Here is a 56,802-nt window from a genome sequence, read left to right on the forward strand (position 1 = left end):
GCGGCCATAGCCGATTTCCGCGGTGGCCACGGGAATGCGGGTGAGCTTTGCCAGGCGGGCGTGGCTTTCGACATCGTCGGGGCTGAACGGCTCCTCGATGAAATAGGGGTCGTATGCCTCCATGCGGCGCAGGTACTGCATGGCCTGCACGGTGTCCACCCAGCCGTTGTTGCAGTCCAGCATGAGCTCCACGTCCGGGCCGATGGCCTCGCGCGCCGCCTTCACGCGCGACTCCTCGCCCTGGGGCGACCAGCGGCCGGTCTTCATCTTCACGGCCTGAAAGCCCAGTTCGACATAGCCGGCCATCTCCTCGCCGACATGGCCGGCGGTCTTGCCGTCCACGTAGTAGCCGCCGCTGGCATAGGCCGGCACCGTGTCCAGCTCCACCGCGCCCAGGTACTTGTGCAAAGGCAGCTGGGCGGTTCGGGCATTGAGATCCCACAGCGCAATGTCGAGTGCGCTCAGTGCGCGCATCACGGTGCCCATGCGGCCTTGCAGCAGCGCCTCCTGGTACATCTCCTTCCACAGCCCTTCGACGGACAGGGAATCGCGGCCCAGCAGCACAGGACCGAGCAGCTGCTCGACCGCGACACGGAACAGCTCGCCCGCCGCATTGCCGACATAGCAAAAGCCGATGCCTTCGACGCCGTCGCTGCTGCGGACCTTGACCAGTCCGTAGTGGCGGTCGACCACGGTGCGGTTCGACAGATAGGTGACCTTGTCCAGCGGCACGCGGGCAACGCAGACTTCAATGGATTCGATGAGGGGCATGAGCTCTCCTGACATGGTTTGGAAGCGGGAACGAGCGAACTTTGCGCTTCAGGAGATCTGCAACAAAGATGGTGTCCCATGGTTCAGATGACGCAAAATGCGTCGCATGGATTCGCGCTTTCTCCAGAGCTTCATGGCCGTCGTGGACTGCGGCTCGATGGCCGACGCCGCGCGCAGGCTGGACCTGCCGCCCACCACCGTGGCCCAGCAGATGCGTGCGCTGGAGGCCGACGTGGGCTGCGCACTGCTCACGCGGGTGGGCCGGACGGTACGGCCCACCGTCGTTGGCGCCCGGATCGTGGAGCATGCGCGGGAGGTGCTCAAATCCGTGGAGAACCTGAGGTCGGCCGCCTCGGCCACCGAGCTTCCCGCAGGCCCCCTGAGGCTGGGGGCAACGCCCACGGCGCTGATGGGCCTGGTGCCCCCGCTGCTGCGCCGATGGATGAGCGCCCATCCGGCCGTGCGCGTCTACATCGAACCCGGCACTTCCTCACTGCTGCTGGACCAGGTGCAGACCGGCCATCTGGATGCGGCCATCCTTGTGCACCCGGCCTTCGCCATGCCCAAGACCTGCGAATGGCGGCTGATGCGCAGCGAGGCGCTGATTCTTCTCGCGCCCCGGGACATGAAGGTGCGCGATCCGCTGCTCACGGCCGCACGCGAGCCCTTCATCCAGTACGACCGCAAGGTGGTGGCAGGAAAAATGGCGGATGAATACCTGCGGGGCCACGGCATCAAGCCGAAAGTGCGCTTCGAGCTGGACGGCATCGAGCAGATCGCACAGCTGGTTGCGGAAGGCTTCGGTGTCTCCATCCTGCCGGACTGGCCCGTGCTGGGACCGCCGGATGCCAGAACGCGCCGATGGCCGCTGCCCCCTCCGAGCCCGTCCCGCGAAGTGGGCATGGTGTGGCTGCGATCGTCGGTGCGCTCCCCGCTGGCGGCCGCCTTGTCCGAGCTTATCGATTCCCGCTAGCGAACCATGCCCTGACCTGTGCCTGGCACGCAGGCTCTCAGAACAGGCTGCGTTGCGGCAGCAAAAGCGACGGGTGGTAGAGGCTGCAATCGAGCCGCAGCGGCTCGCGGTTGAATCCATGCCGACGGCAGGCCAGGGCAAAGCGCTGGCGCAGCAGCTCGGCCCAGTGGCCCGTGCCCTTCATGCGCTGGCCGAACTCGGCGTTGTACACGCGGCCGGCCTCGCGCTGCTCGCCCTGGATGCCGTGCAGGTCGCGCACGCGCTCCATCACGCGGCGGGCGCGGTCGGGGTAGTGCACCTGCAGCCATTGCTCGAACAGCGGCGCCACTTCCCAGGGCAGGCGCAGCACGGCATAGAAGGCGTGGCGCGCGCCTGCGTCGGCGGCCGCCTCCAGCACCTTCTCCAGGTCTTCGTTGATGAAGGGAATCTGCGGTGCCAGGCTCACGCCCACGGGTACGCCCGCTTCGGTCAGCGCGCGGATGCTGCGCAGCCGGCGGTGCGGCGCGGCGGCGCGCGGCTCCAGGTGGCGTGCCAGGTCGGCGTCCAGCGTGGTCAGCGTGATGTGCACCGAGGCCAGGCCCTGGCGCGCCAGCGGGGCCAGCAGGTCCAGGTCACGCTCCACCCCGCTGCCCTTGGTGACGATGGAAAACGGGTGGCGCGCCTCGGCCAGCACTTCGATCAGGCGGCGCGTCAGCCCCAGCTCGCGCTCCACGGGCTGGTAGCAGTCGGTGACCGAGCCCAGCATCACGGGCGCGGCCACATGGCTGGCGCGCGACAGCTCGGCGCGCAGCAGCTCGGGCAGGTTCTGCTTGGCGATGAGCCGGGTCTCGAAGTCCAGCCCCGGCGACCAGCCCAGGTAGCTGTGCGTGGGCCGGGCATAGCAATAGATGCATCCATGCTCGCAGCCCCGGTAGGGATTGAGCCCCATGTGAAACGGCAGGTCGGGCGACTGGTGGCGGCTCAGCGCCGAGCGGGCCTGCTCCCAGCGCAGTTCGGTGCGCAGGGGCGCGGCTTCCTCGCCTTCGGCCGGCGCCTCAAGACTGCCCCAGCCGTCATCGAAGGCCTCGCGCGGGTCGGTGGTGAAGCGGTGGGCCAGTTGGCTGGCTGCGCCCCGGCCCTTGATGGCGTGCAGGGGCACCCGGGCCGTGTCGTGATGAGGCGTGGGAGGACTGGGAAGCATGGAGCAACTGTATAAAAATACAGTCATACCGCCAAGCACTCCCCGCATGCCTGCAGTTGCGAAGTGGGTTTTGCCGGCTTGGCAAGTGCCCGCGCCAATCCGCACCGCACCGTGCGGGTTCGCTTGGCAGAACCCACACGGGCCTGCACAATGGGCCTATCGCACCAACTTGGTGCTTTTCTCTTTTCTGAAGATGCCTTGGCCCGGACAACCGCGTTGCCCGGGCTTTTGTCCGTTTGGGCGCCGCTGCCCTTCACTGCAGCCACGGCGCAAGCACACAAGGGAGCCAACACCATGGAGCGCAAGCCCCACATCATTCTTTCGTCCCTGGACCTGGAGCGCATCGAGGCCCTGCTGGACAAGCAACCCGCCTTCCCCGGCCGCGACGCGCTCGAGGCCGAGCTGGACCGCGCCGACGTGCTCGAGCCCAAGGAAATGCCGCCCAATGTGGTGACCATGAACTCCACCGTGCGCTTCACGCTGCTGGAGTCGGGCAAGTCCAACACGCTGACCCTGGTCTATCCCAAGGAGATGGATGGCAGCTCCGACAAGGTGTCGGTCTTCGCGCCCGTGGGCATTGCCCTGCTGGGCCTGAGCGTGGGCGACCAGTCGCGCATGGCCGGCCCCTCGGGCCAGGTCACCGTGCGCGTGGATGCCATCGAGTTCCAGCCGGAAAGCGCAGGCGAGCTGCACCGTTGAACGCCGACCGGCGTGAAGCGAAAAAGGCAGCCAACCGGCTGCCTTTGTTGTTTGTGGACTGACGCACGGCGCCTCAGCGCAGGCCTGCCAGAAACGCCGCGATCAGGCCGGTGCCCACCAGGCCCGCCTGCCAGCGCAGCGCCATGTGCCAGCTGGGAACGTGGCGCTCCACGCGCTCGTACAGCAGATGGCCGGCCGCAATCGACAGCACGAAGGCCGTGCACATGCCCAGCAGGGCGGCGGGAATGGAATGTGGCCAGAAATGGCTTTCCACGGCATTGACCAGCAGGCAGACCGAGAAGTGCACGAGAAACACCGAGTACGAAATCTTGCCCAGCCGGCGCAGCGGCGCCCAGCCTTGCGCCTGCGCAAACGCGGGGCTGCGCATGGCCACGACCAGGGCCAGCGCCGTGGCACCGGCCAGCGCGATGCGGTCGCGCCACTCCAGTGCCAGTGCCGCCACGACCAGGGCCACGATCAGCAGGGACCAGCTCCAGGCCGTCGAGGACTTGTCCGCATGCGCGGCCCAGTAGGCCAGCATGCCCAGGCCGTAGGCGCCAAAGAAGTACGGCGCCCACACATCCCATTGCGCATCCAGATTGAAGCCCAGCAGCGAAGCCGCCACGCCGATCACCACCAGCGCCTGCGCCACGCTCAGCGCCCAGGGCCAGCAGCGTGACAGGGCGTCGCCGCCAAAGCGGCGGCGCAGCAAGGCACCGCCCCAGCGCGTGCCAGCCAGCAGCAGCGCAGTCAGCGCAAACAGCTGAAAGTCGATGGACACATACCAGACGCCGGCAGACAGCGACTCCTCGCCCACGATGTTCTGCAGCAGCAGCGCATGCGCCACCAGTTGCCAGAGATCGGGCTCGCCGGAGACCGAGGCATGGTCGAACCAGGGCCGCACGGCCGCCGAGACCACGATGGCCACGACCAGCGCCACCGCATAGGGCACGACCAGACGCACGAAGCGGCGCCCGATGCGCGACCACGGATCGCTGTGCTGGCCGTGGCCTTGCGGCGCCATGCTGGCTGCCGCCAGGTAGCCGCCCAGCACCAGGAAGATCTGCACGGCCATGCGCGCATATTCATAGAGCCAGTCGATGAGGTCCGGCGCGGCCGGATGGGCGATATCGGACATGGGGCCGTAGAAGGCCAGGTGGTGCCAGATGATGGCGGCACAGGCCAGGCCCTTGGTGCAGTCGATCAGTGCACTGCGGCTAGCGTGGGACATGGGGCAATCTGTAGTCGGTACGGGGCGGGAAGGCGCAGGGCCCGGGCCGCCTGGCCGCAAGCCCGCAAAGGCGCCATTGTGCGCCTTTTGGACACGACTTGCAGAAAGCTGACACATCGCTTCCCAAGCCGCCCGGAGCGTGCCGCGCACGCGCAGGCACAATGCATGCCATGACGCAATCCAAACCTCTTCCGGCGTTGAACCGGCAGTTCGTCTCGCACTTCGGCGAGATGGGCAGCCGCTGGGGCATCAACCGCACGGTAGGCCAGATCTACGCACTGCTGTTTCTTTCGCCCGAGCCGCTCAATGCCGACCAGATCGCCGAGACGCTGGAGTTCTCGCGCTCCAACGTGAGCATGGGGCTCAAGGAATTGCAGGCCTGGCGCCTGGTGCAATTGCGCCACCAGCCCGGCGACCGGCGCGAGTATTTCGAGGCGCCGCAGGATGTCTGGGAAATCTTCCGCCGCCTGGCCGAGGAACGCCGCCGCCGCGAGATCGAGCCCACCCAGTCCATGCTGCGCGCCGCCATGCTGGAGGAAGTCACCACCGAAGAGGAACGCTACGCCCAGCAGCGCATGCGCGACATGTACGAGCTGATCGACCGGCTCATGAACTGGTTCGACGACGTGCAGCGCCTGTCGCCCGAGACCGCCATGCAGCTCATGGGCATGGGCACGGCCGTGACGCGGCTGCTGGATCTGAAGGACCGCATCACGGGCGGCAAGGGCCGCGCCAAGGCGGATGACACCGACGATTGAACCTGGCAAGCCTGCGTACAAAAATGAGCTCCCGAGGGAGCTCATTGTGTTTACAGCAATGCTTCATTAGCGGTAAGCACGTGCAAAAACTGGCGTAGTCCAAAGCGAGGGACACCGAGCAAGGGCCGCCCCCGCAGCGAGGGTGTCGTCCCCCTCCCGAAGAGGGAGGGGGAAGGCGCGAAGCGCCTCAGGGGGAGCTTTATTTCTCCCGGGCCAGGAGTTCGCGGCGCGTGGCCTCGTCGTCCATCAGTTCGTACCACATCGCGTTGAGCACCGCGAAGGCGGCCGCCAGCGGCAGGCCGAGCAACCAGGCGAAGTACCACATGGTGTTGTGTCCTTTCTTGACGTTGAATGTCGTTGCTTGATTCGGTGGATCAGTACGAGTGGCCGCGGCCCTCGATGATGGCCATCGGGTCGACCTTGCCGCGCAGCACGCTGTAGACCCAGCTGGTGTAGGCCACGATGAGGGGCACGAAGATCAGCGCGCACACCAGCATGATGAACAGCGTCACATGGCTGGACGAAGAGTCCCAGACCGTGAGGCTGTGCTGCGGGTTCAGCGACGAGGGCAGGATGAACGGGAACATGGACGCCCCCACGCTGGCGATGATGCCCGCAATGCCCAGGCCGCTGGACAGCAGGGCCAGCCACTCGCGGCGCAGCCACAGGCCCAGCGCCGCCAGCAGCGGCATCAGCAGCCCGATGGCCGGCACGGCCCAGAGCACGGGCCTGGCCTGGTAGTTGGCGAACCAGGCGCCCGCCTGCAGCGCAGCCGTCTTGAACAGCGGGTTGGACGGTCCGGTGGTGTTGACCTCGCTGGTGATGCGGTAGCCATTGAGCACGGCCAGCCACACGCCAGCCGCCGCGAACAGCACCGTGGTGGCGACGGCCGCCACCATGCCGAAGCGGCGCGCGCGCGCGGCCACATCGCCCTCGGTCTTGAACACCAGCCAGGACGCACCATGCATGAGCAGCATGCACAGCGAGACCAGGCCGGCCAGCAGCGCAAACGGGTTGAGCAGGCCGAAGAACGTGCCCTCGTAGTAGATGCGCATGTCGGGCGCCAGGCGGAAGGGCACGCCCTGCAGCACATTGCCCAGTGCCACGCCGAAGATCAGCGCAGGCACCACGCCGGCCATGCACAGCACGGCATCCCAGCGCGCGCGCCAGGCCGGCTCCTCGCGCTTGCTGCGGAACTTGAAGGCCACGGGCCGCAGGATCAGCGCCACCAGGGCCGCGAACATGGCCAGGTAAAAGCCCGAGAACGAGACCGCGTACAGCTGCGGCCAGGCCGCAAAGATGGCACCGCCGCCCAGGATGAGCCAGACCTGGTTGCCTTCCCAGACCGGGCCCAGAGAGTTGATGACGACGCGGCGCTCCACGTCGGTCCTGGCCGCCAGCGGCAGCAGCGCGGCAGCGCCCAGGTCAAAGCCATCGGTGACGGCAAAGGCGATGAGCAGCACGCCCAGCAGGCCCCACCACAGCAGGCGCAGGATGTCGTAGCTGATCAGTTCGTGAAGAATCATGGTGACAATCTCCCTTGGTCATTGCCCGCGGGCGAGTTTTTGCATCAGAGGGAAGTAGGTGGTCAGGTGCGGTGCGCTTTCCTCCTGCGGTCCCTTGCGGATGGCCTTCACCATGAGCTTCATCTCGATGACGAAGAGCACGGAGTAGATGGCGATGAAGCCTGCAATCGTCAGCAGCAGCGTGCCCGCGCCCAGGTTGGAGACGGCCAGCGCCGTGGGCAGCACGCCTTCGATGATCCAGGGCTGGCGGCCCACCTCGGCCACGATCCAGCCGCACTCGGCCGCGATCCAGGGCAGGGGAATGGCGATCACGGCCAGCTTGAGCATCCACGGATGGGCGTCCAGCCTGCGCCGCACCGACAGCCAGAAGAAGGCGGCCGTGAGCGCGATGAAGAACATGCCCAACCCCACCATGATGCGGAAGGCCCAGAACAGCGGCCCCACGGCCGGCACGGTGTCCCAGGCGGCCTGGGCGATCTGCGCGTCCGTGGCCTGGCGCGGGTCGTCCACGTAGCGCTTGAGCAGCAGCGCGTAGCCCAGTTGCCCGCCCTTGTCCTCGAAGACGGCCTTGGCGTCGGCCGGCACCTGGCCCGTGGGGCCGGCGGCGCGGATGGCCTCCAGCGCGCCATAGGCCTCGATGCCGTTGCGGATGTACTGCTCGGTGCGCTGGACCAGGTCGTTGATGCCGGGGATCTCGGTGGTCAGCGAGCGCGTGCCGATCAGGCCCATGACCCAGGGAATGTGCACGGCGTAGTGCGTCTCGCGTGCGGCCTTGTCGGGGAAGCCGAAGGCCGTGAAGGCGGCCGGTGCGGGCTCGGTGTCCCACATGGCCTCGATGGCGGCCAGCTTCATCTTCTGGTGCTCCGACGACAGGTAGCCGCTTTCATCGCCCAGCACCACCACCGACAGCGCGGCGGCCAGGCCGAACGAGGTGGCCACCGTCATGGAGCGGCGCGCCAGCTGGATGTGCCGGCCCTTGAGCAAATACCAGGCCGAGACGCCCAGCACGAAGATGGCCGCCGTCACGTAGCCGGCCGAGACCGTGTGCACGAACTTGGCCTGGGCCACGGGGTTGGTAAGCACCGCGAAGAAGTCGGTGACCTCCATGCGCATGGTCTGCGGGTTGAACGCCGCGCCCACGGGGTTTTGCATCCAGCCATTGGCGATCAGAATCCACAGCGCCGAGAAGTTCGAGCCCAGGGCCACGCACCAGGTGGTCACCAGATGGCCGACCTTGCTCAGGCGGTCCCAGCCGAAGAAGAACAGGCCCACGAAGGTGGCTTCGAGGAAGAAGGCCATCAGCCCCTCGATGGCCAGCGGCGCGCCGAAGATGTCGCCCACGTAGTGGCTGTAGTAGCTCCAGTTCATGCCGAACTGGAACTCCATCACGATGCCCGTGGCCACGCCCATGGCGAAGTTGATGCCGAACAACGTGCCCCAGAACTTCGTCATGTCGCGCCAGATGGTGCGGCCCGTCATCACGTAGACGGTCTCCATGATGGCGATGATCACGGCCAGGCCGATGGTCAGCGGCACGAACAGGAAGTGGTAGAGCGCCGTTACCGCGAACTGCAGCCGCGATAGATCGACGATGTCGAGGTCCATGGTGAGATCCTTTCTCTCGGGGGTACTTGGTGAAATCCTTGATCAGCCGTCCTGCCGCAGGCGCGCCAGGGCCGCCTCGAACGGCGGTGTGCCGCGCAGCGCCTCGGACACCACGCGGCCCTGCTCCACCCACAGCAGCCGGTCGGCCAGTTGCGCCTCCCGCAGCTTGTGGGTGGCCAGCACCAGGGTGCGGCCCCGGGCTGCACTGTCCAGCCGCACCAGCAGGTCGGCGGCCGTGCGTGCATCCAGGCCTTCGGTCACTTCGTCCAGCAGCCAGCAGCGCGCGGGGCTCAGCAGCAGCCGCGCCAGCGCCAGGCGCCGTGCCTGGCCGCCGGACAGGCCCAGCCCGCCCTCGCCCAGCCGCGTGTCCAGGCCCTGCGCCATGGCGCGCACATCGCCGGCCAGCCCGGCGACTTCCAGCGCCGCCCACAGCGTGTCCTCGGCGGCCTCGGGGCAGGCCAGCAAAAGGTTGTCGCGCAGGCTGTCCTCGAACAGTTCGGTGCGCTGCGTCATCCAGGTGCAGCGCCGGGCACGCACGGCGCCGGCCAGCGGCTGGAGCTCGCCGGCCATCAGGGACAGCAGCGTGGTCTTGCCCGCGCCGCTGGCGCCCAGCAGGGCGACACGTTCGCCTTCGGCGATAAGGATGTCCTGGGCCAGCACGGCGGCACGGGGTGCCACGACCTGCTCCAGCTCAACCGCCAAGCCCTGCCTGGGCGCAGCCGGTTCGCAGGCGCCTTGCGCAGCGCCATCGCGCAGGGCGGGCGCCAGCCGGCGCGCGGCCAGCCAGCTGCGGCCGGCCTCCAGCGCGCCACGGCGCAACGCAGCAAAGGGCTCCATGGCCGTCAGCGCCAGCAACAGGGCCAGCGCAGCCACGGGGGCGCCCAGCAGGCCGGCCTCGGCCAGCCAGCCCACGCCCAGCAGCACACCGGCCAGGGCCAGGGCGCCGCACAGGCCCTGCACGAAGGAGGTTCGGGCCTCCAGGCCGTGGAGCTCGGCGTCGGCCTCGGCCACGCGGGCGTCCAGGGCGGCAATGCGTTCGCAATGCGCGGCCAGGGTGCCGGCCATGGCCAGCTCTGCCTGCCCGGCCACCAGGTCGGCCGTGCGGGCACGCAGGGACTCCAGCGCCAGCGCGCGGCGCACGGCGGGCCGGCGCGCACTGCGCGCCAGCCACAGGGCACTGCCCAGGCCGGTGGCCAGCAGCCATGCAGCCAAGGCCAGGCCCAGCCACCAGCGCATCAGGCCCAGCGCCAGGGCGGCCATCAGCGTGGCACCCGTGGCGGCCAGCAAGGGCACGAACAGGCGCAGGTACAGGCTGTCCAGCGCATCCACGTCGGCCGTCAGCCGCTGCAGCAGGCGCGCGGGCCGCAGGCGCAGGCTCAGGGCGGCGGCGGGAGTGGCCCAGCTGCGCAGCAGCCGCTCGCGCAGGGCGGCCAGCACGGCCAGGGTGGCGTCATGGGTGACCAGCCGTTCGGCATAGCGCGTGCCCGTGCGGCCCAGGGCCAGCAGGCGGATGCCGGCCGAGGGCATGAAGACGTCGAAAACGATGGCGGTGGCCGGCAGCAGCCCGGCCACCGCCGTGGCCGTGATGAACCAGCCCGACAGGCCCAGCAGCGCCATGCCCATGAGCACCGTGAGCAGGGCCAGCAGCGCGCCGCCAAGCCACAGGCGCCGGGGCGCCATGCGCGCCAGGGCGGCCAGCACGGGCCAGAGGGTGGAGCGGGGCTTCATGCGGCCAGCTCCTGCGGGGCGGCATGGCCCGCCAGTTCCACCACGCGGTGCATGGCGGCGGCCAGTTCGGCATCGTGGGTGGCGACGATCAGCGTGCGCCCGCGTGCCAGCTGCAGCAGGGCATCGGTGACCTGGGCGGCCGTGGCCGGGTCCAGGTGGGCCGTGGGTTCATCGACCAGCAGCAGGCCTGCATCGCGCGACAAGGCCAGGCGCGCCAGTGCCAGGCGCACGATTTCGCCGCCCGACAGGCCGGCTCCGCCCTCGCCCAGCGTGGCGCCGGCCCGGGTCTCGGCCAGCTTGCCCAGCCCGGCCAGCCGCAGGGCCTGGCGCAGTTCGCCGAAGGTGAATCCCGGGCGGCCCAGCCGGAGGTTTTCGGCCACCGAGCCGGCGAACACATGGGGGCTCTGCCCCATCCAGGCCATGCGCGCGCGCAGCCGGCCGGCCGATTCGCCGTCGAGCAGTTGGCCGTCGATATGGATGCGCCCAGGCTCGGCCACCGGCAGCAGGCCGGCAATCTGCGCCAGCAGCAGCGACTTGCCGCTGCCGCTGGGGCTCCACAGCGCCACATGCTCGCCAGGCCGCACGTCCACCGTGAGCGCCGGCAGCGTGACCGCGCCGCCTGGCGCCTGGGGCCGCACCTGCTCCAGATGCAGGGCGCAGGCCTGGCCGGCCGCCCTGCCGGGCGCAGCCAGTGCGCCTGGCAGCGGCTGCGCATCGCGGCCCAGCTCGCCCAGGGCCTGCAGGGCGGCCTCGCCGCTGGCGCGGTCGTGCCAGACGGCAGACAGCTCACGCAGGGGATCGAAGAAGCTGGGCGCCAGCAGCAGCACGAACAGCGCCTGGCCCAGGCTCAGTGTCTGGCCCCAGCTGCCAAAGGGCAGATGGCCCAGCAGGTGAAAGCCCACGTACACGGCCACCATGGCCACGCCCAGGGCCGAGAACAGCTCCAGCACCGCAGAGGACAGAAAGGCGATGCGCAGCACGCGCATGCTGCGTTCGCGCAGGGATTCGGCATTGGCGCGCAGCCGCTGCGCCGTGGCATCCACCGCGCCCAGAGCGCGCAGGGTGGACAGGCCGCGCAGCCGGTCGAGCAGGAAGGCGTTCATGCCGCCCAGCTCCACCATCTGCGCTTGGCTGGCCGCCTTGGCGCGCCAGCCGACGATGGCCATGAACAGCGGGATCAGCGGTGCGGCCACCACCAGGATCAGCGCCACCACCCAGCTCTGGCTGGCCACGGCCAGCGCAATCACCAGCGGCACGGTGCGCACGCGCCACATGGCGGTCTGGTAGCGCGACAGCCAGGGCACGATGGCCTCGGCCTGCTCGGCCATGGCGCTGGCCGCCTGGCCCGAGGCCGCGCGCTGGCGGTCCAGCGGCGAGGTGCCCGCCAGCGTGCGCAGCACCTGCATTCGCAGCGCACTCACCAGGCTGCGCGCCTGCAGATTGGCGCGGCGTGTGCCGCTGGCATCGCACCAGGCGCGCAATCCGCCCAGCAGTGCCACGCCTGCCGCAAGCTGCCACAGTGGCCACAGCGGCTCCACGCCCGCGCCCGCGCCCGCGCCATCGGCCATGGACTGCACGGCCAGCGCCAGCAGCAGCGCCTGGGGCAGCCACAGCAGCGAGGCCAGCACCAGGCGCCCCGTACCCGCCATCGGACGACGCGCCAGTTGGTGGAACTCAGGCAATGACGGGGTACAAGGTTTGTTCATTTATTCTGTAATTTCAGTATTTACTGAAATTACGCAAAGAATTCTAAACAAACTTGCTCCAGGCAAGTCGCTCGTAGGGGGAAGCCGAGTGAAGCAGTCAAGCGTGCGCAAGGGGTTTTGCGCAAACAACTTCGAGAACCGGTCCCGCACAGCGTGGGTAATACCCAAAGAAAACGGCGCCCGAAGGCGCCGTCTGGCAGGGTAGGAGAAGAGCCCGTCCTGGACTCCCCGACCTTACGGGGTGGACAGCAGGCGGTCGCGCGCCTGGTTGTATTCGCGCTTGAGACGCTCGACCAGCTCGCCCGCACCCGTGACTTCGCGGATGGCGCCAATGCCCTGGCCGCAGCCCCAGATGTCCTTCCAGGCCTTCTTGGCGTCGCCGCCGAAGTTCATCTTGCTGGGGTCCGACTCGGGCAGGTTGTCGGGGTCCAGGCCTGCCGCACGGATGGACGGCGCCAGGTAGTTGCCGTGCACGCCCGTGAACAGGTTGCTGTAGACGATGTCGTCGGAGGTGCCGTCCACGATGGCCTGCTTGTAGGCGTCGTGCGCACGCGCTTCATGCGTGGCAATGAAGGCCGAGCCGATATAGGCGAAGTCCGCTCCCATGGCCTGGGCCGCGAGGATGGCACCGCCCGAGGCGATGGAGCCCGACAGCGCCACGGGGCCGTCGAACCATTCACGGATTTCCTGGATCAGCGCGAACGGGCTCTTGACACCCGCATGGCCGCCCGCGCCCGCCGCCACGGCGATCAGGCCGTCAGCCCCCTTTTCGATGGCCTTGTGCGCGAACTTGTTGTTGATGATGTCGTGCAGCACCACGCCGCCCCAGCTGTGCACAGCCTGGTTCACGTCCTCGCGCGCGCCCAGGCTGGTGATGACGATGGGCACCTTGTACTTGGCGCACATCTGCATGTCGTGCTCGAGCCGGTCATTGCTCTTGTGCACGATCTGGTTGATGGCGAACGGCGCCGAGGGCCGGTCCGGATGGGCCTTGTCCCAGGCGGCCAGGGTCTCGGTGATCTCGGCCAGCCAGTCTTCGAGCTGCTCGGCCGGGCGCGCGTTGAGCGCGGGCATGGAACCCACGATGCCGGCCTGGCACTGGGCGATCACGAGCTTGGGATTGCTGATGATGAACAGCGGCGAGCCGATCACTGGCAGGGCCAGTTTCTTCAGCGCCGGGGGAAGCTTGGACATGCGTTGTCTCCGTTGGTTCTCGGTATCTCTGTCTGCGTTGTGCCGTGCGCAAGCGCCGGGTCAGAAGGCGTCCATGGGCAGTGCCATCACGCTGTCGCCGCCGTGCACGATGGCATCGCGCAGGCCCGCCGCCTTGACGAGGATGTGCTCGGCATAAAAGCGTGCCGTCGCAATCTTCGCGCGCATGAAGGCCTCGTCCTGTCCCTTGTGCAACAGCTGCTCGGCCACCAGCAGGGCGCGGCCCATCTGCCAGCCTGCGACGAGGTTGCCCGCCAGCATCAGGTAGGGAACGCTGCCGGCGTACACGGCATTGGGCTCGGCCTTGGCCTGGCCCGAGACAAAGTGCACCGCCTCCACGAAGGCCTGGCGCGCAGCGGCCAGTTGGCGGGCCACGGCCAGTGCCTCGGGCGTGCCGCTGGCGGCCAGCTCGGCTTCGGTCTTCTCGATCTGGCCCGCAATGGCCAGCGCGGTCTGGCCGCCATCGCGCGCCGTCTTGCGGCCCACCAGGTCATTGGCCTGGATGGCGGTCGTGCCTTCGTAGATGGTCAGGATCTTGGCGTCGCGGTAGTACTGGGCGGCGCCCGTCTCCTCGATGAAGCCCATGCCGCCGTGCACCTGCACGCCCAGGCTGGTGACTTCCAGACTCATCTCGGTGCTGTAGCCCTTGACCAGGGGCACCATGAATTCATAGAAGGCCGCATTGGCCTCGCGCACCTGGGCGTCGGCATGGTGATGGGATGCGTCGTAGGCCGCGGCGGCCGTGGCCGCCATGGCGCGGCAGCCCTCGGTGTAGGCACGCATGGTCATGAGCATGCGGCGCACATCGGGGTGGTGGATGATGGTGGCGCTGGCCTTCACGCTGCCGTCCACGGGGCGGCTTTGCACACGCTCGCGGGCATAGGCCACGGCGTGCTGGTAGGCGCGCTCGGCCACGGCAATGCCCTGCACGCCCACGGCGTAGCGGGCCGCGTTCATCATGATGAACATGTATTCGAGGCCGCGGTTTTCCTCGCCCACCAGGTAACCGATGGCCCCGCCGTTGTCGCCGTACTGCAGCACGGCCGTGGGCGAGGCCTTGATCCCCATCTTGTGCTCGATGCTCACGCAGTGCACATCGTTGCGCGCGCCCAGCGATCCATCCTTGTTGACCAGGAACTTGGGCACCACGAACAGGCTGATGCCCTTGACGCCCTCGGGCGCCCCGGCCACGCGGGCCAGCACCAGATGGACGATGTTCTCGGCCATGTCGTGCTCGCCATAGGTGATGAAGATCTTGGTGCCGAAGACCTTGTAGCTGCCATCGGGCTGCGGGTCGGCCTTGGTGCGCACCAGGGCCAGGTCGGAGCCGGCCTGGGGCTCGGTCAGGTTCATGGTGCCGGTCCACTCGCCGGTCACCAGCTTCTCGAGATAGGTGGCCTTGAGCTCATCGCTGCCCGCCGTCAGCAGGGCCTCGATGGCGCCGTCGGTCAGCAGCGGGCACAGCGCAAAGCTCAGGTTGGCGCTGTTGAGCATTTCCACACAGGCCGCGCCAATCGTCTTGGGTAGGCCCTGGCCGCCAAAATCCTGCGGATGCTGCAAGCCCTGCCAGCCGCCTTCGGCGTACTGGCGAAAGGCCTGCTTGAAGCCCGCCGTGGTGGTGACCACGCCGTCCTTGAGGCTGGAAGGCGCCACGTCGCCCGGCAGGTTCAGAGGTGCCACCACGCCTTCGCACAGCTTGGCGCATTCCTCCAGCACGGCCTGGGCCGTCTCCAGGCCAGCCTCCTCGAAACCGGGCAACTGCGCCACCTGGTCGATCTGCGCCAGATGCTCCATGGCGAACAGCATGTCTTTGAGGGGAGCCGAGTAAGTCATTGTTGAACCTTCCTGAACAGAGCCTGGACCGCCGGCGCGCAGCGCGCGGCGACCTGGGACAGCGGGCACGCCGCCACGGCACTACTGCATTGCTGCGTTATTGCGTGACGCGGCCCGATGCGTTGACGATGGACAAATCCACGAATTTCGAGCCCGCCTGCGAGCCCGGACGATAGGTAACCCAGTAGCCGCCCAGATCGAAGGCGTCCAGGCCGCGCAGCGAAGCGGCCAGCTTGTCGCGCGTCAGCGGCTGGGTGCGGCGCATGGCCTCCACGATGACGCGGGCGTTCACATAGCCTTCCATCATGGCGTAGCTGACCGGCACGGTCAGCGACTTGCCTGCAGCGGTGGCCGCGTCCCTGAACTCCTTGTTCAGGCGCATGGTCACCTTGTAGGGACTGGGCACGACCTGGGCAATGGACAGGCCGCTCATGAACTCCACGGGCAGGCGCTTGGCCAGTTGCTCGATATCGGCTTCGGACGTGGCGTAGATCTGGGCCGTGCCACCCGCCATGCGGTACGCCTCGACGAAGGCCGAGGTCACTGGGCTGGAGGCCACCACCATCACGGCCTGCGCCGAAGGCTGGGCCTTTTGCAACTGGGACACGGCCTTGTCCATGGCACCCTTGCCCGTGCTCAGCGAGGCGCTGACCACCAGCTTGGCCTTGGAAGGCGCAATCGCCTTGTCCACGAGTTCCGCCACGGCCTTGGCATCCGGGCGTTCGTCATGCAGCAGGGCCAGGCGCGTGATGCCCACGGTGGCCAGGTGCGAGGCGATCTTGGCCATTTCCTCGGGCAGGTTGGCGCGCGTGCTGAAGATCTGGGGATTGCTCAGCACCCGCGTGTCCGTGCTCTGGTAGCCCACCAGGGAGATCTGCGACTGGTCGAGCAGCTTGCTGTCCAGCAGCGCCGCCATGTTGCGGTTGCCGAAGTAGCCGGCCAGCACCACGGGCTTGGACTCGTCCAGCAGCTTGCGGGTCTTGTCCACGGTTTCCTCGGGATGGCCCACATCGTCCACGGTGACCAGTTGCACGGGCTGGCCCTGCACGCCGCCGGCCTTGTTGATCTGGTCGAAGTACAGGCGCATGCCCTGGGCATAGGCACGGCCCTGCGTCGCACCGGCTCCCGACATGGGTGCCACCTGCCCCACCACCCAGGCATTGGCCTCGGCGGCCAGCGCCATGGCGCCACAGACAAAGGCCACGGCCGTGCGGGCCAGGCGCAAGCGCATCATCTTCATTTCAATCTCCCTCTCGGTTCATGCCATCGCCAGCACCGGCTGGCGGCCAAGTCCGTTGTTGTAGTCGGTGGTGCGCGCCGTGACCAGCGGACCATCCCGGAATCCATGACGGAAAAAGAGGGGCCTGTGCCCCTCATTTTTCAGCTTCAGCCGCTTACAGCGCCTGCACCAGTTCCGGCACGGCCTGGAACAGGTCGGCCTCCAGGCCGTAGTCGGCCACCGAGAAGATCGGTGCCTCGGGGTCCTTGTTGATCGCCACGATCACCTTGGAGTCCTTCATGCCGGCCAAATGCTGGATGGCGCCCGAGATGCCCAGGGCGATGTACAGCTGCGGCGCGACGATCTTGCCGGTCTGGCCGACCTGCAGGTCGTTGGGCGCATAGCCTGCGTCCACCGCGGCGCGCGAAGCGCCGATGGCGGCGCCCAGCTTGTCGGCCAGCGGCGTGATGACTTCCTGGAACTTCTCGCTGCTGCCCAGCGCGCGGCCGCCGGAGACGATGATCTTGGCGGCCGTCAGTTCCGGGCGGTCGTTCTTGGTGACCTCCCGGCCCACGAAGCTGCTCTTGCCGTTGTCGCCAGCGGCGGCCAGTTGCTCCACCTGGGCGCTGCCGCCCGTGGTGGCCGCTGCGTCAAAGCCCGTGCCGCGCACGGTGATGACCTTGATCTTGTCGCTGCTTTGCACCGTGGCAATGGCGTTGCCGGCGTAGATGGGACGCTCGAAGGTATCGGCGCTGTCCACCTTGGTGATGTCGCTGATCTGGGCCACGTCCAGCTTGGCGGCCACGCGCGGCGCGGCGTTCTTGCCGCTGGCGGTGGCGGGGAACAGGATGTGGCTGTAGTTCGAAGCGATTGCCAGCACCTGAGCCGCGATGTTCTCGGCCAGGCCGTCCTTCAGGCTGGCGCCGTCGGCGTGGATGACCTTGGACACGCCAGCGATCTGGGCCGCGGCCTGCGCAGCGGCGCCGGCATTCTCGCCCGCCACCAGCACATGCACGTCGCCGCCGCAGGCCAGGGCCGCAGTGACGGTGTTGAGCGTGGCGCTCTTGATGGAAGCGTTGTCGTGTTCTGCAATAACGAGGGATGTCATGTCGCTGTCTTCCTTAGATCACTTTGGCTTCGTTCTTGAGCTTGGACACCAGCGTGGCAACGTCCGGCACCTTCACGCCAGCGCCGCGCTTGGCGGGCTCGGCCACCTTGAGCGTCTTCAGGCGCGGGGCCACATCAACGCCCAGCTCTTCAGGCTTGACCGTGTCCAGCTGCTTTTTCTTGGCCTTCATGATGTTGGGCAGCGTGACGTAGCGCGGCTCGTTCAGGCGCAGATCGGTGGTGATGACGGCCGGCAGGCTCAGGGCCAGGGTTTCCAGGCCGCCGTCCACTTCACGCGTGACATTCACCTTGTCGCCAGCGACCTCGACCTTGGAGGCGAAGGTGGCTTGCGGCAGGTCGGCCAGGGCCGCCAGCATCTGGCCGGTCTGGTTGGCGTCGTCGTCGATGGCCTGCTTGCCCAGGATGATCAGGCCGGGCTGCTCCTTGTCCACCAGGGCCTTGAGCAGCTTGGCGACGGCCAGGGGCTGCAGCTCCTCGGTGGTCTCCACCAGGATGCCGCGGTCGGCACCGATGGCCATGGCCGTGCGCAGGGTTTCCTGGCACTGGGCCACGCCGCAGGAGACGGCGATGACTTCGGTGGCCACGCCCTTTTCCTTGAGGCGAACGGCTTCTTCGACGGCGATTTCGTCAAAGGGGTTCATGCTCATCTTGACGTTGGCGATGTCCACGCCCGTGCCGTCCGACTTCACGCGGACCTTCACGTTGTAGTCCACCACGCGCTTGACCGGGACCAAAACCTTCATTGCAGCGGCTCCTGATTGATTGATAGATTGACGTTTACGTAAACCGAAATCATTGTATGCGGCGCTGCAGCAGCTGCGGCAGGTTTCCCTGACGGCCGAGGGCCGCATGCGCGCTCACAAAAAAGAACGATCGTGCCATTTTAAGCACGACCATTGAGATTTCCTGCGGGGGAACAGCCTGAACTCAGGGTATGCACCTAGGAATAATCCTAGCTGCTTTTCTCTGCTGCCTGAGCCACCACGCCCCCGCGTTCGGTGATCTGTACCACCTGCTTGGGGACCGGCAGGCTCACGCCCGCCGCACGCAGGCCGCGCAGCACGGCGAGGTTCACCTCGGAGCGCACATTGCCCTGGCCATTTTGCGGGTCGTTGATGTAGTAGCTGAGACTGAACTGCAGACCCTGCTCGACAAAGTCGACCAGTGCCACCGAAGGCGCGGGCGTCTTGAGCACGCGCGGCTGCGCGGCTGCGGCATCGAGCAGGATGCCGCGCACCTGCTCCACATCGCTGTCCATGCCCACGACGATGTTGGTGGACAGGCCGAACTTGACGTCGAATCCGGTGAGGTTCTCCACACGCTGGGTGATCAGCGTCTCGTTGGGCACGATGGATTCGCGGCCGTTGAGCGCGCGGATGATGGTGTAGCGCGTGCGGATGTCGGTGATGCGGCCCTCGAAGCCATCCACGCGCACGTTGTCGCCGATGCGCAGCGCGCGCTCGATCAGCACCAGAAAGCCGCTGACGTAGTTGGAGGCGATCTTCTGCATGCCGAAACCCAGGCCCACGCCGATGGCGCCGCCCATGACGGACAGCGCCGTCAGGTCCACACCCACCATGGACAGCGACACCAGCAGCCCCACCAGGATCAGCACGCTGCGCGTGATGTTCATGGCCACCTTGCGCATGGACAGGTCGCTGACCCACTGGTTGATGACCTTCTGCTCGAACAGCGTTGCCACCCACAGCACGGCCACCATCATCAGGCCCGCCGACAGCGTGCCCTCGATCAGGTTGAGCAGGCTGACCGGCGTCTTGCCGATGTTGAACTGCAGGGCCTCCAGCTCCTCCATGACCTGCGGCAGCAGGCCGATGCTGTGCAGCACGGCCGCGCCCCAGGCCAGCCAGGAAAAAATGCGCTCGATCAGGCGCACCACGGTGGAGTGGGGGAAGGTCCGGCTGAGCACCCGCGCCACGAAGCGGATCACCGACAGGGACACCAGCAGCGACACGGCCACGCGCAACCAGAACACCGTGGAAAACCGCGCCAGGATCTCCTGGCTGGTGAAGACCAGCACCAGCGCCAGCAGCGGGAACAGGGCGCCATCGAGCGCATGGCGGCCTATCCATACGGAGGGCTTTCCATCGTTCAGATGGCCGTAGCGCGCATGCAGGCCGCGCATGGCGCCGTAGGCCAGCAGCAGGCAGGCGATGAGCACGGAGAACTCCAGCCAGGCGCTGGAGCTTTGGAAGTCGTTGATGAGCTTGTCGAAGATGTCCATGGGTCAGGGCCGTTCCGCCGCAAGGGCGCAGGCCGCCATCATCGCGCAGATCCAGGACAGGCCGACCGGACCGGGACCTACATGCAGGTCGGTCAGTGGCCCGTCTTCCAGGCCGGTTCGCGCTTGGCGGCGAAGGCCTGGGCGCCCTCCTGGGCGTCGGCATCCATCATGTTGGCGGCCATGGTCTGGCCGGCCAGTTGGTAGGCCGCCTCGATGCCCATCTCGCGCTGCCGGTAGACCAGCGCCTTGCCCATGGCCACGGCCGCGCGGGGCTTGCTGACGATGGACTGCACGAAGTGCTCGACGGCATCGTCCAGCGCCTCCTCGGCCACCACGCGGTTGACCAGGCCTTGGTCCAGCGCCTGCTGCGCGTCGATGAAGTCGCCCGTGAGCAGCATCTCCATGGCCTGCTTGGCCGGCACGTTGCGCACCAGCGGCACGCTGGGGGTGGCGCAGAACAGGCCGTAGTGGATGCCGCTGGTGGCAAAGCGTGCCGCCTGCGCAGCAACGGCCAGATCGCACTGGGCCACGAGCTGGCAGCCCGCCGCCGTGGCAATGCCGTGCACGCGCGCGATCACGGGAACGGGCAGCCGGTGGATGGACAGCATCATGCGGCTGCACTGGGCGAACAGCTTCTGGTAGTAGTCCAGCTGCGGATGGGCCGCCATGTCCTTGAGGTTGTGTCCGGCGCAAAAGGCCTTGCCGGCCGCAGACAGCACGACCACGCGCACGGACTCGTCGCGCGCCACGTCGTCCAGCGCCTGCTGCAGCTGCGTGAGCATCTGCTCTCCCAGGGCATTGAAGCGCTGCGGGTCGTTGAGCGTGAGCCGCACGACGCCGCGCGCATCATGCTGCACGTCGAGCAGGGGGCTGGCTTCAGAAGGATGGGTGCTCGCGTTCATGGTGCTCCAGATCCGGTTCAGAGGTCGGCCAGCACACGCACGTGCGCTTCCACGCTGCGCGCAAGCGGCCCCATCACATAGCCGCCTTCCAGGCAGGAGACGATGCGCCCCTTGGAAAAGCGCCGCGCGATGTCCTTGATGCGCGAGGTGATCCAGGTGAAGTCCTGCTCGGTCATGCCCAGCTGGCCCATGTCGTCCTCGCGGTGGGCGTCGAAGCCGGCGCTGATGAAGATCAGCTCGGGCTTGAAGGCCTCCAGGCGCGGAATCCACATCATCTCGACGATTTCGCGGATGTCCATGCCCTTGGTATAGGCGGCCACCGGCACGTTGACCATGTTGGCGGCCGGATGCTGGTCGCCGCTGAAGGGATAGAAGGGGTGCTGGAAGATGCCGCACATGAGCACGCGGTCGTCGCCGGAGAGGATGTCCTCCGTGCCGTTGCCGTGGTGCACGTCGAAATCGATCACGGCCACGCGCTTGAGGTGGTGGCGGCTGAGCGCGTACTTCACGCCCACGGCCACGTTGTTGAAGAAGCAAAAGCCCATGGCCTGGTGTCGCGTGGCGTGGTGGCCCGGAGGGCGCACGGCGCAAAAGGCGTTCTCCAGCTCGCCGGCCATCACCGCATCGGTGGCCGCCAGCGCGGCGCCGGCCGCATGCAGGGCGGCCGAGAAGGTATGACTGTTGATGGAGGTGTCGGTGTCGATCTGGGAGTACTCGGGGCCGCCGGCCTGCTGCTCCTCGACCAGGCGCTGTGTCAGGCCCTGCAGCGCGGCCACATGCATGCGGTCATGGGCCAGTTCGATATCGGCCAGCGAGGCCTGGGGAGCCTCGTGCCGCTCCAGCGCATCGGCCACGCCGGTCACCAGCAGCCGGTCCTCGATGGCATCGAGCCGGGCCGGGCATTCCGGGTGCCCCGGCCCCATCTCATGCCGCCAGCACTCCCTATGGGTGAAATAACCCGTCTTGCCCACAGTGATGTCTCCGCGATGTTTTTTTTAGGATAACGTCGCGCCATGCAAGCAACACACAAGATCAAGGCGCTTCTGGATCAGCTTAACACGGTGGTTGTAGGGAAACCGGCTCAGGTCCGCGACAGTGTGGCCTGCCTGCTGGCCGGGGGACACCTGCTGCTGGAAGACGTTCCCGGCGTGGGCAAGACCACGCTGGCGCATGCGCTGGCACACAGCTTCGGGCTGCAGTTCTCGCGCGTGCAGTTCACGGCCGACCTCATGCCCAGCGACCTCACCGGCGTGTCCATCTACGAGCGCGCCAGCGAGACCTTTGTCTTCCACCCGGGCCCCGTTTTCGCCCAGGTGCTGCTGGCCGACGAGATCAACCGCGCCAGCCCCAAGACGCAGAGCGCCCTGCTCGAAGCCATGGAGGAGCGACAGGTCTCGGCCGAGGGCCGCACGCACCGCCTGCCCGAGCCCTTCTTCGTGATCGCCACCCAGAACCCGCAGGAACAGCTGGGCACCTTCCCGCTGCCCGAAAGCCAGCTGGACCGCTTTCTGATGCGCATCAGCCTGGGCTATCCCGACCGCGCGGCCGAGCGATCCCTGCTGTCCGGCAATGGCCGGCGCGCCCAGGCCGACGCGCTGGCACCGCTGCTGACCACGCAGGAGCTGCAGGACCTGCAGGCTGCCGTGCTGCAGGTGCATGCCAGCGATGCCCTGCTCGACTATGTGCAGGACCTGCTGGAAGCCACGCGCTCGGGCCAGTGGTTCGTGCAGGGCCTGTCGCCTCGCGCGGGCATTGCGCTGCTGCGTGCGGCCCGGGCCGTGGCCCTGATGGAGGGGCGCGACTACGTGGCGCCCGACGATGTGCAGGCCATCCTGCCGCAGACGGCGGCCCACCGCCTGGTGCCCATAGGCTCTTCTGGCCGGGGCGCCGTGGAGCAGGTGCGCGCCATGCTGGACGCCGTGGCGCTGCGCTGATGCCGGCCGCCCCCGCGTCTTCGCCCGGCGCCCCCCAGCCGGGGGCATCGCTGCGCCAGCGCTGGTCTCCCGCGCGGCGCGTGCGCCAGTGGTGGCATGCCCGCCTGCCACGCACGGACAGCCTGAAGCTGACCCAGCGCAATGTCTACATCATGCCGTCGCGTGCAGGCTGGGCCCTGGCGCTGACGCTGTGCGTGCTGCTGGTGGCCGCCATCAACTACCAGCTCAACCTGGGTTATCTGCTGACGTTCCTGCTGGCCGGCAGCGCGGCAGCGGGCATGGTGGTCGGCCACGGCAATCTGCGCGGCCTGGCGCTGCACCTGCTGCCGCCGGCCGGCAGCTTTGCCGGCCGGCCCTGCCGCTTCGACGTGGTGCTGCACAACGCACGCCGCAGCACGCGTTGGGGCATAGGCCTTGCCGTGCAGGGCGATGCAGCGGCCACCGACTGGACGTGGATCGATGTCCCGGCACAGGGCAGCACCACGGCGCAACTGGCTTTCACGCCACTGCGCAGGGGCCTGCAATCGCTGCCCACGATCACGGCGGCCACGCGCTACCCGCTGGGCACCTTCCGCGTCTGGGCGCTGTGGCGCGCGCAGACCCAGGCCTGGATCTACCCGGCGCCCGAACACAATCCCCCGCCCCTGCCTGCGGCCAGTGCCGATGCCGGCGGCCGCAGCGCGGCCTCCACGCGCCACGGCGACGAGTTCGATGGCGTGCGTGCCTACCGGCGCGGTGATGCGCTCAAGCTGGTGGTCTGGAAAAAGGCCGCCCAGGCCTTTGCCACGGGCAGTGACCAGCTGGTGAGCCGCGACCGCCCGCTGTCCCAGCAGCACCGCCTGTGGCTGGACGCCAAGGCCACCGGCCTGGCCGACCCCGAGGCCCGCCTCAGCCGCCTGACCGCCTGGGTGCTGGTCGCGCGCCAGCAGGACCTGACCTGGGGCCTGCGCCTGCCCGACGGCCGCGAGATCGCCCCTGACCAGGGCGCGGCCCACGCCACGCTCTGCCTGGAAGCCCTGGCGGCCTGCCCATGAATCGCACGTCCATGCCCTCCTCCTTCCAAGCCATTGCGCAGCCCGCGGCCCCCTGGCGCCAGCGCCTGGCCGCCCTGCCGCGCGATGCGCGCGACACCCTGTTCCTGCTGGCCGTGGTCGCCTGGGTGCTGATGCCCCAGGCCGCCCACACGCCATGGTGGACCATGGTCTTCGTGGCCGGCCTGCTGCTGTGGCGCGGCATGCTGGCCTGGCGCGGCCAGCCCCTGCCCGGCCGCTGGGTGCTGGGTGGATTGCTGCTGCTGGCCGTGGGCGCCACCTGGGTCTCGCACGGCACCTTTATCGGGCGCGATGCGGGCGTGACCCTGATCGTGCTGCTGCTGGCGCTCAAGACGCTGGAGCTGCGCGCCCGGCGCGATGCCATGGTGGTGTTCTTCCTGGGCTTCTTCGCGCTGCTGGCCAACTTCTTCTACTCGCAGTCCCTGCTGCTGGCCCTGGCCATGGTGCTGGGCCTGCTGGGCCTGCTCACGGCCCTGGTCAATGCCCACATGACCGCCGGCCGCCCGCCGCTGACACAGGCGCTGCGCACGGCAGCGCTGCTGGCGCTGTGGGGTACGCCGGTCATGGTGGCGCTGTTCCTGTTCTTCCCGCGCATGGCGCCGCTGTGGGGTGTGCCCAGCAACGACCTGGCCGGCCGCAGCGGCCTGTCGGAAAACATGCGCGTGGGCTCCATGGCCTCGCTGGTGCTGGACGAAAACGTGGCCCTGCGCCTGCGCTTCGATACGCCCGATGGTGCTCCTCCGCCTGCCAACACCCTGTATTTCCGGGGGCCCGTTCTGTCGCGCTTTGACGGACAGGAATGGCAGATGGACACGGAGGCCGTTCTGGAGGACGCGCAGTTGCGCGTCTCCGGCGAGGGCGTGAGCTATCAGATGACCATCGAGCCCAGCCGCCGCCCCTGGCTGCCCCTGCTGGACGCCGCGGCCAGGGCTCCCGAGCTGCCCCCGGGCATGGGCAGCGCCCGCATGACGCCCCAGCTGCAATGGCTGGCCTGGCGCCCCATCACCGACGTGGTGCGCATCAGCGCCCAAAGCCATGTGCAGTTCAGCTACGGGCCGCGGCAGCCCACCCGCGCCCTGCGCCGCTACACCCAGCTGCCCGAAGGCAGCAACCCGCGCACGCTGGAGCTGGCCCGCCAGATGCGCGCCGACCCGCAACTGGCCGACGCCCCGCCCCGCGCCTGGGTACAGGCCGCGCTGGCGCGCCTGCGCACGGGCGGCTACACCTACACGCTGGAGCCCGGCGTGGTGGACAGCGTGCACACGGCCGATGACTTCTGGTTCGACAGCAAAGAGGGATTCTGCGAGCACATCGCCTCCGCCTTCGCCGTGCTGATGCGCGGCATGGGCGTGCCTGCCCGCATCGTCACCGGCTACCAGGGCGGCGAGCGCAACCCTGTCGATGGCTACTGGACGGTGCGCAACGCCGACGCCCACGCCTGGACCGAGGTCTGGCTGGAGGACGAGGGCTGGGTGCGCATCGACCCCACCGGCGCCGTGGCCCCGTCGCGCGTGGGCGAGTTCCAGCGCCTGCGCGCGCCCCAGGGTGCCATTGCGGGCGCCGTAGGCAACTTCGTGGGCGTGGGCATGCTGCAGCAGATGCGCGCCGTGTGGGAGGCCGTCAACAACGGCTGGAACCAGTGGGTGCTGAACTACACGCAAAGCCGCCAGCTGGACCTGCTCAAGAACCTGGGCGTGCAGTCGCCATCGTGGGTGGACATGCTGCGCCTGCTGGGCGCGCTGGCCGGCGTGGCCGCGCTGGCCTGGCTGGCCTGGATGGCCCGCGCCCAGCGCAGCAGCCGCGATGAATGGCTGCGCCTGATGGACAGGACCCGCGCCCGGCTGCGCCGCATCGGCCTGGATGCCGATGCCAGCCTGCCCCCACGCGCGCTGGCAGCCCAGGTCATGGACCGCTGGGGCCAGGACGACGCCACGGCCGCCAAGGCCCTGCGCGACTGGCTTTTGGACATGGAGCGCCAGCGCTACGCACGCCCCCCCCAAACCGTCCCCCAAACCGTCCCCCAATCCGTCCCCCGATCCGCACCCCAGTCCGCACCCAAATCCGCACCCGACACCCCCGGCCTGCCCGCCCTGCGACGCCAATGGCGGGCGCTGGACTGGCCACGCAATCCGCAGCCACGGCCACAAGCCGCCGCTGCCGGCCCCACGACAAGCACACCATGACCAAGCAACGACTGATCCCCTCCGCCCTGCTGCTGCTTGCGGCCGCCGCCCTGCCCTGCGGCGCGCTGGCCAGCAAGCCGGCGCCCGCCCAGACCGGCGCAGCCAAGACTGCCGCCAAGTCCACGGCCAAACCTTCCACGAAAAAGCGCACGGCCGCTGCTGCCGCCGCCACGGCGGCAGGCGGCGCCGCCGTGGCCAGGACCGTGCAGGGCAGCACCCCCTACGGAGAACGGCCTGATGCCATGCAGATGGCCGCCGACATTGCGATGCGCCACGACCTGCCGGTGGACTGGGTGCGCGACACCATTGCCCAGGCGCGCTTTCTGCCCCAGGTTCCCCGCCTGATGACGCCGGCTGCCCAGGGCACGGCCAAGAACTGGGGCGTCTACCGCAGCCGCTTTGTCGAGCCCGTGCGCATACGCGCCGGAACCCGTTTCTGGCAGGCCAATGCCGCCGCGCTGGCGCGTGCCGAAAAGCAGTACGGCGTGCCGGCCGAAATCATCGTCGGCATCATCGGCGTGGAGACCATCTACGGCCAGCAGATGGGCAACTTCCGCGTGATCGACGCCCTGGCCACGCTGAGCTTCGACTTCCCCGCAGCCCACCCCCGCGCGCAGGCACGCACCGAGTACTTCCGCGGCGAGCTGGAGCAGTTCCTGCGCTTCACGCACCGCGCCGCAACGGACCCGTTCTCGCTGCGCGGCAGCTACGCGGGCGCCATGGGCATGGGCCAGTTCATGCCCAGCAGCTGGGTGAAGTGGGCGGTGGACTTCGACGGCGACGACCGCATCGACCTGTTCGGCAGCGCGGCCGACGCCATCGGCTCGGTGGCCAACTACTTTGTCGCGCATGGCTGGAAAAGCGGCATGCCCACCCACTACCCTGTGATCATGCAGGCCCAGGGCGCCGACCTGGCCGCCCTGCTGGCGCCCGACATCCTGCCCCAGTTCACGGCCGACGAGATGGCTGCGCGCGGCGTACAGCTGCCGGGCAGCGGCGCGGCGCATCAAGGGCCGCTGGCCCTGGTCAAGCTGGAAAACGGCGCGCAGGGCCAGCCGCTGTACATCGCGGGCACGGAGAACTTCTATGCCATCACGCGCTACAACTGGTCCAGCTACTACGCGCTGTCCGTGATCGAACTGGGCCAGGAAGTCGCGGCAGCCATGGGCCGCTGATCCGGGCCATCCAAACCGTCGAGGCGGTCAGGGCCGGCGCATGCGGCACATCGCAGGCTGCTCGGCACGCGCCGCCTCGATCTCTCGCACCACGCGGAAGCCGTAGCCCGAGCCCTCCACATCGAAGGGCACGCCGGGCGCGCCCTGCCTGTCCATGACGCCGACCACCAGCGCCTGCTGGAACTGGTGGTCGGCCGCGCGCATGCGGCCCTTGCGCCCGGCCAGCGCCACCTCGGCGCCTTCCAGCGCCTGCGCCACGGCCACCGTGTCGGTGCTGCCCGCACGCGCCATGGACTGGGCCAGGGCCTCGATCATCAGCTGCATGCGCATGTGCACATAGTCATCGGCAGGCCTGGGAAAGCGCTCGCGGAATGCCTTGTAGAAGGCCTGGCTGTCGGGCCCCGGCACGTTGGGCAGCCAGTCGGCCACGGCCAGCACCTTGCCCACGCCGGCCTCGCCTAAAGCGGCGGGTGCACCCAGCGCATTGCCGTAGAAGGTGTAGAAGCGGCCGTCAAAACCCGCCTCCCGCGCGGCCTTGACCAGCAGCATCAGATCGTTGCCCCAGTTGCCTGTGATCACGGCCTGGGCGCCGCTGGCCTTGATCTTGGCGGCATAGGGCGCAAAGTCCTTGACGCGCCCCACGGGGTGCAGCTCGTCGCCCACGATGGCCACATCGGGCCGCTGCGCGGCCAGCTGGCGCCGTGCCTCGCGCAGCACGGCCTGGCCAAAGCTGTAGTCCTGCCCGATCAGGTAGGCGCTGCGCACGGCCGCGTCCTCGCGCATCACCTGCATCAGCGCGGCCATGCGCATGTCGGCATGGGCGTCGAAGCGAAAGTGCCAGAAGCTGCAGCGCTCGTTGGTGAGCGCGGGATCGACGGCCGAGTAGTTCAGGTACAGCACGCGCCGGGCCGGATCGCGCTCGTTGTGCTTGGCAATGGCATCGACCAGCACGGCGGCCACGGCCGATGAATTGCCCTGCATGACCACGCGCGCACCGCCGTCGATGGCTGCGCGCAGCGCGGACAGCGCCTCCTCGTTCTGGCCCTTGCTGTCATGGCGTTCGATGGCCAGGGGCCGGGCGCCGCCCTGTGCGGCCGGCAGTGGCACACCGCCGCGCGCATTCACGCGCTCGGTGGCCCACAGCAGGTTGCGGAACACGGCCTCGCCCGTATTGGCAAAGGGGCCGGACAGGCTTTCGATCAGCGCCAGCCGTATGGGCTCGCCGCGCGGCAGGGGCACGGGCTGTCCGCGTTCGTTTGCGGCCAGGGCCGCCAGCGCGAGCGCCGCAAATAGCGCCATGGCACCGCTTTTCAAGACCTTGCGGCGCAATTTATTCATGGCTTTTTCCCTCTTGAAATGCGTTCAACGCCGCTCAACTACGCTCCATGCGGCGACAACTTCGATGAAGCCGCGCAGTTTATAGGAGCCACTTCACCATGATCTTCTCGCCTGTTCTCCGCCGCAACGCCTTCAACCCCCAAGCCGCCGATCTGGCCCTGCAGCGCTTCCTGCAAGGCACCCTGGGCAACGCCGCCCCCTCCCCCTCGTCGGTGCAGGTGCAGCGCGATGAAAAGGCCACGACGCTGCAGCTGGATGTGCCCGGCCTGTCCCGCGAGCAGCTGCAGCTGAGCATCGAGGGCGCCGTGGTCCGTCTGTCCAGCGTCGGGGGTGCGCCCCGCCAGGTGCAGCGCGCCTGGGAGCTGGACCATGAGATCGACACTGCCGCCAGCAGCGCAAAACTGGAAAACGGCGTGCTCACGCTGTCCCTGGCCCGCCTGGAGCCGCAGAGCAAGGCCACCACGCTGAGCATCCAGTAAATCCGGTCAGCGAGTTTGTGCACCCGGGCTGTCAACCAATCCTTTCTTCCCTCCTCTTAGCAAGGTGACAGCCCGTTTTCAAAGCCCGGCACATGCCGGGCTTTTTTTGTGCGCAGGCTGCGCATCACAGGTGCCCCGCCGCACAGCACGGCGATGGGGAAGGCAGAGGCGGCCGAAGAATCAGGCCAGCGAATCGAGCGGCCAGCGCGGCTTGACGTCGAAGGCGTAGTGCCGGTTGGCCACTTCCCGGCCCGCCTGCAGGCGCATGGCGGCGGCCATGGCGATCATGGCGCCGTTGTCGGTGCACAGGTGCAGCTCGGGGTAGTGCACGCGCAGCTTGCGCTTGGCGCAGGCCGCATCCAGCTGGGAGCGCAGCAGCCGGTTGGCACCCACGCCGCCGGCCACGACCACGCGCTTCATGCCGGTCTGCTGCAGCGCGGCCAGGGTCTTCTTGACCAGCACCTCGACGATGGCCGCCTGCGTGCTGGCGGCCAGATCGGCCTTGCGCGCCTCCAGGTCATCGCCCAGCTTCTTCGCCTGGGTCAGCACGGCCGTCTTCAGGCCGGCGAAGGAGAAGTCCAGGTCGCCCGAATGCAGCAGCGGCCGGGGCAGCTTGAAGGCCTGGGCATCGCCGCCTTCGGCCAGGCGCGAGAGCACGGGACCGCCCGGATAGGGCAGGCCCATGAGCTTGGCCGATTTGTCGAAGGCCTCGCCGGCCGCGTCATCGATGGTCTCGCCCAGGATGGCGTAGCTGCCCACGCCATCCACGCGCATCAGCTGCGTGTGGCCGCCCGAGACCAGCAGGGCCACGAAGGGGAATTCGGGGGGATCGGCGCTCAGGAAGGGCGACAGCAGATGGCCTTCCAGGTGGTGCACGCCCAGCACGGGCTTGTTCAATGCCGCAGCCATGGCGCAGGCCACGCCCGCGCCCACCAGCAGCGCGCCGGCCAGGCCGGGGCCGCGCGTGAAGGCGATCACATCGACCTGGTCCAGCGAGCGGCCGGACTCGCCCAGCACGTTTTCGGTCAGCGGCAGCACGCGGCGGATGTGGTCGCGGCTGGCCAGCTCGGGCACCACGCCGCCGTAGGCGCGGTGCATGTCGATCTGGCTGTGCAGCGCATGGGACAGCAGCGTGGGCACGCCCGTGCCATCGGGGGCCTCGACCAGGGCCACGCCGGTTTCATCGCAGGAGGATTCGATCCCCAGAATCAGCAAACTCATGGGGCTGAAGTGTAGAACCTGCGGGCGCGGCGCACTTCCACAGGCATCAATGGCCCCTGGCAGGCGGGCAGTTGCACGGCCGGCGCTCCGCTACAGGTTGTCTATGTAGGAAGAGCGCGAGAACCGCACGGGCTCGAAGCCGTCGGAGGTCCAGATTTCACTGGCGATCAGTGCCTGGGCATCCATGGGGCGGGCAAAGTAAAAGCCCTGCAGCTCGTCGCAGCCCAGCGCCTGCAGCACTTCGCGCTGCTGCTGGTTGGTCACGCCTTCGGCCACCACGCGCAGCTCCAGCGCATGGGCCAGGCGCACGATGGCATCGACCACCGCCCGCGCATCGCTCTTGAGGGCCACGTCGCGCACAAAGCTGCGGTCGATCTTCACCTCGTCGGCGCACAGCTGGCGCAGCAGGGCCAGGCTGGAGTAGCCGGTGCCGAAGTCGTCGATGGAGATCTGCACGCCCATGCCCGTGAGTTCGGCAATCACGGCCATGGTGGTCTTGTCGTCCTCCATGGCCACGGACTCGGTGATCTCGAAGACCAGTTGCTCGGGCCGGATGTGGTGCCTTGCGATCGCCTCGGCGATGAACTGCGCCAGCCGCGTCTGAAAGAGCTGGTAGCCCGAGATATTGATGGACACCCGCATGAAGCGCCGCTCGCGCGCCCATTGCGCGGTCTGGCGGCAGGCCTCGTCGATGACCCAGTCGCCGATCTCGCTGATCAGGCCGAAGCGCTCGGCCAGCGGGATGAACACGCGGGGACTGATCAGGCCGAACTGCGGGTGGTTCCAGCGCGCCAGCGCCTCCACGCTGCGGATGCGGCCCGTGCGGGTATCGATCTTGGGCTGATAGAACAGCACCAGCTGCTGGCTGGCCACGGCGCGGCGCAGGGCCTGCTGCAGGTCGAACTGCGCGGCCACGCCCTGGCGCATGCTTTCCTTGAAGATGGCGTAGGTGTTCCCGCCGGCACGCTTGGCCGTGTACATGGCGGCATCGGCCGCCGCCATGAGCTTTTCCTTCTTGCCATGGTCGGGATAGATGGCCACGCCGATGGAGCTGCTGATGGAGACCGCTTTTCCTGGCAGGTCGAACGGCTGGCTCAAGGCCTTCTGCACGCGGCCTGCCATGGCCACGGCGTCGTCCACCGAAGCCAGGCAGCCCAGCAGCAGCACGAACTCGTCGCCACCCACGCGCGCCAGCGTGTCCGATTTGCGCGTCATATGGCCCAGGCGCACGGCCACCTGGCACAGCAGCGCATCACCGGCGGCATGGCCTTCCACATCGTTGATGGGCTTGAATCCATCCAGGTCGATGTACAGCAGGCCCACGCGCACCGGCCCGCAGGGCCCCGGCTGCTCCACCGAGCTGTCGGCGCGCGCAATCGTGCGGCCCAGCCGGTATTCGAACAGCGCCCGGTTGGCCGTACCGGTCAACGGGTCTCGGAAGGCGATGCGCTTGAGCTTCACATTGGCGCGCAGCAATTTCTCATTGCTCTGCTTGAGCGACTGCGTCAGGCGCTGCGCCTTGCAGCGCATGCGGATGTAGAGCACCGAGCACACCAGCAGGAACGCCACGAACGCACCGGCACCCCACGGGCCGAGGGCATGCCATCCAGCGAACCAGACGCCCTCATCGGCCAATTGCGCCGACGCGACGCCATCGGGGGCAGCCGCAGGCACCTGACCCTGCGCCATGCAGGGCAGCAGCGAAGCCAGCCAGCACGCAAATGTCGGGCCGCGCCAGCGCGCAGGCATCCACCGGGACACCCCATCGGTCATGAACAGCGAATGCATGGGGAAAAACCGATCTTCTCGTGATATTTCAAACTCATGCCGATTCAGCCTCACTGCCGCATTGCGCAGCCCAATGCCGTGGTCTGCGTTGCCATGTGCGCCGGATGAACGGGGCTTTTCTTGAAAAACCGCCCCATTCGCTTTGCAAACATTCGACACGCTTACACGTCAGTTTGTGTATCGAAAATTTCAAATCATTAAAAAAATTCTATCAAATCATCGATCCCGTGCCCATGCAAGCACCGCGCGACGCCCCCCGGCATGGGAATTGCATCCAGGTCCCTTGCACCAAGGCAAACTGCATCAAGGCAGGCAGACAGGACCAAGCCCCCCATGAAAACCGCTCTCAACTTTCTTGTGGCCGCGCGGCAGTGCGAAATCGGCGAGCTGGAGCAACTGCAGCGCACCAGCGCCCTGGTGGATCTGCTCAGCCGCCTCATCCATGCGCTGCAAAAGGAGCGCGGCCTGTCCAATGTGTTTCTGGCCAGCGCAGGCGCGCGCGGCGGCCCGGCCAGGCTGGCGCAGATGGCCGAGTGCGACCGCATGGCCGCTGCGGCGCGCGACGGCTTCGAGCTGGTGGACATGCAGCCCGGTGGTGCGGGACTCACCGGCCACCCCGGCCATGGCGCGCGGCTGTTCAGCCGCATCGCCCATGTGCTGCAGTGCCTGGACGCCTTGCCCGCGCTGCGCGAGCGCGTCGCCAGCCGCACGCTGTCGCCGGAGGCGGCCACGGCCCTCTATATCGATCTGGTGGCCGGCCTGCTGGCCGTGGTCTTCGAGGCAGCGGACAGCGCGCCCGAGCCCGGCATCTCGCGCCTGCTGGTGGCCTTGTTCAACTTCATGCAGGGCAAGGAGTTCGCGGGCCAGGAGCGCGCCACGGGCGTGGCGGCGTTCGGCGCGGGTGTGAGCGATGCGCCGCGCCAGCAGCACTGGCTGCACCTGATCGCCTCGCAGGAGCGCTGCTTTCAGGTCTTTGCGGAGTTCGCTCCGCCCCATTCCCTGGCACTGTGGCAAGAAAGCAGCGGGGCCGACGCCACGCTGGCCGTGATCGAGCGGCTGCGCCGCGTGGGCTGCACGGCCGCGGCGGGCGCGCCTTTGTCCGTGGAGATGGCCGAGCCCTGGTTCGACAACTGCTCGCAGCGCATGGACGCGCTGCAGACCGTCGAGGCCCGCCTGACGGCCGAGCTGCAGCAGCAATGCCAGCACCGCATTGCCGATGCCCGCGCCGCCCTGCAGACGCTGCTGCAGGCGCCGCAGGCCTTGGCGACCACGCCGGTCTCGGCCACGCTGGCGCCGGGCGAGCTGCAGCCGCCGGCTGCACGGCTGGGGCCGCAATTGGACCGTTCCGTGATGGACCTGGTGCAGGACCAGTCGCAGCGCCTGCAGGCCATGCAGGCCGAGCTGGAGACCGTGCGCGCCACGCTCACGGAGCGCAAGCTGCTGGAACGCGCCAAGGGCCTGCTGATGGCGCGGCGCCAGCTCAGCGAAGGCGAGGCCCACAAGCTGCTGCGCCAGACCGCCATGAACCAGAACCGCCGCCTGGCCGATGTGGCGCAGGCCGTGCTTTCCATGGCCGATCTCCTGCCGCCTGCGCCTTGAACGCCGGGCCGGTGCGAGCCATGCTGCAGTGCAGCACCGACTTGGTGCCATGGAACGCACCAGAAGGTGGCCCGGCGAGGACTGCAAGGCCGATGGACGGCATGGTCCCCTGTGAACACGGCCTGGCACGCTTTCTGCATTGACTCTGGCAACTCCCGGCCAAAGGCGGCCGGGACCCCGGTCTTGATTCAAGGCCCCAGGACAACGGCGTCACTTTCCCCGCGCAGCGCGGCTGGAGAGGACGCCGTTTTGCTTGGAACAGGGCCCGTTTGCAAGTGTTCCATTCCCGACGATCGAAGGAGTTCCGCCATGGCGTCAAGCCCCAAGCCCACCACAGGCCCTCTCACCGCCGGCCCGGCCCTGCCCCGGCGCGACTTTCTGCGCCAGGCCGGCACGCTGGCAGGCGGTGCGGCGCTCTACACCCAGCTGGGCCACCATGGCGCCTGGGCGGCCGGCTCGGATGCGCCAGAGAAGAAAGAGGTGCGCATCGGCTTCATCCCGCTGACCGACTGCGCCAGCGTGGTCATGGCCTCGGTGCTGGGGATCGATCAGAAGTACGGCGTCAAGATCATTCCTTCCAAGGAAGCGAGCTGGGCCAGCGTGCGCGACAAGCTGGTCAACGGCGAGCTGGACTTTGCCCACGTGCTCTACGGCCTGGTCTACGGCGTGCACCTGGGCGTGGGCGGCGCCAAGAAGGACATGGCCGTGCTGATGACGCTCAACCACAACGGCCAGGCCATATCGCTGTCGAAGAAACTGGCCGACAAGGGTGCCGTCAATGGCGCGGGCCTGGCCAAGCTGATGGCCAGCGAAAAGCGCGAATACACCTTTGCCCAGACCTTTCCCACGGGCACGCATGCCATGTGGCTGTACTACTGGCTGGCGGCCAACGGCATCCACCCGCTCAAGGATGCCAAGGTCATCACCGTGCCGCCGCCGCAGATGGTGGCCAATATGCGCGTGGGCAACATGGACGGCTTTTGCGTGGGCGAGCCCTGGAACCACCGCGCCATCATGGACGGCATCGGCGTCACGGCCGCCACCACCCAGTCCATCTGGCAGGACCACCCAGAAAAGGTGCTGGGCACCACGGCCGAGTTCGCACGCCAGAACCCCAACACGGCACGCGCCGTGACGGCGGCCATCATCGAGGCCAGCCGCTGGATCGACGAGAGCCTGGCCAACAAGACCCGCATGGCCGAGACCATCGCCGGCAAGGCCTATGTGAACACCGGCGTGGACGCCATCAACCAGCGCATCCTGGGCCGCTACCAGGACGGCATGGGCAAGACCTGGGACGACCCCAACCACATGAAGTTCTACGGCGACGGCAGCGTGGGCTACCCCTACCTGTCCGACGGCATGTGGTTCCTGACCCAGCACAAGCGCTGGGGCCTGCTCAAGGACCACCCCGACTACCTGGGCGTGGCCCGCTCCATCAACCGCCTGGACATCTACCAGCAGGCCGCCACCGCCGCCAAGGCCCCGCTGCCCAAGGCGGAGATGCGCAGCAGCAAGCTCATGGATGGCACGGTCTGGGACGGCAAGGACCCGCGCAAGTACGCAGACAGCTTTGCCATCAAGGCCTGAGAGATCCCCTTTGAAGCCCCACCCCACAGAGGAACACACCATGGTCAGCGCCGTCTTCCACTTCCCGGCCGAATCCGCTGCCGCGCCGGCAGCCGCTTCCACACCGATCTCCGCGCAGGTCTCAGGGCCCGCTGCTCCAGCCGCGCCGGCCACCCAGGCCCGGGCACCCGCCGCCCCGCGCGACTGGGCAGCGCTCTCGCGAGCCTTCTGGCTGGCCGTGCTGCCGCCGCTGTGCGGCTTGGGTTTGCTGGTGGGCGTGTGGTCCCTGGTGGCCGCGGGCTCGGGCCAGAGCATTCCGGGGCCCCTGGCGACCTGGCACCAGGCGGTGGAGATTTTCAGCGACCCGTTCTACCGCAACGGCCCCAATGACCAGGGCGTGGGCTGGAATGTGCTGGCCTCGCTGCAGCGCGTGGCCGTGGGCTTCGGCCTGGCGGCCCTGGTCGGCATTCCGGCCGGCTTCGTGATCGGGCGCTTCAACTTCCTGTCGCGCATGTTCAACCCGCTGATCAGCCTGCTGCGCCCGGTGTCGCCGCTGGCCTGGCTGCCCATCGGCCTGCTGGTCTTCAAGGGCGCCAACCCGGCGGCCATCTGGACCATCTTCATCTGCTCGATCTGGCCCATGCTCATCAACACCGCCGTGGGCGTGCAGCGCGTGCCCCAGGACTACATGAACGTGGCGCGCGTGCTCAACCTCAGCGAATGGAAGATCGCCACCACCATCCTGTTCCCCGCCGTGCTGCCCTACATGCTGACCGGCGTGCGTCTGGCCGTGGGCACGGCCTGGCTGGTCATCGTCGCGGCCGAGATGCTCACCGGCGGCGTGGGCATCGGCTTCTGGGTCTGGGACGAGTGGAACAACCTCAACGTCAAGAACATCATCATCGCGATCTTCGTGATCGGCATCGTGGGCCTGCTGCTGGAGATGGCCCTGGTCAAGCTGGCAACGGCATTTACGTTCGAAGAGGTGAAGGCATGAATGCATCGTCCAAGTTCATCGAGGTCCAGGGCGTGGAGCAGAGCTTCAAGACCGCCAAGGGCCTGTTTCCAGCGCTGCGCAATATCGACCTGACCATTGCGCGGGGCGAATTCGTCTCGCTGATCGGCCACTCGGGCTGCGGCAAGTCCACCCTGCTGAACCTGATCGCGGGCCTGACCACGCCCACCACGGGCGTGCTGCTGTGCGCCAACAAGGAGATCAAGGGCCCCGGGCCCGAGCGCGCCGTGGTCTTCCAGAACCACTCTCTGCTGCCCTGGCTGACCTGCGAGGGCAACATCCACCTGGCCGTGGAGCGCGTCTATGGCCGCACGGAAAGCCGCGCCCAGCTCAAGGCACGCACCCTGGCCGCGCTGGAGCTGGTGGGCCTGGCCCATGCCGCGCACAAGCGGCCCGGCGAAATCTCGGGCGGCATGAAGCAGCGCGTGGGCATTGCGCGCGCGCTGTCGATGGAGCCGCAGGTGCTGCTGATGGACGAGCCCTTCGGCGCGCTAGATGCGCTCACGCGCGCCAAGCTCCAGGACGAGCTGCTGGAGATCGTGGCGCGCACGCAAAGCACCGTGGTCATGGTCACGCACGATGTGGACGAGGCCGTGCTGCTGTCAGACAAGATCGTGATGATGACCAACGGCCCGGCAGCCACCATCGGCGAGGTGCTGGAAGTCGGCATCGCCCGGCCGCGCAACCGCGTGGCGCTGGCCGAGGATGACCGCTACCGCGAGTGCCGCAAGGCGGTGATCGACTTCCTCTACACACGCCAGGGGCATGTGGAAAAGGCGGCCTGAACCTTCGCAGGTCCTGCCGCCTTCGAGACCCTGTCCATGGCGGGCAGGCCGAGCCCCGGCTCAGTGCCGGCCCGAGATGTAGTGCTCCAGCTGCTCGATGATGAACTTCTGCTCGGAGATGATGTCCTTGACCAGGTCTCCGATGGAGATCAGGCCCAGCAGCTTGCCGCCCTCGTCCACCACGGGCAGGTGGCGCAGCCGGTTCTCGGTCATCACCGCCATGCATTCCTGCGTGGTCTGGGTGGGGCCGACGAAGAGCACGTCGCGCGTCATCACGTCGCGCACCAGGGTGGCGCCCGAAGTGCGCCCCAGCAGCGCGATCTTGCGCGCGTAGTCGCGCTCGGTGACGATGCCTGCGATCTCGCTGCCCTCCATCACGAGCAGGGCGCCAATGCCCTTGTCGGCCATGAGCCGCAGCGCGTCGAGCACGGAATCGGTAGGCGCGATGCTGTACACCGCGCCGCTGGCCTTGGACTTGAGAATGTCTGCAACTGCTGTCATGGGTGCCTTTCAGTCGTTCGCCAATTCGGTTCTAGTGTCATCCGAACTGCGCCCAAAAAGCAACAGGGCCAGCGCGTGTATGCACACGCACCGGCCCTGCCCGTTACCCTGATCCCAACCTATCCGTTGGTCCTGCAATAGAGCCGCCTGCAGCTCATACGACTGGCGCTACCTAAGCGAGAGACGCCGAGCAAGAGCCGCCTCGCAGCGACGGCGTCGTCCCCCTCCCGCGAAGCGAGAGAGGGGGAAGCCGCGAAGCGGCTCAGGGGGTGTTGCATCATTTCAGCGGCGGCCGCCCAGCAGGCTGCCACCAATCTTCATCAGATCGCTGAGACCTACCTGGCCGTCGCCATCCTGATCGAGCAGGCTGCCCAGCAAACCACCACCCAGGCCGCCCTGCTGCTGCGCCTGCGCATGCTCGCGGCCCAGCACCTGGCCCAGGCCGCCGGCGTCCATGCCGCCTGCGCTCACGCGCTGTGCAAGAAAGGACATGACGATGGGGGCCAGCAGCTGCAGCAGCTGGGCCGCGCCGCCGCTGCCCAGGCCCGTGGCCTGGCCCAGTCCGTCCTGAGCGCGCTGCTGGTTGCCGCCCAGGATGTGGCCCAGGATGGCCGCGCCATCGAGCCCGCCACCTGCATTGCCGCCCGCACCTGCGCCGCCGCCCAGCAGCGAGCCCAGCAGGCCGCCGAGGTCCAGGCCACCGGCGCCGCCGCCGCTGGCCGCGCCATGGTCGCGCTGCAGAGCGCCGAAGAGATTGGCCGCGCCCTGCGGATCGGCCGCATTGCGGCCCAGCGAGGCCAGCAGCACGGGCAGGGCCGCGCCCACGGCGCTTTCGGTCTGGGCGGGGCTGGCGCCGATCTGGTCCGCCATCTGCTGCATGGGCGCGCCCTGCAGTTGGGCCATCAGTTCGGCGGCCAGGGAAGAGCTGGAGTTCATGGTCGTTCCTTCATCCGGTCGCCCGGTCAACACAAAGCCACATGGTATGCGCAAGCCTGCGCAGCGCACATGACGGTGCCACGTCCAAGTGTCAACGATGTTTTCCAGCGGCCGCAGGCCCCCGCAGGGGTCAGCTCGTGGTCAGCACCCTCTGCGGCTGCGCGCGCGCCTGCCGCATCTGTGGTGGGCTCTGCACCTGGCTGCGTGTCTGGCTGCGTGCCTGGCCGCCTGCCGGGCTCTGTGCCTGGGCCTTCATGGAGCGGCGCAGGGCCACGGCATCGCCCGCCGCGGCAGGCGAGCGGCCCGTGGCGTCCAGCCGGAACACCTGCACGGTTTCCGACACGGTCTGCGCCTGGGCCTGCAGGGCCATGGCGGATGCCGCGTTCTGCTCGACCAGGGCCGCATTCTGCTGCGTGATGCTGTCCAGATGCGCCACGGCCGCGTTGACCTGCGAGATGCCGCTGAGCTGCTCGCTGGAGGCGCTGTGGATCTCGCCGATCAGCAGGCTCACGCGCCGCACCAGATCCAGCGATTCGATCATGGTCTTCTGCGCCACCTCGGTCCTCTGGTTGCCGTCCAGCACCTTGGCGGCGGAGTCGTCGATGAGCTCGCGGATCTCCTTGGCCGCCGCCAGCGTGCGCTGCGAGAGGCTGCGCACCTCGGCCGCCACGACCGCAAAGCCCCGGCCCTGGTCGCCTGCGCGCGCGGCCTCCACCGCAGCGTTCAGCGCCAGGATATTGGTCTGGAAGGCGATGGAGTCGATGAGCTGCGTGATCTCGCCGATGCGCCCCGACGCGGCCTGGATCTGCTTCATGGTGGCGGCCACGCCATCGACGGCGCCGCTGCTGCGTTCGGCCACCTCGCTGGCCTGGGCGGCCAGGTCCGTGGCCTGGCGGGCCGAGTCGGCCGTGTGCTTGACGGTGCCCGTGATCTCCTCCATGGAGGCCGCCGTCTGCTGCAGGTTGCCCGCCTGGGTTTCGGTGCGCGCGGACAGGTCATGGTTGCCCTGCGCGATTTCCCGGCTGGAGATCTGCATCTTGTCGCTTTCCTCGCGCGCATCGCGCACGATGGACAGCAGGTTCACGTTGAGCTGGCTCAGCGCCTTCTGCAGATCGCCCACCACGTCCTTGCGCGTGATGCGTATGGTCTGCGTCAGGTCGCCGGCCGCCAGGCGGTTGGCCAGCAGCACCATCTGCGCCAGCGGCGCCACGGTCAGCCGGTAGGCCCAGGCCCCGGCCAGGCCCGTGAAGATGCAGACCGCCAGCCAGGCCAGCGCAGACCATGCGTCCAGCGTATGCCCACCGGCCAGCGCCGCGCCAAAGGCCGCCGCCACCACCATGAAGAAGATCAGCACCAGCTTGCCGGCCAGGCCCAGGCTCAATGCGTTGGCCAAGCGGCCGCGCAGGTTGTTGCGCAGCAGGTGGCCGGCACGCAGCACGTGGACCCGGCGCCCGGCGTCCTTTTCTGCGCGCATGGTGGCGTAGAGGCGCTCGGCCGCATCGGTCTGCTCGCGCGTGGCCTCGGTGCGCACCGACATGTAGCCCGAGGGCCGGTCGCCATCCATCAGCGGGGTGACATTGGCCATGACCCAGTAGAAGTCGCCGTTCTTGCGCCGGTTCTTCACGGGGGCGGACCAGGGCAGGCCCGCCGAGATGGTCTCCCACATGTCGCGGAAGGCTTCCTCGGGCATGTCGGGGTGGCGGATCATGTTGTGGGGCTGGCCCAGCAGGTCTTCGCGCTCGTAGCCGCTGACCTCGATGAACATCGGGTTGCAGTAGAGGATGCGGCCCTTCAGGTCCGTGGTGGAGACCAGGGTCTGGCCCTTGGGAAACGAGTACTCGCGCGTACTGACCGGCAGATTCACTCTCATAGGCATCCTCCCTTGAAGAAGAAAAATCCTGCGTGCCCCATCCGGTCCAGCGAGCCGCTGGCCGGAGTTCAAAGTTTTTACCCCGAACCGCCACATTTGAAACAAATAAAAACAAAATCTCCATTGGATTCAGACATCTGATAGGACCGTATCGATAGCACGCGCACCGCTTTGATGCATGCGGCGCACCAGCCTGGCACGGCCGCGCGGGCTCGCGTCCCCGGGGCGATCAGTCGCCACAGGGCAGCAGGCCTGGCACGCAGCTTGCTAATTCCCGGGCGTGGCCATGAAGGGCCGCAGGGCCAGGCGCAACGACGTGCCACGGCCCGGACAAAGGCGTCACCCCGCGCGCAGCCATCGGCCGCGCAGCGTGGGGACGCCTTTTTTGTTTTCCGAACCGCAACGGGGGCACGATGAAAAAATCCAGGCTGGTGATGGTGGGCAACGGCATGGCCGGCGTGCGCACGCTGGAGGAGCTGCTCAAGATCGCGCCCGACCTCTACGAGATCACGGTATTCGGGGCCGAGCCCCACCCCAACTACAACCGCATCATGCTGTCGCCCGTGCTGGCGGGCGAGCAGCAGCTGGACGAGATCATCCTCAACGACTGGTCCTGGTATGCGCAGCACGGCATTACCCTGCATGCGGGCTGCCGCGTGCACGCAGTCGACCGGGCGCGCCGCGTGGTGCACGCCGTGGACGCGGCCGGACAGCCGGTGAGCGCCGAGTACGACCGGCTGATCCTGGCCACGGGCTCGCGCCCCTTCATGCTGCCCGTGCCCGGGCGCGAGCTGGAAGGCGTGCTGGGCTACCGCGACATTGCCGACACCCAGGCCATGATCGCGGCGGCCGCCAGCCACCGCCATGCCGTGGTCATCGGCGGCGGCCTGCTGGGCCTGGAGGCCGCCAACGGACTCATGAAGCGCGGCATGGACGTTACCGTGGTGCATGCGGGCGAGCGCCTGCTGGACCGCCAGCTGGACGAGACCGCCGCCGCCTTGCTGCAGGCCTCGCTGGCCGAGCGCGGCATGCGCTTTCTGATGCAGGCCCAGACCCGGGCGCTGACGGGCGACGGCCAGGGCCGCGTGGCCTGCGTGCACCTGCAGGACGGGCGCGAGGCACCGGCCTCGCTGGTGGTCATGGCCGTGGGCATCCGGCCCGAGACCACGCTGGCCGAGCAGATGCACCTGCACGTGCAGCGCGGCATCGTGGTCAGCGACACGCTGCAGACCGTGACCGACCCGCGCATCTACGCCGTGGGCGAGTGCGCGGCGCACCGGGGCGTGGCCTACGGGCTGGTGGCGCCGCTGTTCGAGCAGGGCAAGGTGCTGGCCAACCACCTGGCGGAGATGGGCATCGGCCGCTATCCGGGCTCGCAGACCTCGGCCAAGCTCAAGGTCACGGGCATCCATCTATTCAGCGCGGGCGACTTCCGCGGCGACGAGGGCACGGAGGAAATCGTGCTCAGCGACCCCGGCGCGGGCGTATACCGCAAGCTTGTGCTGCGCGGTGACAGGCTGGTCGGCGCCTGCCTGTATGGCGACACCGAGGACGGTGGCTGGTACTTCCGCCTGTTGCGCGATGGCGTGGCAGTGCAGGAACTGCGCGACCGCCTCATGTTCGGCGAAAGTCAAGCCAGCCAAGCCAGCCAAGCCAGCAAGGCCAGCCAGGCCGACCCGGCCAGCGGCGCGTGACGGCGCCCGCCCCCGTGCCCTGCCCTTCCCTCATCCACCCCAGGCCCACCATGCAAGAAACCCGATCCACCTGCCCCTATTGCGGCGTAGGCTGCGGCGTCCTCATCGAAAGCGATGGTGCGCGCATCACGGGCGTGCGTGGCGATCCGGCGCACCCCGCCAACCACGGCCGCCTGTGCACCAAGGGCAGCACCCTGCACCTGACGGCCTCGCCCGCCCTGGCACAGCAGACGCGGCTGCTGCAGCCCGCGCTGCGTGCCACGCGCGGCGCGGCGCCCCAGGATGTGGGCTGGGATGCCGCACTGGACCTGGCCGCCGGCAGGCTGGCCTCCATCGTGCAGGAGCACGGCCCCGACGCCGTGGGCCTGTATGTGAGCGGCCAGTTGCTGACCGAGGACTACTACGTCTTCAACAAGCTGGCCAAGGGCCTGATCGGCACCAACAACATCGACACCAATTCGCGCCTGTGCATGAGCAGCGCCGTGGCCGGCTACAAGCTCACGCTGGGCGCCGACGCGCCACCGGCCTGCTACGAGGATGTGGACCATGCGGACTGCCTTTTCATCGCGGGCAGCAACGCGGCCTGGGCGCATCCCGTGCTCACGCGGCGCATCGAGCAGGCGCGTGCCGCGCGGCCGCAGATGAAGATCATCGTGGCCGACCCGCGCCGCACCGACACGGCCGGCATGGCCGACCTCTTCCTGCCGCTGCGCCCCGGCAGCGACACCCTGCTGTTCCACGGCATGCTGCACATCATGGAACTGGAAGGCTGGCTGGACCAGGCCTACATCGCACGCCACACCAGCGGCTTTGCCGACCTGCAGGCCCTGGTGCGGGAGGCCACGCCCGAGCGCGTGGGCGAGCTCTGCGGCCTGCCCCGGCACGATCTGTTCCAGGCCGCGCAATGGTTTGCGCTGGGCGGGGATGCACGCGACGGCGCCGCCCGTGGCGCCACGCTGAGCCTGTACTGCCAGGGCCTGAACCAGAGCAGCAACGGCACGGCCAAGAACGCCGCGCTGATCGGCCTGCACCTGGCCACGGGCCAGATCGGGCGCGCGGGCGCGGGGCCGTTCTCGCTCACGGGCCAGCCCAATGCCATGGGCGGGCGCGAGGTGGGCGGGCTGGCCAATCTGCTGTCGGCCCACCGCGACCTGGCCAACCCGGCCCACCGCGCCGAAGTGGCCGCACTGTGGGGCGTGGATGCCGTGCCGCCCCGCCCCGGCAAGACCGCCGTGGAGATGTTCGAGGCCGCCGCCGAGGGCGAGATCCGCGCGCTGTGGATAGCCTGCACCAACCCTGCGCAAAGCATGCCCGACCAGGCCCTGGTGCGGCGCGCGCTGCAGCGGGCCGAATTCGTCATCGTGCAGGAGGCATTTGCGACCACCGCCACCTGCGCCTACGCCGACCTGCTGCTGCCCGCCACCACCTGGGGCGAGAAGATCGGCACGGTGACCAACAGCGAAAGGCGCATCTCGCGCGTGCGCCCCGCCGTGGCCGCACCCGGCGCCGCGCGCCATGACTGGCGCATTGCCGTGGACTGCGCGCGGCGCATGGAGGCACGGCTGCGCCCGGGCCGGCCCAGCCTCTTCCCCTACGACACCGAAGACGCCGCTGCCGGCGCCCAGGCCATCTGGAACGAGCACCGCGAGAGCACGCGCGGGCGTGACCTGGACATCACCGGCCTGTCCTGGGATCTGCTGGACGCGCAAGGCCCCCAGCAATGGCCGCTGCCCGAAGGCGCAGCCCAGGGCCGCGCACGGCTCTACGAAGACGGCCGCTTTCCCACGCCCGATGGCCGCGCACGCTTTGCCCTGCTGCCCTGGCAGCCGCTGGCCGAGCCGCCCGATGCGCACTATCCCTTCAGCCTGACCACGGGCCGGCTGCGCGACCAGTGGCACGGCATGAGCCGCACGGGCCAGCTGGGCCGTTTGTTCGGCCATGCGGCCGAGCCCTGCCTGCAAATGCACCCGCGGGACATGGCCGAGCGCGGCCTGCGCGCGGGCGACCTGGTGCAGATGAGCAGCCGGCGCGGCGCCCTGCTGGTGCCGGTGCAGCCCGATGACACGCTGACGCCCTCCCAGCTCTTCATGGCCATGCACTGGGGCGGCGAGTACCTGGGCGGCACTTCAATGGGCGGCATCAACGTCCTGACCACACCGGCCTTGTGCCCCGGCTCCAAGCAGCCCGAACTCAAGCACACGGCCGTGAAGCTGCAAAAGGCCGAACTGCCCTGGACCCTGCTGGCCATGGCCTGGCTGCCCGAGGACCGGGTGCTGGCCGTGCGCGAGCAGTTGTCCGCCCTCATGCCGCACTTCGGCTTTGCCAGCTGCGTGCCCTTCGGCAATGCCGTCCCGCTGCAGGACGCCGCCCGGGCCCGGCACGGCGTGCTGCTGCGCGCCGCCGCGCATGAGGCGCCGGGCGAGGCCGTCCTCGCACGGATCGAATCCCTGCTGGGCCTGGATGCCGCCGACACCCTGCGCTACAGCGACCGCCGCCGCCAGCACAGCCGCGCGCTGCGGCTGGACCGCCACAGCCTGTCCACCACGGTCGAGGCCCTGCTGCTGGCGGGCGACACGCGCGCGGGCAGCTGGCTGTCCACCCTGCTGCAGGACCAGGTGCCGGCACAGGACTATGGCCGCCTGCTGCTCATGCCCTCGGGCTCGGCGCCGCTGGCCGTCCAGCCGCGTGCGCGCCAGGTCTGTACCTGCTTCGATGTGGACGAGACCGCCATCGCAGGCGCGCTTGCGCGCTGCGAGGGCAGCGACGACGCGCGCCTGGCCGCGCTGCAGGGCCAGTTGCGCTGCGGCACCAATTGCGGCTCCTGCCTGCCCGAGCTCAAGCGTCTGGTGCGCCACATACCCCTGGCGAAGAGCCAGGAGACCGCATGAAAGAGGCGATTGAACAACGGGTTTGCATATATAGCGAAAAGTAATGAAACCTGCGGGAAAATATGCCCCCACAGGATTCCACCCACGATTGCAACGCCATGGGCATCAGCCAATACATCAAGGAAATAGGCCGCGGCGCACGCGGAGCCAAGGCGCTGGAGCGCCCGCAGGCGGCCGACCTGTTCGGCCAGGTGCTGGACGGCGGCGTCAGCGACCTGGAGATCGGGGCCTTTTGCATCGCCATGCGCATCAAGGGCGAGACCGTCGAGGAGATGAGCGGCTTCCTGGACGCCGTGCATGCGCGCGTCGCCCGTTTTCCCGCCTCGGCCAATGGCCGCCCCGTGATCGTGCTGCCCAGCTACAACGGCGCGCGCCGCCTGCCCGTGCTCACGCCCCTGCTGGCCCTGCTGCTGGCGCGCGAAGGCCTGCCCGTGCTGCTGCACGGCATGCGCACCGAGGCGCGCCGCATCCTGGCCAGCGATGTGCTGCAGGCCCTGGGCATTGCGCCGCTGCCATCTCCCCAGGCCCTGGCCGGCGGCCAGGTGGCCCATATCCATACCGAACATCTGCACCCGGCCCTGGCGCGCCTGCTGTCCGTGCGCGAGGTCATCGGCCTGCGCAACCCGGGCCACAGCGTGGTCAAGCTGCTGGCGCCCTGCGACGGCCCCTGCCTGCTGGTGACGGCCTACACCCATCCCGAGTACCTGCCCATGCTGCACGGCACCTTCGGGACACTGGGCATGAATGTCCTGCTCTCGCGCGGGCTGGAAGGCGAGGTCGCGGCCGACCCGCGCCGGCTGCCGCGCTACGACGGCTTTGTGGCAGGCGCCCACCAGCTGCTGGCCGAGCAGCAAAGCGGCACCGCCTCCGACGTGCCGGGCCTGCCCGCCGAGATCGACGTGGACACCACGGCGCGCTACACCGAAGACGTGCTCGCGGGCCGGCTGCCCGTGCCGCCCGCGCTCATACGCCAGGTGGAACACATCGTCCACCTTGCCGATCAGATTCGCTGAATACCCCAGAAAAAACGGAGCCCCGCCATGACGACCCCGTCCCACACCCCCGCGAACACCGCCCGGCGCGGCACCTGCACCCTGGTCGGCGCCGGCCCCGGCGACCCGGAGCTGCTGACCATCAAGGCCCTCAAGGCCATACAGGCTGCCACTGTGCTGCTGGTCGATGACCTGGTCAGCGACGCCATCGTGGCCCATGCCGCGCCCACGGCGCGCATCGTCTACGTGGGCAAGCGCGGCGGCTGCAAGAGTACGCCTCAGGCCTTCATCGAAAAGCTCATGTTGAGCGCCGTGCAGGAGGGCGAGACCGTGGTGCGCCTGAAGGGCGGCGACCCCTTCATCTTCGGGCGCGGCGGCGAAGAGGTGGAGCACCTGCGCGAAGCGGGCGTCGAGGTCCAGGTCATCAACGGCATCACCGCTGGCCTGGCCGGGCTCACCAGCCTGGGCGCCCCGCTCACGCACCGCGACCGGGCGCACGGCGTGGTCTTCATCACGGGCCACGCCAAGCCCGGCGACAGCGGCACTGACTGGCGCCAGCTGGCCGCCACCGCGCGCGATGCGCGGCTCACCCTGGTGATCTACATGGGCGTGAGCAGCGTGGAGCACATCCGCGCCGAGCTGCTCAATGGCCTGCCCGCAGCCACGCCCGTGGCCGTGATCCAGCACGCCAGCCTGCCACAGCAGCGCCACGCGCTGACCACGCTGGGCGCGCTGGTGGAGTGCATTGCCGACACGGGCCTGGGCAGCCCCAGCGTCATCGTCGTTGGCGATGTGGTCCATGGCGTACGGGCAATGGCCGAACCTCAGACGCAGCTTACCGCTGCGGTTGCAGCCGCCTGAGTGCGAGATTGCTGCAATCAAAAATCTATCGATTCATAAAAGTCATTAGTTTTCATTAAAAATCCCCTGTTGGCTGCCGAAACGGCGTTTAGACCGTTTTGGCAGACCGTCAGCTCCGCCAGGCGGCGGTAGCGCCATCGGGGGATTCCATGAAAACACCAGGCCTTACTTTCACTTCCACAGCTGCGCAGATACGGCTGTCCGCATGGCGGCGCACGTGGTCGCCGCTGCTGGCCGGCTGCGCGCTTGGCATGGCCCTGCTCATGCCCGGCCTGGCTGCAGGCGCCGAAATGGTGCTGGCCACGCGCGTCACGGCCGGTGCAAAACCCTGGCTCACGCCCGCGCACCGCCAGTGGCTGCAGGCGCGCGGGCCGCTGACCGTGGGCATTTCCCTGCCCGACCATCCTCCCCTGGAAATGATCGATGGCGAGCGCTTCCAGGGCATCACGGCCGACCACCTGGGCCTGCTGTTTCCCGCGCCGGTGCGCTTCAAGACCTATGGATCGCGCGTGGCCGTGCTCGATGCGCTGCGGCGCGGCGAGATCGACCTGGCCTGCGAGGGCACCGAGCTGGAGGCCGAACGCGCCGACCTGGCCCTGAGCGTGCCCTACCTGCCCAGCCAGCCCGTGCTGGTGTCGCTCTCGCATGCGCCCTTCGACGCGGAGCGCCGGGGCGCGCGGCTGGCCATGACGTCCGACCAGCTGTTGCGCTCCCAGGTTGCGGCCGCCTATCCTCTCAGCGAGCTGCTGACCTATGAAACACCCCGCCGCGCGCTGGAGGCGCTGAGCCTGGGCGAGATCGACGGCTTCGTCGGCGACACGGTCACGGTGCACTACCTGATCCAGGCCAACTACCTGCTCAACCTGCGCGTGCAGGGCTTTGCCCCCATAGAAAGCCGGGGCTTCGGCATGCTGGTGCGGCATGACGATACGCAGTTGAAGGCCTATCTGGACCAGGCCCTGCCCGCCATCACCTTGCAGCATGGCGACGACATTCTGCACAGCTGGAGCGGCAGCCGCCGTCCGCTGCTGGGAAGCGACCGCGTGGCCCTGACACCCTCGGAAAAGCAGTGGCTGGATGCCCATCCCCGCATTCCCGTGGTGCTCAACAGCTCGCTGGGATCGCTGGGAAAGCTGAATGCCGACCGCCAGGCCGAGGGCATAGGACCCGACTACCTGGACCTGATCAGCCACCGCTCCGGCCTGCAGTTCGACTACGTGACCGCACGCAACTACACCGAACTCGAGGCCATTCTGGGCTCGGGCAAGGCCCTGCTCACCCCCGTCTACACCTCGCCGCCGATTGCATCGCCCGATATCAAGCTGCTGCCGCCCTACCTGCGCAGCGCGGTGGTGGTGCTGGCCCGGCCCGAGGCGAATGCGGGCACACAGCGCGACAAGGGCATACACCACCTGCAGGGACTGGAGGGCAAGCGCGTGGCCATGGTGGCTGGCTTCTTCCTGGAAGACACGGTGCGCCGCGAGCATCCGCGCATACGGCTGCAGCTGTATCCCGACCTGGCCCAGGCCCTGGCCAGCGTGGCGGCCGATGACAGCGATGCCTTCGTCGGCAACGACTACGCAGCGCGCTATGCCAACGCCCAGCAATTGGGCAACCAGTTGCAGCTCACCGGCATCCTGGAGGACTACACCCGCCCCGTGAGCCTGGCCGTGCATGCCGCCGAGCCCGAGCTTCTGAGCATTCTGGAGAAGGCCCAGCTGTCCATCTCACCCGAAGAAATGGCCGAAATCGTGCGCCTGTGGGCGCCGCGCGATAGCGGCAGCGGCACGCGCTTTTGGCGCGAGCACCGCCAGCGCCTGCTGCTGCTGCTGGCAGCGCTGGCGCTGGCCACGGCCACCTCCCTGGTCTGGGGCTTTTACCTGAGCCGCCAGATGCGCAGGACGCGCCGTGCCGAGCGGCGCGCCGAGGCCGCCAACCGGGCCAAAAGCCTGTTCCTGTCCACCACCAGCCACGAGATACGCACGCCGCTGAGCGCCATCATCGGCCTGCTGGAGCTGGCGCAGGACCGCGAAAAACTCGGCCTGCCCCACCGCGATACGCTGGCCGCGGCCCACAAGGCCTCCCAGGGCATGCTGCTGCTGCTGGGCAATGTGCTGGACCTGCACCGCATCGAGTCGGGCCACATCGACTCCACGCCCCAGCCCGTGGCGCTGCGGCCGCTGATCGAAGACATGGCCCCGCTGCTGCAGGGCCTGGCGCACGGCAAGCGGCTGTCGCTGCGCACCCAGGTTGGCAAGGGCGTGGACCACAGCGTGACGGCCGACCCGCTGCACCTCAAACAGGTGCTGTTCAACCTGCTGAGCAATGCCATCAAATTCACCGAACGCGGCAGCGTCACCCTGAGCGCGCAAGGCACCCGCCGCCATGACCGCCTGCTGCTGCAGATGGAGGTGGAGGACACCGGCATCGGCATTGCCCCGCAGGACCAGGCCCGGCTGTTCAAGCCCTTTTCGCAGGTGCCGGGAGCCCATCAGGACCAGGCCTTCGGCAGCGGCCTGGGCCTGAGCATCACGCGCCGCCTGCTGGAGCACATGGGTGGGACCATCACCCTGGAGAGCGTGCCGGGCCGGGGCTCACGCTTCACGGTCAGGTTGAGCCTGCCCCTGGTGGAGCCGGACGACAGGCCGTCGGCCGAAGAAGTATTGCCCCGGCTCATGCCCGCGCCCCTGGAGCTGCGTGCAAAGGCCGATACAGGCACCGGGCCCCAGCCCGAAGTCCCGGCCGAGCCGGAACTCAGAATCCTGGCCGTGGAAGACTATATGTTCAATCGCGAGCTGCTCAAGAGCCAGCTCACCGCGCTGGGCCAGGGCATCTCGCTGGCCGGCGATGGACAGGAGGCCTGGGCGCGTTGCCTGGTCGAGTCCTTTGACCTCATCATCACCGACGGCCGCATGCCGATCATGGACGGCTTCGAGTTCATCCGGCGCCTGCGTCGGCGGGAAGCCGAAAACCAGCTGCGCCGCTGCCGCGTGATTGCGCTGACCGCCAGTCCCGAGGCCTCCGAGGCCCTGCGCTATCTGCAGGCCGGTGCCGACGAGGTGCTGTCCAAGCCGGCCTCCATGGAAGACCTCAGGCGCGTCATCGAGCAGGTGCGGGACGAGTTGCAGGGCAGCGCACCCGGCACCTGGCATCGGCCACCCGCCGAACCCTCCACGCTCAGCCCGGCTTGACCGAGCTGCTGGCCGTCACGCGGCTTTGCTCGAAGCGCTGGGCCAGCTCGCGGCGCAGGTCCTTGCGGATCAGCGCGGCCTGCCAGCGGCGCTTTTCCTCGTCGGTGGCCGGCACCAGCGTGGGCACGGGCGCAGGCTGCTTGTTCTCGTCCACCGCCACCATGGTGAAAAAGCAGCTGTTGACATGGCGCACCACCTGGGTGCGGATGTCCTCGGCCACCACCTTGATGCCGATCTCCATCGACGACTTGCCCGTGTGGTTGACGCTGGCCAGGAAGGTCACCAGCTCGCCCACGTGGATGGGCTGCAGGAACATCACCTGGTCCACGCTCAGCGTGACCACATAGCGGCCCGCGTAGCGGCTGGCGCAGGCATAGGCCACCTGGTCGAGCTGCTTGAGAACGGCGCCGCCATGGACGTTGCCCGAAAAGTTCGCCATGTCGGGCGACATGAGCACGGTCATGCTCAGCTGGTGCGATGGGAAATTCATCGCTGGATTTTAGGAAAAAGCGCCATTGCGCGAGAATGGGCGCCCTTTTGCCCCCCGAGTGACGTTTTTGTGACCTCTTCCCTCTCTTTCGACGCCATCGTCATCGGCGCTGGCGCGGCCGGTCTGTTCTGTGCGGCCCAGGCCGGACAGCGTGGCCTGTCGGTGCTGCTCCTGGACCACGCGGAGAAGGTGGCCGAGAAGATCCGCATCTCGGGCGGCGGCCGTTGCAACTTCACCAACCGCGACCTGGACGTGCGTGCGCCGCACAAGCACTTCGTGGGCGGCAACCCGCAGTTCTGCCGCTCGGCCCTGTCGCGCTACACGCCGGCCGACTTCATCGCGCTGATGGACAGGCACGGCATTGCCCACCATGAAAAGCACAAGGGCCAGCTGTTCGCCGACCGCTCGGCCGAGGACATCATCGCCATGCTGCTGGCCGAATGCCAGGCCGGCGGCGTGCAGCGCTGGCAGCCCTGCAAGGTCGATTCCGTCGCGCATGCGGATGGCCAGTACCGCCTGCAGACCAGCCGTGGCGCCGTGCAGGCGCCCAGCCTGGTCATCGCCACGGGCGGGCTGTCCATTCCCAAGATCGGCGCCACCGACTTCGGCTACCGCCTGGCCCAGCAGTTCGACCTGCCCCTGGTCGAGCGCACGCCGGGCCTGGTGCCGCTGACCTTCGATGGCGACGCCTGGGCCCCCTATGCCCAGCTCGCGGGCCTGGCCCTGCCCGTGGAGATCAGCACCGGCAGCAAGAAAGAGCGCATGGCCTTCATGGAAGACCTGCTGTTCACGCACCGCGGCCTGTCCGGCCCCGCCGTGCTGCAGATCTCGAGCTACTGGAAGCCCGGCACGCCCCTGTGCATCAACCTCGCCCCCGAGGTGGACCTGCAGGACGAATTGCTCAAGGCCAAGTCGCGCTCGCGCAAGCTCATCGCCAACGAACTGGCGCAGTGGCTGCCCTCGCGCCTGGCCGATGCCTGGGTGCAGCAGGACGCGGCCTGGCAGCGCCCCATTGCCGAAGCCTCGGACAAGGCCCTGAACCAGCTGGCCGAGCGCCTGTCGCGCTGGGAGATCGTGCCCACCGGCACCGAAGGCTACAAGAAGGCCGAAGTGACGCTGGGCGGCGTGGACACGCGTGCGCTTTCGCAACAGACCATGGAATGCAAGACCCAGCCCGGCCTGTACTGCATCGGCGAAGTGGTGGACATCACCGGCTGGCTGGGCGGATACAACTTCCAATGGGCCTGGGCCAGCGGGTATGCCTGCGCGCAGGCCTTGCCTTGTGCGTGATTTGTCAGATCGCTTTCGTCTCGCGTATAATCGCCCGCTTTGCTGGCAATTGCCCCGTCGGCCAATACTAGTTAACTATTGACGGGGACCAACCGCTGAACATGGCTCTCAGGCCCGATCTTCCCGAGAACCCGCTGTCAGCACAGATATCTGGAAATCTAGCTAATGACCACCATCCGCGTAAAAGAAAACGAGCCCTATGAAGTTGCCCTGCGCCGCTTCAAGCGCACCATCGAAAAGCTCGGCCTGCTGACCGACCTGCGCGCTCGCGAGTTCTACGAGAAGCCCACATCCGAACGCAAGCGCAAGAAGGCTGCCGCCGTCAAGCGTCACTACAAGCGCGTTCGCAGCATGCAGTTGCCCAAGAAGCTGTACTGATCAGCCCTTGACCAGCCGGCTCTCGTCAGCCGCAAAACCCGCGCTCGGGACGCCAGGCGCGGGTTTTTTGTTTTTGTTTTTGTTTTTTGGTTTTTGTTTTCCGACGCCACTACCTCAGGAGAAATGCCATGAGCCTCAAGGCCCAGATCACCGAAGACATGAAGACCGCCATGCGCGCCAAGGACAGCGAACGCCTGGGCACCATCCGCCTGCTGTTGGCCGCGATGAAGCAAAAGGAAGTCGATGAGCGCGTCGAGCTCGACGACGCCGCCGTCATCGCCATCGTGGACAAGCTGATCAAGCAGCGCAAGGACAGCATTGCCGCCTTCGAGGGCGCGGGCCGCCAGGACCTGGCCGACAAGGAAAAGGCCGAAATGGCCGTGCTGACCGCCTACCTGCCCGCACGCATGTCGGCCGAGGAAGTGGCCACCGCCGTGAAGGCCATCGTGGCCGAGCTGGGCGCCTCCGGCCCCGGCGACATGGGCAAGGTCATGGGCGCGGTCAAGGCGCAACTGGCTGGCAAGGCCGACATGGGCCAGGTGTCCGCTGCCGTCAAGGCCGCCCTGGCAGGTTGAGCCTGCTGCGGCAGCAGCGCCCTTTTCAGGACGCTGCTGCCGCCCATTCCTGCTGAAAGTGCTCCTGCAGGAATTCGACACAGACACGCACCTTGGCCGACAGCTGCAGCCGCGTCGGATAGACCGCCCAGACATTGGCCTCCTGCCGCCATTCGGGCAGCAGCTGCACCAGGCGCCCGGCCTGCAGATGGGCGCCCACATCCCATAGCGAGCGCAGCGCAATGCCGCGCCCGTCCACGGCCCACTGCACAACCATCTCCCCGTTGTTGGCCGACAGCGGCCCCGTGACCTTCACCGATTGCTCGGCGGCGCCCGCGCGCAGCCGCCACACGCCAAAGGCCTGGTCGCGCTCCTTGATGGCCAGGCAGTCGTGGGCCGACAGCTCGGCCGGCGTGCGCGGCGTGCCACGGCGCGCCAGGTAGGCAGGCGCCGCGCACAGCACGCGGTGGTTGTCGGCCAGCCGCCGCGCAATCAGGTGGGGCGCGATCTCGTCGCCCACGCGCACATCCAGATCGAAGCCCTCCCCCGCCACATCCACCAGCCGGTCGAACACATCCAGCCGCACCTGCAGCCCCGGATGGCGCTCCACCAGCCGGGACAGCGCCGGCGCGATCACATGCCGCCCGAAGCCGAAGCTGCTACTCACGCGCAGCAGGCCGCGCGGCTCGCTGCGCGTAATGGCCACCTCCTGCATCAGCTGGTCCATGTCGTCAAGGATGCGCTGCGCCCAGTGGAATACGCGCTCGCCCTCCTCGGTCACGGCCACGCGGCGCGTGGTGCGGTGCAGCAGCTTCACGCCCAACTCCTGCTCCAGCAGGCGGATGCGCTTGCTCACATAGGCGGGCGATGCACCCAATTCCTCGGCCGCAGCGGCAAAGCCGGACTTGCGGGCCACCACGGTGAAGACACGCAGGTCTTCGGGAGCCGGTTGTTTATTCACGATCTGTAAACAATGGAACCACAGTTGGTCGATTGTATTTAGCCCTGGCGCAGCCAACAATGCCATGCATGCGGCTAGGCTTTCAGCGGCGCCGCTTCATATCCATCCATTCGATCCAAGGACAGACACCATGCAAGACACATTCAAGATCGCCGTCATCGCCGGTGACGGCATTGGCAAGGAAGTCATGCCCGAAGGCCTGCGCACGCTGGAGGCCGCCGCCAGCCGCTTTGCGATCAAGCTCGAATTCCACCATTTCGACTGGGCCCACTGCGACTACTACCTGGCCCACGGAAAAATGATGCCCGACGACTGGAAGGCGCAGCTCTGCGGCATGGACGCCATCTTCTTCGGCGCCGTGGGCTGGCCCGCCACCGTGCCCGACCATGTCTCGCTGTGGGGCTCGCTGCTCAAGTTCCGCCGCGAGTTCGACCAGTACATCAACCTGCGCCCCGTGCGCCTGTTCGAGGGCGTGCCCTGCCCGCTGGCCGGCCGCAAGCCCGGCGACATCGACTACTACGTGGTGCGCGAGAACACCGAAGGCGAATACACCTCGCTGGGCGGCATCATGTACGAGGGCACGGACCGCGAGATCGTGATCCAGGAATCGGTCTACTCGCGCAAGGGTGCCGAGCGCCTGCTCAAGTACGCCTTCGACCTGGCCCAAAGCCGCGAGCGCAAGCACGTCACCCTGGCCACCAAGAGCAACGGCATCGCCATCAGCATGCCCTGGTGGGACCAGCGCGCCGAGGACGTGGCCAAGGCCTACCCGGACGTCACGCTGGACAAGCAGCACATCGACATCCTGACCGCGCGCTTCGTGCTGCAGCCGGGCCGCTTCGACGTGGTGGCCGCCACCAACCTGTTCGGCGACATCCTCAGCGACCTGGGACCGGCTACCACGGGCACCATCGGCCTGGCCCCCTCGGCCAACCTCAACCCCGACCGCAGCTTCCCCAGCCTGTTCGAGCCCGTGCACGGCTCGGCCCCCGACATCTATGGCAAGAACATCGCCAACCCCATCGCCATGGTCTGGTCGGCAGCGCTGATGCTGGACTTCCTGACCCACGGCCAGGGCGCAGGCCGCGCGGCGCACGACGCCATCGTCTCGGCCATCGAGGAAGTCATCAAGAACGGCCCCCGCACGCCCGACCTGGGCGGCACGGCCAGCACCACCGAAGTGGGCCAGGCCATCGCGGCGCAGATCGCGGGCAAGTAGGCCTCAGGGCTGCTGCGTCTGCCGGGGCCGGCGCACGGCCCTGATGCGGCCGCTTTCTCCGCCGCCGCAGAAGAAGCGGTCGCCGCCGTCGGATTCCAGCCCCGACACGCCGGTGCCGGCCGGCATCTCCAGCCGCTGCAGCACGGCACCGCTGTCCGGGTCCAGGCGCCGCAGATCGCTCTGGCCCTCTTCCCAGGTGCCGTGCCACAACTGGCCGTCCACCCAGGTGACGCCGGTGACGAAGCGGTTGGACTCCAGGGTGCGCAGCACCGCCCCGGTGTCGGGATCGATCTGATGGATCTTGCGGCCGTGGTACTGGCCCACCCACAGCGAGCCTTCGGCCCAGGCCATTCCCGAATCGCCGGCATCACCACCGCCCCCGGGTGCAGGAATGGTGGCCAGCACGTGGCCGGTGGACAGGTCGATCTTCTGGATACGGTCATTGGCGATCTGGAACAGATGCCGGCCATCGAAGGCCGTGCCGGCATCGCCCGGCACAGGGATGCTGCGCACGATCCGGCCGCTGTCGGGGTCCAGCGCCTGCAATTGGGTGCCGGTGGCGAACCAGACCTGGCTGCCGTCGTAGGACACCCCGTGCACGCAATCGATGCCGGGAAAGGGACCGTACTCGCGGATGATTTCTGCAGCTTCTGTCTTCATGCGGAACTCCTGGTTGCGTTGGTCGGCCCATGCTAGCCAGCCGGCAGCACAGCGGGGAGTAACAAAGTCGTCGTGAATCCCGGCGCAGGCCGGGCCACCCAGCGGCGGGCGCGCCCCCGGCCCACGGGCTGCGCCAGCGCGTCGCGCTCCAGCGCCTCCAGGGTCCTCTGGACGCTGCGCTGGCTCGCGCCCAGTGCCAGGGCCAGCGCCGAACTGGCCCAGGCCTCGCCATCGGAGAGCAGCGCCAGCACCGGCCCGCACAGCGTCCCTTGCACTGCTTCCAAGGGCCGTGCCAGCACGGCCACCCGGGCCTGCCGGGGCGCCAGCACAAATCCCAGGGGCGTGGCGTGAACTTCGGCCAGCGGCCGCAGCAGGCGGCGCAGGCGGCCGATTTCGACACGCAGACGCGCACGGTACGAGTCATCGGCCTGCCGGGCGCGGAATACCTGCGCCACCAGCGCCTCGCGTGAGACATCGCCGGGCCAGGCCTCGCCCAGCGCGCGCGCCAGCGCAAACAGCACCGGGCGCCCCGCAAGCGAGACCGCCACCGCTCCGGCGCGCACCGCATGGCGGCAGGCATCCACCACCAGCGCGCCCGAGGCCAGCAGGGTCCCGGCCTCATCCAGCGACAGCAGCTTCTGAGCCTGCGGTCCGGCCGGCTCCCGCTCCAGCAGTACTGCAGCAGGCGCGTGCAGGGCCTGGGCGGCCTGCCCCACCTCGGCGGCCAGTGCTGCAATGCCGGCGGCGCCGGCCGCCTGCGCGGCATCGGCCAGCGCACTGTGCGCCGCACGGATGTCCAATCGGCGCATGGCGATACCCGCCAGGGCCAGGGCATGGAACGCCTGCAAGGCGGCAGGCAGCAGCGCGGGCCGCAGTCCGCCCAGCAGACCCTCGGCCTCGCCCAGGCGGCCCAGCAGCAGGCAACGGCGTATTTCCAGATAGCCTGCATGCGCGGCGTTCACAGCATCGCCATGCGCCTGCAGCACCGCCCGCGCCGCAACCAACCTGCGGGCCGGCCATGCCAGCTCGCGCAGGGCCAGTGCAATCTCGGCCTCGGCCACTACGCAGCGGGCGCGGGCCACGGCCTCATGGGCGCCGAAGGCGCGCGCAGCGCTGCGCAGCAAGGCCCGGGCCCGCACCAGATCGCCCAGCTGCGCCATGGCGATGCCACGCAGTGCCAGCGCGGGCGCATCGTCGCGCAGCGCCACCCGGTTCAGCGCGCCAAGGGGGTCGCCAACCGCGAGCGCACGGGCCGCCGCCGTGATCAGAGAATCCATGCCCATCCCATCCATCGTGTGCGGCACGGCTGTGCCTGCAATTCATCCCGGGCCAACGCATGGTCACGGCCCGGTCATCGGTGGGCGCTAGGCTGGGTCGCCAAGCCCCCTGCCAAACGCTCTGCCACACCCACTCCCCCGCCATGATGCTCCGCCGCCATCTTCTGCTGTCCGCCGCTGGCGGCTCGC

General features: G+C 68.4%; 48 protein-coding genes (2 of these 48 cut by a window edge). 22 read left to right on the forward strand and 26 right to left on the reverse strand.

The window, feature by feature from the left end:
- Positions 1-771: the 5' portion of a mandelate racemase/muconate lactonizing enzyme family protein gene (locus DELCS14_RS21035; protein WP_013803448.1), read on the reverse strand. It extends 354 nt beyond the left edge of the window; the window shows 771 of its 1,125 coding nt (coding positions 1-771); its start codon is at positions 769-771; the stop codon falls past the left edge of the window.
- 106 nt (positions 772-877) lie between these two features.
- On the opposite strand from DELCS14_RS21035, the gene DELCS14_RS21040 reads away from it, so the two are divergent.
- Positions 878-1,744, forward strand: coding sequence for a LysR family transcriptional regulator (locus DELCS14_RS21040; protein WP_013803449.1), 867 nt, complete (start codon positions 878-880; stop codon positions 1,742-1,744).
- 37 nt (positions 1,745-1,781) lie between these two features.
- Here DELCS14_RS21040 and DELCS14_RS21045 read toward each other — a convergent pair whose 3' ends face one another.
- Positions 1,782-2,924 (reverse strand): PA0069 family radical SAM protein, encoded by a 1,143-nt coding sequence (locus DELCS14_RS21045; protein ID WP_013803450.1) that lies wholly within the window; start codon positions 2,922-2,924, stop codon positions 1,782-1,784.
- A 294-nt stretch (positions 2,925-3,218) separates the two neighbouring features.
- Here DELCS14_RS21045 and rnk point away from each other — a divergent pair, with 294 nt between their 5' ends.
- Complete coding sequence (gene rnk, locus DELCS14_RS21050; protein WP_013803451.1) at positions 3,219-3,623, forward strand: nucleoside diphosphate kinase regulator; 405 nt, start codon at positions 3,219-3,221, stop codon at positions 3,621-3,623.
- Between the two features lie 73 nt (positions 3,624-3,696).
- On the opposite strand, the gene DELCS14_RS21055 is transcribed toward rnk, so the two are convergent.
- Positions 3,697-4,854, reverse strand: coding sequence for an acyltransferase family protein (locus DELCS14_RS21055; protein WP_013803452.1), 1,158 nt, complete (start codon positions 4,852-4,854; stop codon positions 3,697-3,699).
- A gap of 161 nt (positions 4,855-5,015) precedes the next feature.
- Between DELCS14_RS21055 and DELCS14_RS21060 the strand changes: the two genes are divergently transcribed.
- Positions 5,016-5,612, forward strand: a complete 597-nt coding sequence (locus DELCS14_RS21060; protein WP_012204320.1) for a GbsR/MarR family transcriptional regulator — start codon at positions 5,016-5,018, stop codon at positions 5,610-5,612.
- A gap of 199 nt (positions 5,613-5,811) precedes the next feature.
- Here DELCS14_RS21060 and cydX read toward each other — a convergent pair whose 3' ends face one another.
- The 13 genes from cydX to DELCS14_RS21125 all read right to left on the reverse strand — a co-directional run bounded on the left by cydX (position 5,812) and on the right by DELCS14_RS21125 (position 21,636).
- Positions 5,812-5,937, reverse strand: coding sequence for a cytochrome bd-I oxidase subunit CydX (gene cydX, locus DELCS14_RS21065; RefSeq protein WP_012204319.1), 126 nt, complete (start codon positions 5,935-5,937; stop codon positions 5,812-5,814).
- A gap of 49 nt (positions 5,938-5,986) precedes the next feature.
- The gene (gene cydB / locus DELCS14_RS21070; protein ID WP_013803453.1) at positions 5,987-7,138 is read right to left on the reverse strand and encodes a cytochrome d ubiquinol oxidase subunit II; all 1,152 of its coding nucleotides are present in this window, start codon (positions 7,136-7,138) and stop codon (positions 5,987-5,989) included.
- Positions 7,139-7,156: 18 nt separating this feature from the next.
- Positions 7,157-8,743, reverse strand: a complete 1,587-nt coding sequence (locus DELCS14_RS21075; protein ID WP_013803454.1) for a cytochrome ubiquinol oxidase subunit I — start codon at positions 8,741-8,743, stop codon at positions 7,157-7,159.
- Positions 8,744-8,785: 42 nt separating this feature from the next.
- Positions 8,786-10,471, reverse strand: coding sequence for an ATP-binding cassette domain-containing protein (locus DELCS14_RS21080; protein ID WP_013803455.1), 1,686 nt, complete (start codon positions 10,469-10,471; stop codon positions 8,786-8,788).
- A complete protein-coding gene (gene cydD / locus DELCS14_RS21085; protein WP_013803456.1) occupies positions 10,468-12,120 on the reverse strand; it encodes a thiol reductant ABC exporter subunit CydD in 1,653 nt (550 codons plus the stop codon). Before cydD ends, DELCS14_RS21080 begins: the two co-directional genes overlap by 4 nt.
- Before the next feature lie 291 nt (positions 12,121-12,411).
- The gene (locus tag DELCS14_RS21090) at positions 12,412-13,371 is read right to left on the reverse strand and encodes a nitronate monooxygenase family protein (RefSeq protein ID WP_012204314.1); all 960 of its coding nucleotides are present in this window, start codon (positions 13,369-13,371) and stop codon (positions 12,412-12,414) included.
- Between the two features lie 60 nt (positions 13,372-13,431).
- Positions 13,432-15,222, reverse strand: a complete 1,791-nt coding sequence (locus DELCS14_RS21095; RefSeq protein WP_013803457.1) for an acyl-CoA dehydrogenase — start codon at positions 15,220-15,222, stop codon at positions 13,432-13,434.
- A gap of 97 nt (positions 15,223-15,319) precedes the next feature.
- Entirely contained in the window at positions 15,320-16,462 is a 1,143-nt protein-coding gene (locus DELCS14_RS21100; RefSeq protein ID WP_013803458.1) for an ABC transporter substrate-binding protein, read from the reverse strand.
- 154 nt (positions 16,463-16,616) lie between these two features.
- The gene (locus DELCS14_RS21105; RefSeq protein WP_013803459.1) at positions 16,617-17,549 is read right to left on the reverse strand and encodes an electron transfer flavoprotein subunit alpha/FixB family protein; all 933 of its coding nucleotides are present in this window, start codon (positions 17,547-17,549) and stop codon (positions 16,617-16,619) included.
- Positions 17,550-17,562: 13 nt separating this feature from the next.
- Positions 17,563-18,312 (reverse strand): electron transfer flavoprotein subunit beta/FixA family protein, encoded by a 750-nt coding sequence (locus DELCS14_RS21110; RefSeq protein WP_012204310.1) that lies wholly within the window; start codon positions 18,310-18,312, stop codon positions 17,563-17,565.
- A 209-nt stretch (positions 18,313-18,521) separates the two neighbouring features.
- The gene (locus tag DELCS14_RS21115) at positions 18,522-19,811 is read right to left on the reverse strand and encodes a mechanosensitive ion channel domain-containing protein (RefSeq protein ID WP_013803461.1); all 1,290 of its coding nucleotides are present in this window, start codon (positions 19,809-19,811) and stop codon (positions 18,522-18,524) included.
- A gap of 92 nt (positions 19,812-19,903) precedes the next feature.
- Positions 19,904-20,713 (reverse strand): enoyl-CoA hydratase, encoded by an 810-nt coding sequence (locus DELCS14_RS21120; RefSeq protein ID WP_013803462.1) that lies wholly within the window; start codon positions 20,711-20,713, stop codon positions 19,904-19,906.
- A gap of 17 nt (positions 20,714-20,730) precedes the next feature.
- On the reverse strand, positions 20,731-21,636 hold the full coding sequence (locus tag DELCS14_RS21125; RefSeq protein ID WP_049801441.1) for a histone deacetylase family protein: 906 nt from the start codon (positions 21,634-21,636) through the stop codon (positions 20,731-20,733).
- Between the two features lie 90 nt (positions 21,637-21,726).
- Between DELCS14_RS21125 and DELCS14_RS21130 the strand changes: the two genes are divergently transcribed.
- Genes DELCS14_RS21130 through mltB form a run of 4 tightly spaced genes read left to right on the forward strand, consistent with a single transcriptional unit; the run spans position 21,727 to position 27,057 of the window.
- Positions 21,727-22,647, forward strand: a complete 921-nt coding sequence (locus tag DELCS14_RS21130) for an AAA family ATPase (protein WP_013803463.1) — start codon at positions 21,727-21,729, stop codon at positions 22,645-22,647.
- The gene (locus DELCS14_RS21135; protein ID WP_013803464.1) at positions 22,647-23,681 is read left to right on the forward strand and encodes a DUF58 domain-containing protein; all 1,035 of its coding nucleotides are present in this window, start codon (positions 22,647-22,649) and stop codon (positions 23,679-23,681) included. Before DELCS14_RS21130 ends, DELCS14_RS21135 begins: the two co-directional genes overlap by 1 nt.
- The gene (locus DELCS14_RS21140) at positions 23,678-25,882 is read left to right on the forward strand and encodes a DUF3488 and transglutaminase-like domain-containing protein (RefSeq protein ID WP_013803465.1); all 2,205 of its coding nucleotides are present in this window, start codon (positions 23,678-23,680) and stop codon (positions 25,880-25,882) included. The genes DELCS14_RS21135 and DELCS14_RS21140 overlap by 4 nt, the downstream gene beginning before the upstream one ends.
- Positions 25,879-27,057, forward strand: coding sequence for a lytic murein transglycosylase B (gene mltB, locus DELCS14_RS21145; RefSeq protein WP_013803466.1), 1,179 nt, complete (start codon positions 25,879-25,881; stop codon positions 27,055-27,057). Before DELCS14_RS21140 ends, mltB begins: the two co-directional genes overlap by 4 nt.
- Positions 27,058-27,084: 27 nt before the next feature.
- On the opposite strand, the gene DELCS14_RS21150 is transcribed toward mltB, so the two are convergent.
- On the reverse strand, positions 27,085-28,395 hold the full coding sequence (locus DELCS14_RS21150) for a branched-chain amino acid ABC transporter substrate-binding protein (RefSeq protein WP_013803467.1): 1,311 nt from the start codon (positions 28,393-28,395) through the stop codon (positions 27,085-27,087).
- A 98-nt stretch (positions 28,396-28,493) separates the two neighbouring features.
- Here DELCS14_RS21150 and DELCS14_RS21155 point away from each other — a divergent pair, with 98 nt between their 5' ends.
- Positions 28,494-28,874, forward strand: a complete 381-nt coding sequence (locus DELCS14_RS21155) for an Hsp20 family protein (RefSeq protein WP_013803468.1) — start codon at positions 28,494-28,496, stop codon at positions 28,872-28,874.
- Between the two features lie 180 nt (positions 28,875-29,054).
- On the opposite strand, the gene tsaD is transcribed toward DELCS14_RS21155, so the two are convergent.
- Together tsaD and DELCS14_RS21165 are read right to left on the reverse strand one after the other, a co-directional pair.
- Complete coding sequence (gene tsaD / locus DELCS14_RS21160) at positions 29,055-30,095, reverse strand: tRNA (adenosine(37)-N6)-threonylcarbamoyltransferase complex transferase subunit TsaD (protein ID WP_012204300.1); 1,041 nt, start codon at positions 30,093-30,095, stop codon at positions 29,055-29,057.
- Positions 30,096-30,185: 90 nt separating this feature from the next.
- On the reverse strand, positions 30,186-31,883 hold the full coding sequence (locus tag DELCS14_RS21165; RefSeq protein WP_013803469.1) for an EAL domain-containing protein: 1,698 nt from the start codon (positions 31,881-31,883) through the stop codon (positions 30,186-30,188).
- Between the two features lie 333 nt (positions 31,884-32,216).
- Here DELCS14_RS21165 and DELCS14_RS21170 point away from each other — a divergent pair, with 333 nt between their 5' ends.
- The 4 genes from DELCS14_RS21170 (at position 32,217) to DELCS14_RS21185 (ending at position 36,851) form a co-directional block, all read left to right on the forward strand.
- Positions 32,217-33,482, forward strand: coding sequence for a nitrate regulatory protein (locus tag DELCS14_RS21170; protein ID WP_013803470.1), 1,266 nt, complete (start codon positions 32,217-32,219; stop codon positions 33,480-33,482).
- Positions 33,483-33,791: 309 nt separating this feature from the next.
- Entirely contained in the window at positions 33,792-35,072 is a 1,281-nt protein-coding gene (locus tag DELCS14_RS21175; protein WP_012204297.1) for a CmpA/NrtA family ABC transporter substrate-binding protein, read from the forward strand.
- 40 nt (positions 35,073-35,112) lie between these two features.
- Positions 35,113-36,048, forward strand: coding sequence for a nitrate ABC transporter permease (gene ntrB / locus DELCS14_RS21180; protein WP_013803471.1), 936 nt, complete (start codon positions 35,113-35,115; stop codon positions 36,046-36,048).
- On the forward strand, positions 36,045-36,851 hold the full coding sequence (locus DELCS14_RS21185; RefSeq protein WP_013803472.1) for an ABC transporter ATP-binding protein: 807 nt from the start codon (positions 36,045-36,047) through the stop codon (positions 36,849-36,851). The genes ntrB and DELCS14_RS21185 overlap by 4 nt, the downstream gene beginning before the upstream one ends.
- Before the next feature lie 60 nt (positions 36,852-36,911).
- On the opposite strand, the gene DELCS14_RS21190 is transcribed toward DELCS14_RS21185, so the two are convergent.
- From DELCS14_RS21190 to DELCS14_RS21200, 3 genes are all read right to left on the reverse strand, one after another.
- The gene (locus DELCS14_RS21190) at positions 36,912-37,352 is read right to left on the reverse strand and encodes a CBS domain-containing protein (RefSeq protein ID WP_012204294.1); all 441 of its coding nucleotides are present in this window, start codon (positions 37,350-37,352) and stop codon (positions 36,912-36,914) included.
- A 282-nt stretch (positions 37,353-37,634) separates the two neighbouring features.
- Entirely contained in the window at positions 37,635-38,288 is a 654-nt protein-coding gene (locus DELCS14_RS21195) for a DUF937 domain-containing protein (protein ID WP_012204293.1), read from the reverse strand.
- A gap of 130 nt (positions 38,289-38,418) precedes the next feature.
- On the reverse strand, positions 38,419-40,158 hold the full coding sequence (locus tag DELCS14_RS21200) for a PAS domain-containing methyl-accepting chemotaxis protein (RefSeq protein ID WP_013803473.1): 1,740 nt from the start codon (positions 40,156-40,158) through the stop codon (positions 38,419-38,421).
- 413 nt (positions 40,159-40,571) lie between these two features.
- On the opposite strand from DELCS14_RS21200, the gene DELCS14_RS21205 reads away from it, so the two are divergent.
- The 5 genes from DELCS14_RS21205 (at position 40,572) to DELCS14_RS21225 (ending at position 49,784) form a co-directional block, all read left to right on the forward strand.
- Positions 40,572-41,852 (forward strand): FAD-dependent oxidoreductase, encoded by a 1,281-nt coding sequence (locus DELCS14_RS21205; RefSeq protein WP_013803474.1) that lies wholly within the window; start codon positions 40,572-40,574, stop codon positions 41,850-41,852.
- Positions 41,853-41,902: 50 nt separating this feature from the next.
- On the forward strand, positions 41,903-44,740 hold the full coding sequence (locus tag DELCS14_RS21210) for a nitrate reductase (protein WP_013803475.1): 2,838 nt from the start codon (positions 41,903-41,905) through the stop codon (positions 44,738-44,740).
- A 98-nt stretch (positions 44,741-44,838) separates the two neighbouring features.
- Positions 44,839-45,753, forward strand: coding sequence for a DNA-binding protein YbiB (gene ybiB, locus DELCS14_RS21215; protein ID WP_013803476.1), 915 nt, complete (start codon positions 44,839-44,841; stop codon positions 45,751-45,753).
- Positions 45,754-45,780: 27 nt separating this feature from the next.
- Positions 45,781-46,593: a uroporphyrinogen-III C-methyltransferase gene (cobA, locus tag DELCS14_RS21220; RefSeq protein WP_013803477.1), complete on the forward strand. Its 813-nt coding sequence runs from the start codon at positions 45,781-45,783 to the stop codon at positions 46,591-46,593.
- Positions 46,594-46,742: 149 nt separating this feature from the next.
- Entirely contained in the window at positions 46,743-49,784 is a 3,042-nt protein-coding gene (locus tag DELCS14_RS21225) for a transporter substrate-binding domain-containing protein (RefSeq protein WP_013803478.1), read from the forward strand.
- Here DELCS14_RS21225 and DELCS14_RS21230 read toward each other — a convergent pair.
- Positions 49,771-50,274, reverse strand: a complete 504-nt coding sequence (locus tag DELCS14_RS21230; RefSeq protein WP_013803479.1) for an acyl-CoA thioesterase — start codon at positions 50,272-50,274, stop codon at positions 49,771-49,773. The genes DELCS14_RS21225 and DELCS14_RS21230 overlap by 14 nt on opposite strands.
- A 69-nt stretch (positions 50,275-50,343) precedes the next feature.
- Between DELCS14_RS21230 and DELCS14_RS21235 the strand changes: the two genes are divergently transcribed.
- The 3 genes from DELCS14_RS21235 (at position 50,344) to DELCS14_RS21245 (ending at position 52,517) form a co-directional block, all read left to right on the forward strand.
- Positions 50,344-51,564: an NAD(P)/FAD-dependent oxidoreductase gene (locus DELCS14_RS21235; RefSeq protein ID WP_013803480.1), complete on the forward strand. Its 1,221-nt coding sequence runs from the start codon at positions 50,344-50,346 to the stop codon at positions 51,562-51,564.
- Positions 51,565-51,729: 165 nt separating this feature from the next.
- Positions 51,730-51,942, forward strand: coding sequence for a 30S ribosomal protein S21 (rpsU, locus tag DELCS14_RS21240; protein WP_012204283.1), 213 nt, complete (start codon positions 51,730-51,732; stop codon positions 51,940-51,942).
- A gap of 128 nt (positions 51,943-52,070) precedes the next feature.
- Positions 52,071-52,517 (forward strand): GatB/YqeY domain-containing protein, encoded by a 447-nt coding sequence (locus DELCS14_RS21245; protein ID WP_012204282.1) that lies wholly within the window; start codon positions 52,071-52,073, stop codon positions 52,515-52,517.
- A 25-nt stretch (positions 52,518-52,542) separates the two neighbouring features.
- Here the strand turns inward: DELCS14_RS21245 and DELCS14_RS21250 are convergent, their stop codons facing one another.
- Positions 52,543-53,457, reverse strand: a complete 915-nt coding sequence (locus tag DELCS14_RS21250; protein WP_170962064.1) for a LysR substrate-binding domain-containing protein — start codon at positions 53,455-53,457, stop codon at positions 52,543-52,545.
- Positions 53,458-53,587: 130 nt separating this feature from the next.
- Here DELCS14_RS21250 and DELCS14_RS21255 point away from each other — a divergent pair, with 130 nt between their 5' ends.
- A complete protein-coding gene (locus DELCS14_RS21255; RefSeq protein ID WP_013803482.1) occupies positions 53,588-54,676 on the forward strand; it encodes a tartrate dehydrogenase in 1,089 nt (362 codons plus the stop codon).
- Between the two features lie 3 nt (positions 54,677-54,679).
- Here the strand turns inward: DELCS14_RS21255 and DELCS14_RS21260 are convergent, their stop codons facing one another.
- Positions 54,680-55,336 (reverse strand): glutaminyl-peptide cyclotransferase, encoded by a 657-nt coding sequence (locus DELCS14_RS21260; RefSeq protein ID WP_013803483.1) that lies wholly within the window; start codon positions 55,334-55,336, stop codon positions 54,680-54,682.
- Between the two features lie 32 nt (positions 55,337-55,368).
- A complete protein-coding gene (locus tag DELCS14_RS21265; RefSeq protein WP_013803484.1) occupies positions 55,369-56,613 on the reverse strand; it encodes a hypothetical protein in 1,245 nt (414 codons plus the stop codon).
- Between the two features lie 143 nt (positions 56,614-56,756).
- Between DELCS14_RS21265 and DELCS14_RS21270 the strand changes: the two genes are divergently transcribed.
- A protein-coding gene (locus tag DELCS14_RS21270; RefSeq protein WP_013803485.1) for an alkaline phosphatase D family protein crosses the window boundary here: on the forward strand, positions 56,757-56,802 show its beginning. Its footprint extends 1,541 nt past the window's final position; the window shows 46 of its 1,587 coding nt (coding positions 1-46); its start codon is at positions 56,757-56,759; the stop codon falls past the right edge of the window.

Source organism: Delftia sp. Cs1-4 (genome assembly GCF_000214395.1).
GTDB classification, from domain to species: domain Bacteria; phylum Pseudomonadota; class Gammaproteobacteria; order Burkholderiales; family Burkholderiaceae_C; genus Comamonas; species Comamonas acidovorans.

Bases quoted from the DNA above. Each gene is read 5' to 3' on its own strand.
- DELCS14_RS21040 (WP_013803449.1), top strand. From the start codon at position 878: ATGGATTCGCGCTTTCTCCAGAGCTTCATGGCCGTCGTGGACTGCGGC.
- DELCS14_RS21045 (WP_013803450.1), bottom strand. From the start codon at position 2,924: ATGCTTCCCAGTCCTCCCACGCCTCATCACGACACGGCCCGGGTGCCC.
- rnk (WP_013803451.1), top strand. From the start codon at position 3,219: ATGGAGCGCAAGCCCCACATCATTCTTTCGTCCCTGGACCTGGAGCGC.
- DELCS14_RS21055 (WP_013803452.1), bottom strand. From the start codon at position 4,854: ATGTCCCACGCTAGCCGCAGTGCACTGATCGACTGCACCAAGGGCCTG.
- DELCS14_RS21060 (WP_012204320.1), top strand. From the start codon at position 5,016: ATGCATGCCATGACGCAATCCAAACCTCTTCCGGCGTTGAACCGGCAG.
- cydX (WP_012204319.1), bottom strand. From the start codon at position 5,937: ATGTGGTACTTCGCCTGGTTGCTCGGCCTGCCGCTGGCGGCCGCCTTC.
- cydB (WP_013803453.1), bottom strand. From the start codon at position 7,138: ATGATTCTTCACGAACTGATCAGCTACGACATCCTGCGCCTGCTGTGG.
- DELCS14_RS21075 (WP_013803454.1), bottom strand. From the start codon at position 8,743: ATGGACCTCGACATCGTCGATCTATCGCGGCTGCAGTTCGCGGTAACG.
- DELCS14_RS21080 (WP_013803455.1), bottom strand. From the start codon at position 10,471: ATGAAGCCCCGCTCCACCCTCTGGCCCGTGCTGGCCGCCCTGGCGCGC.
- cydD (WP_013803456.1), bottom strand. From the start codon at position 12,120: ATGGCGGGTACGGGGCGCCTGGTGCTGGCCTCGCTGCTGTGGCTGCCC.
- DELCS14_RS21090 (WP_012204314.1), bottom strand. From the start codon at position 13,371: ATGTCCAAGCTTCCCCCGGCGCTGAAGAAACTGGCCCTGCCAGTGATC.
- DELCS14_RS21095 (WP_013803457.1), bottom strand. From the start codon at position 15,222: ATGACTTACTCGGCTCCCCTCAAAGACATGCTGTTCGCCATGGAGCAT.
- DELCS14_RS21100 (WP_013803458.1), bottom strand. From the start codon at position 16,462: ATGAAGATGATGCGCTTGCGCCTGGCCCGCACGGCCGTGGCCTTTGTC.
- DELCS14_RS21105 (WP_013803459.1), bottom strand. From the start codon at position 17,549: ATGACATCCCTCGTTATTGCAGAACACGACAACGCTTCCATCAAGAGC.
- DELCS14_RS21110 (WP_012204310.1), bottom strand. From the start codon at position 18,312: ATGAAGGTTTTGGTCCCGGTCAAGCGCGTGGTGGACTACAACGTGAAG.
- DELCS14_RS21115 (WP_013803461.1), bottom strand. From the start codon at position 19,811: ATGGACATCTTCGACAAGCTCATCAACGACTTCCAAAGCTCCAGCGCC.
- DELCS14_RS21120 (WP_013803462.1), bottom strand. From the start codon at position 20,713: ATGAACGCGAGCACCCATCCTTCTGAAGCCAGCCCCCTGCTCGACGTG.
- DELCS14_RS21125 (WP_049801441.1), bottom strand. From the start codon at position 21,636: ATGGGGCCGGGGCACCCGGAATGCCCGGCCCGGCTCGATGCCATCGAG.
- DELCS14_RS21130 (WP_013803463.1), top strand. From the start codon at position 21,727: ATGCAAGCAACACACAAGATCAAGGCGCTTCTGGATCAGCTTAACACG.
- DELCS14_RS21135 (WP_013803464.1), top strand. From the start codon at position 22,647: ATGCCGGCCGCCCCCGCGTCTTCGCCCGGCGCCCCCCAGCCGGGGGCA.
- DELCS14_RS21140 (WP_013803465.1), top strand. From the start codon at position 23,678: ATGAATCGCACGTCCATGCCCTCCTCCTTCCAAGCCATTGCGCAGCCC.
- mltB (WP_013803466.1), top strand. From the start codon at position 25,879: ATGACCAAGCAACGACTGATCCCCTCCGCCCTGCTGCTGCTTGCGGCC.
- DELCS14_RS21150 (WP_013803467.1), bottom strand. From the start codon at position 28,395: ATGAATAAATTGCGCCGCAAGGTCTTGAAAAGCGGTGCCATGGCGCTA.
- DELCS14_RS21155 (WP_013803468.1), top strand. From the start codon at position 28,494: ATGATCTTCTCGCCTGTTCTCCGCCGCAACGCCTTCAACCCCCAAGCC.
- tsaD (WP_012204300.1), bottom strand. From the start codon at position 30,095: ATGAGTTTGCTGATTCTGGGGATCGAATCCTCCTGCGATGAAACCGGC.
- DELCS14_RS21165 (WP_013803469.1), bottom strand. From the start codon at position 31,883: ATGCATTCGCTGTTCATGACCGATGGGGTGTCCCGGTGGATGCCTGCG.
- DELCS14_RS21170 (WP_013803470.1), top strand. From the start codon at position 32,217: ATGAAAACCGCTCTCAACTTTCTTGTGGCCGCGCGGCAGTGCGAAATC.
- DELCS14_RS21175 (WP_012204297.1), top strand. From the start codon at position 33,792: ATGGCGTCAAGCCCCAAGCCCACCACAGGCCCTCTCACCGCCGGCCCG.
- ntrB (WP_013803471.1), top strand. From the start codon at position 35,113: ATGGTCAGCGCCGTCTTCCACTTCCCGGCCGAATCCGCTGCCGCGCCG.
- DELCS14_RS21185 (WP_013803472.1), top strand. From the start codon at position 36,045: ATGAATGCATCGTCCAAGTTCATCGAGGTCCAGGGCGTGGAGCAGAGC.
- DELCS14_RS21190 (WP_012204294.1), bottom strand. From the start codon at position 37,352: ATGACAGCAGTTGCAGACATTCTCAAGTCCAAGGCCAGCGGCGCGGTG.
- DELCS14_RS21195 (WP_012204293.1), bottom strand. From the start codon at position 38,288: ATGAACTCCAGCTCTTCCCTGGCCGCCGAACTGATGGCCCAACTGCAG.
- DELCS14_RS21200 (WP_013803473.1), bottom strand. From the start codon at position 40,158: ATGAGAGTGAATCTGCCGGTCAGTACGCGCGAGTACTCGTTTCCCAAG.
- DELCS14_RS21205 (WP_013803474.1), top strand. From the start codon at position 40,572: ATGAAAAAATCCAGGCTGGTGATGGTGGGCAACGGCATGGCCGGCGTG.
- DELCS14_RS21210 (WP_013803475.1), top strand. From the start codon at position 41,903: ATGCAAGAAACCCGATCCACCTGCCCCTATTGCGGCGTAGGCTGCGGC.
- ybiB (WP_013803476.1), top strand. From the start codon at position 44,839: ATGGGCATCAGCCAATACATCAAGGAAATAGGCCGCGGCGCACGCGGA.
- cobA (WP_013803477.1), top strand. From the start codon at position 45,781: ATGACGACCCCGTCCCACACCCCCGCGAACACCGCCCGGCGCGGCACC.
- DELCS14_RS21225 (WP_013803478.1), top strand. From the start codon at position 46,743: ATGAAAACACCAGGCCTTACTTTCACTTCCACAGCTGCGCAGATACGG.
- DELCS14_RS21230 (WP_013803479.1), bottom strand. From the start codon at position 50,274: ATGAATTTCCCATCGCACCAGCTGAGCATGACCGTGCTCATGTCGCCC.
- rpsU (WP_012204283.1), top strand. From the start codon at position 51,730: ATGACCACCATCCGCGTAAAAGAAAACGAGCCCTATGAAGTTGCCCTG.
- DELCS14_RS21245 (WP_012204282.1), top strand. From the start codon at position 52,071: ATGAGCCTCAAGGCCCAGATCACCGAAGACATGAAGACCGCCATGCGC.
- DELCS14_RS21255 (WP_013803482.1), top strand. From the start codon at position 53,588: ATGCAAGACACATTCAAGATCGCCGTCATCGCCGGTGACGGCATTGGC.
- DELCS14_RS21260 (WP_013803483.1), bottom strand. From the start codon at position 55,336: ATGAAGACAGAAGCTGCAGAAATCATCCGCGAGTACGGTCCCTTTCCC.
- DELCS14_RS21265 (WP_013803484.1), bottom strand. From the start codon at position 56,613: ATGGATTCTCTGATCACGGCGGCGGCCCGTGCGCTCGCGGTTGGCGAC.